This window comes from Bacillus cereus (genome assembly GCF_002561295.1).
Classification (GTDB): domain Bacteria; phylum Bacillota; class Bacilli; order Bacillales; family Bacillaceae_G; genus Bacillus_A; species Bacillus_A cereus_S.
In genome coordinates this window covers 1-40769 of the sequence record NZ_NTUG01000063.1, presented here as the reverse complement: position 1 = coordinate 40769, position 40769 = coordinate 1, and the positions used below count along the sequence as shown (strand labels likewise).

Sequence of the window (40769 nt, the reverse complement as noted above, 5' to 3'; positions counted from 1 at the left end):
CTTAAGTTGATGGATGTGGGGTATTTCCACATAACTTACATTTCTTTTCTAATAAATCGAGCGGATCTAAAATGGCTGAGCATGCATCACATTGATCACCCCGAGATGGTTCATGACAATGTGGACAAATTCCTTCCACATACCGATCCGGTAAAAATTGTGTACATGTTTCGCAGTATGCTTGCTCAACTGTCTTTTTATAAATAAAATCTTCTTCTAACAAGCGTAAGAAAATTTTTTGTACCGTTTCATGATGATGCTGTGCATCTGTACGTGTATAACAATCATACGTAAACCCAAGATGCTGAAAACATCGCTGGAATTCTTCATGATAATGATCAGCAATTTCTTTTGCGCTAACTCCCTCTTGTTTTGCCCGAATGGCAATTGGTGTTCCATTACAATCACTTCCTGATACGTAAAGAACTTTCTCTCCTTTCGCTCTATAGTAACGCGCTAAAATATCTCCTGGTAATAAACTTGCAACATGACCAAGATGTAAAGATCCATTCGCATACGGCCAAGCTCCTCCAATAAAAATACTCATCTTCCATTCCTCCTTTTAAATATAAAAAAGCCCCGCCCCTATCTTCTAAAAAAGATAAGGGCGGGGCTGTATAAACAGTCGCGGTACCACCTTATTTCGTCAACTATTCACATAGCTGACCTCCTCAAGTACGGAGCAAAACATGCTCTTATACTGTGATTTTGATAACGAGAATCAACTCTCGTCGCCACCTACTACTATCATTTGATAAGTTCAGGACGCAGCTCAAAGGCCATTGTTCAAATGAATATTCTTGCTTCTTCTCAGCTAACGAAGCTCTCTGGAAAGAATGGTTTCATTCTATTTTTCCTTTTCAACGCTTTTCATATATAACATGTATTTTACGAATAAAATACAGAAAAATCAAACTTTTATTTTTTAAAACAGGAAATTCAAAATCCCTTCCGAATATTTATATGTTCAGAAAAAGGAGGAGTTCTATTGAATCAAAAACAATTAAGTACAATTAATAAAAAAGGCTGGAGTGCAGCTGCCTATGAAGCATGGACGAATCGGCACGGTACTCCAAAAGAATACGCAAAAAAACTTCTGCAAGATCCTGCTCATGAAGTAGCCTATTACTTACCTTACATTCAAAACCCTAAAGGGAAACGGATCATCAATTTACTTGGCTCTAAAGGTAATAAAGCTGTAGCCCTCGCGTTATTAGGTGCTGACGTAACTGTTGTAGATATTTCTGAAAGCAACGCGAAGTATGCAACTGAGCTAGCAGATGCTGCTGGAGTGTCTATTGAATACATCGTTTCAGATGTACTCGAAATAACCCCTTCTCCACCATTTGATGTTGTTTTGTTAGAGCTCGGTGTCCTTCATTACTTTTTAGATCTTAAGCCACTTTTTAAATTAATCTCAGAACTTCTAAAAGACGGTGGTACTTTTATACTTCGTGACTATCATCCTCTTTATACAAAATTATTAGCAATAGATGATCAAAAGTTTAAAGCAAGCGGGGATTATTTCTCTGAAGAAGTCATTGAGGATCACGTTGCTTATAGCATTCTACTTGATAAAGCAAGACAAGAAACACTACCTAAAACGATGATTCGTCGCTGGACGTTAGGAAAAATTATTACAGAGGTTGCAGGAGCAAATATGCATATTGAAAACCTTATTGAAGAACGTGGCTCACATCAGCGCTGGGTTTTCCCCACTTCCGCTCCAGAAGGAATCGAAGAACGTATTCCTGGACTTTACACATTAATTGCAACAAAATAATGCAAAAAGGATCCCTTCACGGATAGGATCCTTTTTGCATGCTTAACGCATATAAGTTGAGGTTGGAGATTACCATAATTCTGTAGAATAGGACACAAGGTATTTCAACATTTTGTCTCTGACTTTACGCAGTCAAAAGGGGTATGACCAACATAACGAAGAGTAATGTTTAGTTGATAGTGATAATCGTTATCAACTAATTAGAAGTATACATGATGCATCCTAAAAAGACAATAGGAATTTCACATTTTTCTTCGCAAAACTTTCGGTACATATATACAGTAAGGTTCGCTCTCTAAATAATCACCGGTTATCGCATATGCTCTAGAACGAGAGCCCCCGCATATATAGCGGTATTCACATTTCCCACACTTCCCTTTATAGCCATCTGGATTACGTAATGCTTGAAAAATTGGTGAGTGACGATAAATATCCCTTAACCGTTTTTCTCTCACATTTCCAGCTTGAATTGACAATAATCCACTTGGATATACATCGCCAATATGCGAAATGAAAACAAAACCGTTTCCATCATTTACGCCTTTTGGTGCTCGTCCTAAACCATCAATTTTTCCGGTTAAACCGTTTTGGAGTGCATCTTCATAACGAATTTCTTGATTATTCTTTTGTTGCATCACAACGCGCCGATAATGCTGGGCAGCTGTTGTTTTCACATCAAACGACGCCGTTTTACCTATTTCATATAACTTACGAAATACAAGTTCATGTTCTACTGGTGAGATCATATCCTCTACACTTCCCCTTCCAGTTGGAACAAGGAAAAACACACTCCATAGTACACCACCTAACCTTTCAACGAGCGCCGCCATCTCTTCTACTTCATGAATATTGTACTTAGAAATGGTGGTATTGATTTGTACAGGAATCTCCAATTCATTTAAATATTGAATCGCATCCATCGTAAGCTGAAAAGATCCTGCCACGCCTCGAAAACGATCATGTGTCTCAGCTGTAGCGCCATCCACACTAAAAGCCCAGCGTGCAAGTCCAACCTCTTTCGCCTTTTGAATCGCCTCTTTCGTTACATTTGGGGTCGCACTAGGTGTCATCGAAACGCGTAATCCTTTTTGAACTGCATAATCTGCTAACTCATAAATATCTTCCCTCATAAGCGGATCCCCACCAGAAAAAACGAGCATCGGCTTATCCATTTCATATATTTCATCAATTAATCTTTTCCCTTCAAGGAAAGTTAGTTCCCTCGGGTCTCTCCTATACTGCGCTTCCGCTCGGCAATGCAGACATTTTAATTCACAAGCTCTTGTAACTTCCCATATTACAATAAAAGGATTTTCATCATAATTCATTTTCCATCTCGCTCCTCCCTACATACTTATAATCAGTATAGGAAAGATTGTAAAAAAACACTGTGAGCTATTTCACTGCATCTTTATCTTATTTCCTTTATAATGAGAATGGATATCATTAATATTAGGGGTGTGTTGCATGTCGCAAGAATTCGAAGAAAAATTATATGCCAATTTAGAAGCGGTTATCGATCCTGAATTGGGCGTTGATATTATTAATCTTGGATTAGTATATGACGTTACAGCAGATGAAAATAATAATGCTGTTATTACAATGACAATGACTTCAATCGGTTGCCCGATGGCAGGACAAATCGTATCAGATGTCAAAAAAGTATTATCTACAAATGTACCAGAGGTAAATGAAATAGAGGTCAATGTGGTTTGGAATCCACCTTGGTCAAAAGAGCGTATGTCACGTATGGCGAAAATCGCATTAGGCATTCGCGATTAACATAAAAAGCTGAGAAGGATGTTTTCTATTTAAACATCCTTCTTATTTTTTTATCCCATCATAACGTAATAAGCCCCCGTCCTAACGAGCAGGAAGATCCTCAAACGGGGAGGTTAGATAAGGAAACAATAGCTCGTAAAACGTAATATAAAGTGAAACTTTAATCAGTGGGGGGTTCTTCATCCCCCACTGATTCTCAGCCCTCACCAATCGGGCTTTTACGGGCAGTTTATCTCCCACCTAACTTCTTTGCTCCCGCCGAATTTTGAGGTGGGAGTATTACTGCCCGTTAATGCGGGATAAAAAAATCCCCTGTAGCTTTTACAGGGGAAAACAAGGTAGCTTATCCATTAAAGAACGATACACATACTATTCTTCTATTTTACACCAACTGCATCATAAGCTTTCGTTACAGCTTGTACTTCTTTCGAATTTTTACCGTATAAATCTTCCGCAGATTGAAGTGCCGCTTGGCGCATCATTTTAAAGTTAGAGTTTGCAGTTAAATATTTGGAAAGAGCACGATAGTAAATTTTTTCTGTTGCTTCACGGCCAACGCCATTTACTTTCACACCATAGTGAGTGCCACCTTCAGACACTAAATATGCTGCCTTGTTATTAATACTACTGTTAATATGAACACCACCATAATCAGCTGTTCCTTTATAACGTTTGTCATAATGATCTGGATAGCCTTCAGTTGGTTTTAATGGATTTGGAATAGAAGCCGGATTGCTTAAGGAACGCAGTGCATCTCCTGGTTTACCTGGTGTATAAATATCTTCCCCAAGCTCCCAATCATCACGGTCTACCATCGCACCGAAAATATCCGATAGCGATTCGTTTAATGCACCAGACTCATCTTTATATTCAAGATTTGCTGTATGCTCTGTTACAGCATGCGTTAACTCATGTGCAATAACATCTAAGCCTGCAGATAATGGAACAAATGTTTTTCCATCCCCATCTCCATACATCATTTGTATCCCGTTCCACGCAGCGTTATTCCAACTTTCCCCTACGTGAACAGTAGAGATTAACTTCGCACCTTGATTATCAAAAGAATTACGTTGGAATACCTTTTTATAATAATCATATACTTTTCCTGCGTTTACATGCGCATCGACAGCAGCTTTATCTTCAAAGAACTTTGATTTACTTTCTATTTCTTCACCTGTATATCCAAACCATTGTGAGAAAATATTAAACCAGTTCTCATCCATATTTTGTGCATCAAACGTATGAACACCCTTTCCACGTTTGCCATCAAATAAATTGAATGCTCCCGTTTTTGCATCTTGAGCAATTTCAAATGATTCTCTCTGTCCTAAAACACCATATCCAAAACCAGTAATATGATCGATTGCGTTATATTTCTCAATCACATTTCCATTTGTTGCATCAACAAAGTAATGCCAGTAACCTGGAGCTGGTTTTGAAACAGATGCTTTTACAAGGTATGAAAGATAATATTGTCCATCCTTTTCATACACATATAAATCTTTTTTAATACCATCATATTGATTTACTTTGCCAATTTCTTTCTCAATATCAGCTTTCGCAATTTCTACCGCTTTCTCATCAGTAATGCTCGCTGCAGCCGGAATATTTTTATCTTCTAAATTCGGGATAACTTGCCCGAAGAATGCTTTTACATTATTGTCTTTATCGAGTGCCACCGTTTGATCTGAACCATACACAGGAATGTTATTATGTTTCTCTACTAACCTCACATGTGTTGTACCTGATTCAGCATCTTTTTCTTCCCCAACAATGTTAAAGTGTTTATCAATATTTCCTGCTAATTTAAACATGTCCTTCTTACTCTCTAAGTACTGAAATACTGTTTCTTTTTTATCTAATCCTTTTGGAGCTTTCCATTCCTCACCTATGTAAGCTGGTGTTTTAAATTCTTGGTGGTATTGAACTTTTTGTTCTTCCGCTTGTGTTTTTGTTGCTCCAAATGCCCCAAAACCTGCTGCGATAACGGATAAAGCTAATGCTGATGAAACGACTTGCTTTTTCAATCTAACACTCCCCATTCCCCAAAAATTTTTTGACACTTTTATACATTTCGCGAAAAGGAAAATATATCCTTTCAAAAAATATTGAGAAAAAATTTTCTTATAATTCCCCCAGAAAATTCCAATCGGAGTATATTTAAAGAAATCTACACATAAAAATCAAGCTAACATTGCATATTAACTTGAATCATATTTTAACTTTGAAAGGTGGTGAGATCATGTTAGCTCAAATAATTATGTATTCCTTCTGTCCGATAACCTTATTAGCGACTTTCCTCCTGTTCATCAAACTACGGCACAAAACAATCACATATTTTCTACCGGCTATCGTTTCAACAATATTTGCTGTCCTCTTCTATGCTCAGTTTTTGTTCAATAACGGGCTAAATGAATTTGTTCTCGCTATTTTCTTTATCGGTACCGCATTAGCAAATCTATTTTTCATTCTAGTCTTAAAAGTATTCAAGATGTTTCGTATGAGACATTAAGAAAACACAAAAAGAAATAGCGCATTATTTTCACTGCGCTATTTCTTTTTTATTTATATTGTCTCTTATTGTTTTTTCATCTCAATTGCTAAATAATGTGATTGTTCTGTTGCTTGAATACGAATATCTTCTTCAACTGCTTCTGCTGCATCACGCATGACAAGCGTCTCACCATTTACTACGCTGCTTCCTTCAATTTGTACAAGATACACCTGACGTCCTTCGCTAACAGGGAAACTAATTTCTTTTCCTGCTTCTAACGATAGAGAGTACAGATTTGCGTCTTGGTGAATCGCAATTGGTGCACCGCCGTCAACTGGAGACACCATATGGAACCATGTATTTTCACGCTTGTTCCAATCAAATTTAAACTCACCATAGTTTGGCGTATGACCAGCGCGATCTGGTAAAATCCAAATTTGTAATAGACGTAATGTTTCATTTCCTAAATTATGCTCACTATGAAATACTCCTGTACCAGCGCTCATATATTGTACATGTCCACGCTCAATTGTACCGCGGTTTCCCATGCTATCTTGGTGTGTTAATTCACCATCTACAACGTAAGAAATAATCTCCATATCACGGTGCGGATGCATATCAAATCCTGTTTGTGCTGCCACTAAATCATCGTTAATAACGCGAAGTGTTCCGAAGTTCATATTATCTGGATTATAATAATCTGCGAATGAAAAATGAAAATGTGTATTTAACCAACCGTGATTTGCTCTTCCCATATTTTTATGATCAATTTTTTTAAACATATCCTTCACCTCATATTATCTCGAATTCGAGATATTTATTTAAAAATTTTTTATTGTAACTTTCTCAGTAATTCTAATAATTGTTTCTGTTCATTTTGATCTAATTTATTAAATTGTTCTGCTTGAAACGTTTCTTGTGGCGGAACAGTTTTTTCGTATAAAGCTTTTCCCTCTTCTGTTAACGAAAGATATTTCGTAGTACCTTCTTGTTCTCGCTTAATCCAACCTAGTTGCTCCATCTTATTTAAAAGCTGCGTAATATTTCCCTTTGTAACAAATAGCTTTTTCCCAAGCTCCTGCTGCGTTAAGCGATCTTGTCCCCCAATTTGAGCTAACACATCAAACTGAGCAGCTGATAAGCTCCACTCTTTCAAATGTTGATTTGTCTCGCGAATGCTTCTGTTATAAAAGCGTGATAAACGAAACCATAATAACAACCCAAGTCTTTCTTCTGCTTTCATTCCATCACCTCGCTTGCTTGATGTCTTTAGTTTAGAACTAAACTTTATAATTGTCAACTACTTTATTTTAGTAAGCGATAAACAAAAAGATAGTGATGTTCCCACCACTATACGTTAGTTTATATTCCTTCTCATATATTCATTCATTTTACGTTCAGCGAATGCCCTAGCGTCCCTTTCAATCCAACGTGCCTCGTATACTTCTTTTTCTATATACAATACATTATTTTCATGCTGCATCGAATGACGGAACTCATGAAGTAAAGTTTTGAGCACTTGTTCATATTGTTCCCACATGCAAACAAAAATCATTTGTCTTTCTTTATGATAAAAACCATTTAAAGGAAATAAAAACTCTTCTTCCTCTTCACCTAAGTTTACAAGTACATTATTTGTATCACACGTATCGCAAAAAACAACTGGAATTTCGCGTTTCTCAATTAATGAAAATACATCATTTTGCACCTGCTGAATATCCCACGGAAATTCTGAATCCAGCACATACCAATTCCCAGCCTGCTGATATACGTTTTGAAACTGGAGTTCCATTGACCTCCATTCTCCTTTCTAAAATCCCTTTTCCTATACATATGCCACAATACGATAAAAAATAAACACATATTGCAATATCACATTACACCTAGTTCAAAAAACGTTCAAAAATAATGTTTGGAAAAAGGTTGATTTACACCAATTACTAGATTATAATAATTATAAATTAGTAAACAATATAACATAATAAACAACTCAAAAGGAGATTGATCATATGAACACACAAGTAATCGAAGTATTAAACAAACAAGTAGCAGATTGGAACGTATTATTTACAAAACTACACAACTTCCATTGGTATGTAAAAGGACCTCAATTCTTTACACTACATGAGAAATTCGAACAATTTTATACAGAAGCAGCTGAACACATCGATGAAATTGCAGAACGTATTTTAGCAATTGGCGGTAAACCAGTAGCAACAATGAAAGAATACTTAGAACTATCTTCTGTTCAAGAAGCGGCTTATGGAGAGACTGCAGAAGGGATGGTAGAAGCAATTATGAAAGACTACGAAATGATGTTAGTTGAATTGAAAAAAGGTATGGAAATCGCACAAGGCGCTGACGACGAAATGACATCTGATTTACTACTTGGCATCTACACAGAACTAGAAAAACACGCTTGGATGCTACGCGCATTCTTAAACTAAAAGCGTAAGCGGCTCGTTCAGAATGTGAGGGGGATGGAGCTTTTTCCTGCGAGGCGTTCTTTGCCTCGCAGGAAAAAGCGAAGCCACCGAACATTCTAGCCGCTGGAGCTGGATACCATTAAAAGCGCAGGTGGCTCGTTCAGCTCTGACTGGCTAAGGTTCTTTCGCATAGAAGGCGCTTTTTGCCTTCTTATGTGGAAGGTTCTTAGACACGAAGAGCTTGCCACCGGAGCTGGATATCTCTAAAAGCGCATGCGGCTCGTTCAGAATGTGAGGGAGATGGAGCTTTTGACGTAGAGGCGTTCTTTGCCTCGCAGGAAAAAGCGAAGCCACCGAACATTCTTGCCGCTGGAGCTGGATATCTCTAAAAGCGCATGCGGCTCGTTCAAGCTAACCACTCCATAAAACCCTCTCAATTTAACTTGAGAGGGTTTTATTATTATATCTATATATTTCGGGCGATTTTATGTTAAAATATAGAAAAACCAGTTTTTTCCTAAGTTACTCTTTTATTTATCATTTAGGTATATAGAACATTCTAGTATCACTATTAAATGACGGGAGTGGTTCAGTTGAAAGACTATTTGATTCGAGCATTTTTCGCCTTACTAACTGTTGGAAGTGCCTTAGGTATAGCAAATTTTTTCAATCTGACCGTAGACACAAGAAGTTATCCTTTCCTCATTGTTCTTGCCATCGCTGGTGGTTGGAGCGGTTGGTACTTATATAAGAAACAAGATAATAAAACTGATAAAGGCATTCCGAAATAATATGGAATGCCTTTTCATATATTATTTACTTCCCTTTTTTATATAATGAATGATTACATTCAAAATACTAATAACAATAATCCCTAAAAACATATAAAAAGATTGTTCATCTCCACTTAAATTATACTCATCGACGATAAACCCTGACATAAAGAGGGTTATTCCTGAAACAACAATACAAATTAGTATAATAAGCCATAAAGAAAATCCATTAATAAGCACTTTCCTTTGATATGTAATAACTAACATGACAAGAACTAAAATAGCTATACAGCTTATAAAGATAGGCCGTAAAAATGTAAACTCCGGAAACATAACCTCTTCCACACGCTCTCCTCCACTCGTCAAGGCTTAATATTCTATAATCTCAATACACAAAAATGCTAACATAATTCCTAAAATAAAAACACATGTCATTTTAATAAAAATGACATGTGTTCTACAATCGATCTATGTATTTGGATTATGATAACTGCTTCCACTTATTCCCCATAACAGGTCGTTTGTAATTTTGCATTTTCTGAATCAATTCATCAGCAGTAGTCGCTGAAACAATTAACTCTTTATTAGATGGATTCATAAACCCTTCTTCTGCTGCGCGATCAACCATTTGCAAAATTGGCTCATAAAACCCTTTAATATTTAATACACCAACTGGTTTGTCATGAATTCCAATTTGTGACCAGCATACTACTTCAAACAATTCTTCAAATGTTCCATAGCCACCTGGCAACGCGATAAATGCATCTGCTAGCTCTCCCATTTTCGCTTTACGTTCATGCATTGTTTCCACTTCAATTAACTCTGTTAAGCCTTCATGCACAATCTCTCCGCGAAATAAACCACGAGGCATTACACCTGTTACACGTCCGCCTAATCGTAACACTTCATTCGCTACTTCTCCCATTAAGCCAACACATGAGCCGCCATATACTAATTCGCAATTATTTTGAACAAGTACTTCCCCAAGCTTAATTGCTTGCTCCTTAAACTCAGGTCTCTCTCCTAGATTAGAACCTGCAAACACACAAACCTTTCTCATACCTACACCCCAAAACTATATATTGTTATGATACAATGAACATTGTACAACATATTGAGGGGATGAGAAAGAAATGAATATAGCTGAATTTCAAAGATGGGTCGAGGATTTTTACGAAAAACGAAGCTGGTCACAATATAACTCTTTTATTCGCTTAAATTTCTTAACAGAAGAAGTCGGCGAAGTTTCACGCGTTGTACGCGCGATTGAAATTGGACGTGATCGCCCAGATGAGCAGGAAAAACAAGAAGAAGAATTGAAAATAGAGTTAAAAGAAGAACTTGGGGATGTACTTGCTAATCTTATTATTCTTTCTCAAAAATATGATTTAGACTTACAAGATATTATGGAGGCACATGTAGAAAAACTATCTAAACGTTTCCAAGTAAAGTGAAACTAACCAATCAGGCTTTTACGTGCAATTTCCCTCCTAACCGTCTCCTTCTTTTTCACTGAATATTGAGATAGGAGTATTACTGCCCGTTAATGCGGGAGAAACTAAATGAGAATATTATCATTTATGATATAATATTACCGATATTATACAAGGGAGGATTTTTATGTTATCTACTAAATTACACGATGCACTAAATGATCAAATGAATTTTGAATTTTATTCTGCCCATGTTTATATGGCAATGGCTGCTTACTGCACAGCAGAAAGCTATGATGGATTTGCAAATTTCTTTCTTGTTCAAGCAGAAGAAGAGCGTTTCCATGCAATGAAGCTTTACAATTATATTAATGACCGCGGAGAGCGTGCGATTATTACTGGATTTGAAAATCCAAACAATGACTACGAATCTGTTTTAAGCGCATTTGAAATTGCATTAGAACACGAACGTGAAGTAACAAAGCGTATTTATAACTTATCTGATATTGCATGGGACGAGCGTGAACACGCTACAATTACTTTCTTGAAATGGTTCGTTGATGAACAAGTTGAAGAAGAAGCTTCTTTCGATAGCATCATTCAAAAACTAAAACGCATTACAAGCGATTCTAACGCTCTATTTATGTTAGATGCTGAATTAGAGAAACGTACGTTTACTCCTCCTGCTGAGTAAACAAAATAGCCCCTTAATTTTTATAATTAACGGGCTATTTTTATGAAAATTGAATAACACAATGTACAATTGTGTAAAATAAAAACTTCCTTTGAACAGTCAATTGTTATTAATCAAAAATCGTAATATAATAATTTAAAACTTATGATCAAAGGAGTATTTTATCTTATATGAATCAACGCATCGAAGTAATTGATACAATTCGTGGTTTTTCTCTCTTTGGTATTTTTTTAGTAAATATGCTGTACTTTTCAAGTAACTATGATTCAAACTATATAATTCCCTTTCTAGACAAAGGTATGGAATCATTTATTAATTTTTTCGGGACCTCTAATTTTATTATATTATTTTCATTATTATTTGGAGTTAGCATCGTGATGTTGCAACAAAAAATAATGAGAAACAATCGTTCTTTTCTTTCAATCTATTTCCGCAGAATGAGTATACTTATAGTTTTCGGTCTCCTACATACGATTTTTTTATGGTCAGGCGATATTTTACTTACTTATGGAACAATGGGTATTATTTTAACTCTGTTTATAAATCGAAAACCAAAAACATTACTTGTATGGGGAAGTATTTTCTTTCTTATCTTTATACCCATTCACTATCCTAAAGAAAAGAATGACAACGTTTCAATTGAAAATACTGATTATGAGAGAGTAGAACGTAAAGTATATGAGGAAGGTAGCTATCTAGATCATGTACAATTTAGAATATTTGATGAATATTCTAAAAGAAAACCAATAAGTGAACTTGTAGAGATATTTACAGATGCATTAGACTGGGGAATTAGTCTACTACCAATTTTTTTATTCGGCATGTACATTGGCAAAAAAAGGTGGCTATTTAAACTCGCTAAACATATACGAACCATACAAAAAATATGGATTATAAGCGGTAGTGTTTCCTTTTCTGTGAAGATTTTAGCACTAATGACAGATCATCCTATATTGGTTATGTTAAACGACTCAACAGTTCCATTAGGTATTGCTATCTTTTATGCAAGTTCTATCATTCTATTATCTCACTATAAAAAATTGACAAAACTATTTCAACTTATGGCGAATATCGGAAAGATGTCTATTACAAACTACCTCATGCAGTCATTCATCGCAACAACTATTTTTTATTCTTACTCATTTGATTTAGCTAGCAAGATTGGTTTCTTCGGTGCGATAATTTTAGCAATCTTCATTTATGTACTGCAACTAACCCTCAGTACATATTGGCTCAAAACATTCCATATAGGACCTGTTGAATATGTATGGAGATTCTTTACATACTGGGAACAGCCTTCCTTTAAACGAACATAGTAAAAAAGCAATGAGCCCAAGCTCATTGCTTTTTTATAGCATAACCCCAACGATAACCGCTGATAATATACTTACTAATGTTGCACCATACACAAGCTTTAATCCGAATGAAGATACAACGTTTGCTTGTTTGCCATCGATACTCTTCGTTGCACCTGCAATAATACCGATAGATGAGAAGTTTGCAAATGATACAAGGAAGATTGATAAAATACCTACTGTACGAGCTGATAAATCACCAGCTACTTTTCCTAAATCAAGCATCGCAACAAATTCGTTTGTCACTAATTTTGTTGCCATAATTTGTCCTGCTTGTAGCATCTCTGATGTTGGAATACCCATAATAAATGCTAATGGCGAGAAGATATAACCTAAAATACCTTGGAACGTAATACCAAAAATAGAATCGAACAAACCGTTAATTGCTGCCATCAATGCAATGAATCCGATTAACATTGCTGCTACTGTAACTGCAATAGAGAATCCAAGCATAATGTATTCGCCTAACATCTCGAAGAACGTTTGCTTCTTATCTTCTTCTAATTCTAAGATATCTTCTTCTTCACTAATATCATAAGGATTAATAATATGAACGATAATGAATCCACTAAATAAGTTTAATACAAGTGCTGTTACTACATATTTTGGATCAATCATTTTCATATAAGAACCGACGATTGACATCGATACTGTTGACATAGAAGATGCACAAAGTGTATATAAACGATTTCTTGGTAATTTGCTTAATTGATCTTTTACTGTAATAAATACTTCACCTTGACCAACGATTGCTGCTGCTACTGCATTATATGATTCAAGTTTTCCTAAACCATTAATTTTACTTAATAGGAAACCAACTGCTTTAATAATAATTGGTAAAATTTTAATGTGTTGTAAAATCCCGATTAATATTGCTAAGAAAATAATTGGTAATAATACTGTTAAGAAGAACGGTGCTTGTCCATCATTCGCTAAACCACCAAATACGAAGTTAACCCCTACTTCTGCGTATTTTAGAATAGCACCAAAACCATCTGAAATCCCTTTTACTAATACATATCCAATCTTTGTATTTAATAAGAAGTATGCTAATGCCAATTGAATCACAAGCATGATTGCAATTGGTTTATATTTAATTTTCTTCCGATCTGAACTTACAAGGAAACCTAGTACAAATACAGCAAGTAAACCGACTAGAAACATAACTAGTTTCATATGTGAATCCTCCACTTTCCATGAGATATTGGTTGTCCAACGAATGACGTCTGACCATTGATATTAAAAAATAAGAACCCTTAAAATATTATTTACTGTAACCTAAATCAGTAAGCGTTTACATAAATTGCAATTTATAATTAGTAGTCTCTTCTTCCCTACTCGATTTAAAGTATGAAACTGATACCACCTATAAACAGATTGTAAGCGTTATCTAAACGAAATGCAATATAATTTTTCAAAGAAATGATATGTTAATTTATCCCTTTACTCTCTCCCGATGCCATATATTCATTGTTGTTATTTGTCGAAATGCCGATATCATTTGTCGAATCACTGATATATTTTAATTTGCGCTAATAAAATCTCATTTACTATTCTCTCTCCCCAATCCCATTTACATATTTTTGTATTCTTAAAGAATACAAAAAAGCAGTAAGCTCATGCTCACTGCCTTTTCATTTCTATAACATAACTCCAACAATAATTGCTGATAAAATACTTACTAATGTCGCACCATACACAAGTCTTAATCCGAATGAAGAAACAACGTTTGATTGATTTTCATCAATCCCTTTCGTTGCCCCAGCAATAATCCCAATAGATGAGAAGTTCGCAAACGATACAAGGAATACAGATAGAATACCAACTGTACGAGCTGATAATTCTCCCCCTACTTTTGCCAGATCAAGCATCGCAACAAATTCGTTTGATACTAATTTTGTTGCCATAATTTGTCCCGCTGTTACCATTTCTGCTTGCGGGATACCCATTACAAATGCAAGTGGTGAGAAAATGTATCCTAAAATAGCTTGGAATGTAATACCGAAAATAGAATCGAACAAGCTGTTAATCGCTGTAATTAACGCTACGAAACCAAGTAACATCGCAGCTACTGTTACCGCAATTGTAAATCCAAGCATAATATATTCGCTAAGCATTTCGAAGAATGATTGCTTTTGTTTGTTTTCTAACTTAAGTGTATCCTCTTCTTCTGTAATATCATACGGGTTAATAAGATGAATGATGATGAAGCCACTAAATAAATTTAATACAAGTGCTGTTACTACATATTTCGGCTCAATCATTTTCATATAAGAACCAACGATTGACATCGATACCGTTGACATTGAAGATGCACAAAGCGTATATAAACGATGTTTCGGAATCTTGCTTAATTGATCTTTTACTGTAATAAATACTTCTGCTTGGCCAACGATTGCCGCTGCCACTGCATTATATGATTCCAGTTTCCCTAGACCATTTACTTTACTTAAAAGGGTACCAATTGAACGAATAAATATCGGTAAAATTTTAAAGTGTTGCAGAATTCCAATTAATACAGCAAAGAACACGATTGGTAATAATGCTGTTAAGAAGAACGAAACCTCTCCTTTATTCACAAGACCACCAAATACGAAAACGATTCCAGATTCCGCATATGCAAGCAATGCTCCAAATCCGTCAGAAATTCCTTTTACCAAAATATAACCAATTTGTGTATTTAATAAGAAATACGATAATGCCAACTGAATAACAAGCATAACCACAATTGGTTTATACTTAATTTTCTTTCGATCCGTACTTATAAGAAAACCGAGTATAAATACAACAAGTAATCCTACAAGAAACATAACAAATTTCATATATAAAATCCTCCATTTAAACCTAATTCAACGCTCTAGCAAATTATTAAACGTTGAACGTCTGACCATATTAAACAAGAAATAATCCGAACTTTCACCTAACACGTAAAAACATGCATATCGCCTCTTAAAATCCGTTTTATCTCTTATCTGGAAAGACCTTATACATTCTAACATAAATTCTAATTCGCATCTTCATATTTCTTAAAAAAATTACAATTCACATAAAAAAATATATTAATGTTCGTCTTTTTCATAAAGCGGAATTTTAATCTATTCAAAATTACAGTTGTAGTACAATACAAAAAAAGAGCACCAGATTTACCTGATGCTCTTTCTCATTATACAGCTTTTTCTTCTTTTTCTACTGCAGAATCTTCCCAGCACTCTGTATTCTTCAGCCCTGGAATAGAGCTTGCATAAAATACTGGATCTTTCCCTGCTTTCTTCTGTTTCACGTAATCCGACAACGCTGTAAAAGCAAACTTAGAAAGAAACACGATTGCCACTAAGTTAATAACAGCCATGATACCCATGAATAAATCAGCTAAATCCCATACAATTTGAATTGTCGCTACGGACCCAAGGATAACCATGCCAAGTACAGCAATGCGATATGCTGTTAATAAAACTTTACTTCCATTTAAGAATTCAATGTTTGTTTCACCATAGTAGTAATTCCCTACTAGTGAACTAAATGCAAATAAGAAGATTGCTACCGCTACAAATATAGAAGCCCACGGTCCGATCTGTTGACTTAGTGCTTGCTGTGTTAATTGAATACCATTTAAATCAGCAGCGCCTGGTACATCTGATAATAAAATGATAAATGCTGTACAACTACAAATTAATAATGTATCTGTAAATACCCCTAAAGTTTGAATAAACCCTTGTTTTACTGGATGCGTTACATTTGCAGTCGCTGCTGCGTTTGGCGCACTCCCCATACCAGCTTCATTTGAGAATAATCCACGTTTTACCCCTAGTAAAATCGCAGCCCCTAATCCTCCACCTACTACTTCTTTAATTCCGAAAGCATGTAAGAAAATTTCTTTAAATACATATGGGATTGCTGTAATGTTTGTCACAACAACGAACAGTGCAACACCTACATAAATAATCGCCATAATTGGAACAATCATTTCAACAGCACGAGCGATTCGTTTTACGCCGCCAAAAATAATAACCGCTAACAAACCAGCCATTACAATACCAACTAATCTGCTATCTGTTTTAAATGCTTCATCAAATGCTGCTGCAACAGTATTTGACTGAACAGCATTAAAGATCAATCCGAAACTAACTGTTATTAGAATAGAGAAAATAACGCCTAACCAACGCTTATTTAAACCTTTTTCCATATAATACGCTGGTCCTCCGCGGAACGTATTTCCATCTTTTACTTTATAAATTTGCGCTAATGTACTTTCAACAAAAGCTGATGCTCCCCCAATTACCGCGATGAGCCACATCCAAAATACCGCTCCAGGTCCACCAGCAGAAATCGCAATTGCTACACCAGCTAAGTTACCTGTTCCAACGCGAGAAGCTGTACTCATACAAAACGCTTGGAACGATGATACACCGCTCTTCTCTTTTTGTGCTTTCCTCGTTTTCGAACTTGCCCCATCCCCAAGCAATCGAATCATTTCACCGAAGTAACGAACTTGGACAAATTTCACACGAAATGAAAAGTAAAGTCCTAACCCAATTAACATCGCAATAATGATATATGACCAAAGGACATTATTTACATCCCCAATTATCTTAGCTAAAAAATCCATAATTGCATTGCCCCCTCTTTTTAACAATAAGAAGATTATATTCTAAAAACTTTTAGCAATCAAGAATTTTCGACAAAAAGATGTAAGGTTTTATGACACGAAAATGTTACCATGATTAACATGATTGTTTTTTCGATAATATAAAAGCATATTCAACCAACCATTTCTACAAATAACAAAAAAACAATTTCCCACATTAACATTCACTTTTTATCTTTCACACCACGCTTACAATAAAAAAACGAGCATCGAATTTCTCTCGATGCTCGCTTTTTTTTATACTACTTTTTCTTTATCTGCTACCACTGGCTTATCCCAACATTCTGCATTGTTCAAACCAGGAATAGAATCTGCACTGAAAACTGGATCTTTCCCTTGTTTCTTTTGTTTCACATAGTCTGCCAACGCAGCGTAGGCAAATCGTCCAAGTAGTGTAATCGCGATTAAATTTGTGATTACCATTAAGCCCATGAATAAATCTGCCATATTCCATACGACTTGAAGTGTCGCCACAGAACCGAATAATACCATTCCAACTACCGCAATACGATAAATCGTTAACCATGTTTTACTTTGCTTAATGAATTCAATATTCGTTTCACCATAATAGTAGTTTCCTAGAAGCGAACTAAATGCAAATAAGAAAATAATAATAGCTAAGAAACTGCTCGCCCATGGACCGATTTGTGAACTTAATGCATTTTGCGTTAATTCAATACCTTCTAAATTCGTCGCTTTATATGCACCAGAGCATAATACGATAAACGCTGTTGATGTACATACTAAGAATGTATCTACTAACACTCCGATCGTTTGAATAAACCCTTGTTTTGCCGGATGCGATACATCAGCTGTTGCTGCTGCGTTTGGAGCACTACCCATACCTGCTTCGTTCGCAAATAATCCACGCTGGATACCATATTTCATCGCAGCACCGATGCCGCCACCTACAGCTGAATCTAAACCGAATGCACCTTTAAAAATTTCTGTAAATACATCTGGTAGTAAATAGAAGTTTTTAATAACAACGAAAATAGCTACTGCAATATAAAGCAGTGCCATTGGCGGAACAATCATTTCCGACATACGTGCAATACTCTTTACACCACCAAAAATAATAACCCCAACTAATACCGCTAACACAATCCCAACAACATAACGCTCTAAACCAAATGCGTTTTTAAACGCTAATGTAACTGTATTTGCTTGTACTGAGTTGAAAATTAAACCGTAACTAATTGTAATTAGAATAGAGAACCAAATCCCCATCCAACGTTTATTTAAACCTTTTTCCATATAATAAGCAGGACCACCACGGAAGCCACTGCCATCTTTTATTTTATAAATTTGCGCAAGCGTACTTTCTACGAAACTTGAAGACGCACCGATAATCGCAATAACCCACATCCAAAATACAGCTCCAGGTCCTCCCATAGAGATCGCTAACGCTACACCAGCTAAGTTACCGATACCAATACGAGCTGCTGAACTCATACAAAACGCTTGGAAAGAAGATACACTACCCTTTTTACGCGTCTTTCCAGTTAATCCGTCACTCATTAATCGAATCATTTCCCCTAAATGAGTAAGTTGTACAAATTTCAATTTAATAGAAAAATAAAGCCCTAAACCAATTAACATTGCAATAAGAATATATGACCAAAGAATTGTATTCGTCGATGAAACAAATTGTTCTAAAATACCCATACAATTATCCCCTCCTTTTCTTCATAAAACGAATTATATTTAAAAAATATTTAAAAATCAACATTTTTCGACAATTTTCATTTTCCAATTGTTAGAGGGTTATAACACACAATATTTTTTATGCCCCCTCCTCAAGCTGCACATCCTAAAACAAAAAATAATTTCATAAACAACATCATTGACAAAAATATAAACATGTAACTATAATAGTTACATCAAGTTGTAACAAACCTAATTACAATTCATTCATTCATTTTTTAGATATACACTTTAACAAAATACTTTGGAGGGATTTATTATGAAAATCGGAATTATCGGAGCAAGTGGTAAAGCAGGAAGTCGTATTTTAAAAGAAGCTTTAGATCGTGGACATGAGGTTACTGCAATCGTAAGGGACGCTGCAAAAATTACAGAAGAAAATGTAAAAGTTTTAGAAAAAGATGTATTCGCCCTTACATCTAATGATTTACAAGAGTTTGATGTAGTTGTAAATGCATTTGGCGCTCCAGTAGGACAAGAGCACCTTCACGTAGATGCAGGAAACGTACTAATTGAAGCTATGAAAGGCGCTCCAAATACGAAATTACTTGTAGTTGGTGGTGCTGGAAGTTTATTCGTCGATGAAGCAAAAACAACACGCGTCTTTGATACTCCTGGTTTCCCTAAAGAATATCTTGCTACTGCTCAAAACCAAGGGAAAAACTTAGAAATCTTACAACAAACGAACGATATTACTTGGACATTCATTAGCCCTTCTGCCCTATTTGCATTAGGCAAACGCACAGGCTCTTACAAAGCAGGTAAAGACCATCTTCTTGTAAATGAAAAAGGCGATAGCTACGTAAGCTACGAAGACTTTGCTATAGCTGCACTTGATGAAATCGAAAACCCAAAACATGTGAACGAACGCTTCACAGTTGTTTCAGAAGCTGAATAATACAAAATGGTGCCTAGAGTTAAATTAGGGCACCATTTTTTCATTCTCAGATTACAACTATAAGAAAGCTAAATTAGAACGAAAATAAAAAAGCACTGGCAAACGCCAGCACTTTTTATCTTTTGTACGGTTGATTTGGTTGATTCGGTTGATTCGGTTTCTGTGGTGCCTCAGTCTTTTTCCAGCTTACCGCTAAATCCGGGCTTGTTTTTTCTTCACTACGTTCTAATAAAACTACCGCATCTTGAATCGTTTCTGTTCCCTTATGTTCAATACCTTGCAACTTCGTTAACTTACCAGATACCTTAAAGCTAAATTCACCAGACGGCGTTGCTTTCGGAATTAACACACGGAACTTTTCTCCTACATTAAATTCTGTTTTTGTTTCACCTTTTTCATTTACAAACTTAACTCCTTGTGGCGCACCAGTTGCTTGCACTTTGTATGTTCCACTCTTTGCATTTGTTTGTACTGTATATAAACCTGTTTCAAAAAATTCATCTTTTAATACCGCTTCTTGCTTTTCCGATGGCGTAACACTCATCGTAATTTCTTGCACTTCTTCACTACTAGCTGCTTTCTCAACAATATCTTTCGCTAATTTTTCTACATTTTTATTACGAAAATCTAAATCATTAATATCCACTTGTTTCAGTGCATTCCATACAGCAAGCTGCGTCGCATAATGCGCCTCTCTCCAATCAGAAACCCCTAATTCTTGCGGACTTTTTTGTGGGTATCCATTTAACAATACACGATATACACCAATATCTACTTTACCTATTTCAGGTAAATCTTGACCACTTGGTGATTTCAAAAAAACGTCTAAGCAGTAAGCTATTTTTCCATCTGCTGTTTTAATGAGTTCCGTTCGGATTGGCTTCTTTAACGATTTACTATAACTCCAATCCATTTGATACTTCGTATGATCCATGACTTCTGCAGATGCTCTTTGAAGCGGAAATAATAAGTTCGCAAATACAAATAAAACACCTAAGAGCGCAACCAATAACTTATATGATTGTTTTGTATTCATGTTTACAACCCCTTATAAAATAACAAATTTACTACTGTATAGTATCTAGTTAAAAAATCTTTTTATGCATTACTCCTCTTTTTGAAACAATAAAAAACACGCGCAGAAATCCTTCTACGCGTGTTTCTACCCTCATTTAGTTTTCTTGCAACAATAATTTCGAACGTACTAACGCTCCTCTTACCTTAATACCAACCCATGCAGCTAATGCTGCCTTTATTACACCGACAATCAGGAAAGGAACAAAACCGCCCAGAAAAGCTGCTTGCCAACCTAGCGATGCCACATACTTTAAAAATACAGTTCCAATTGTTAATGTCACAAGCATCCCTAAAATATTTGCCATTAATGAATTCCAAAATGTTAGTTTTGTTTTTTCAGTTAACAAACCAATTAAAAAAGCCGTCGGGATGAAGGCTAATAGGAAACCGCCTGTAGGACCGAATAAAACAGATAAACCACCACTAAATCCAGCATAAACAGGAATTCCAGTTGCACCAATTAAAACATATAACAATACAGCTAAAGTACCGTAACGTGAACCTAAAATTGTAGCAGTAAGACCAACTGCTAGCGTCTGTCCTGTTATCGGAACAAGCGGCAGAGGAATTGTAACTTGAGCCAAAATACCAATAATAGCAGCAAATAGTGCAGTAACAATTAACATGCGAAAATGATTTGTACGATGAGTGTTCATATGTGCCTCCCTAGGAAATTTTCATAGTATAAATTTAAGATATCCTATTTTATATAGGGAGTAAACCATTTATTCGAATATTTAGTCTTCAAACAAAAACAAAAAGAAGAGCACAAAAACTTTTTGCACTCTTCTTTCTCAATCTATTTTAGAAATCAAAGTTATCTGGATCTGGACCAACGCGATGATTTTCGTTTAACGCATCAATTTGTTCCATATCTTCCTTTGTTAATTCAAAATTGAAGATGTCTGCATTTTGGATAATACGATGTTCTTTTGTTGATTTCGGAATTGTTACAACTTCATTTTGCAGATCCCAGCGCAAAATAATTTGCGCAGTTGTTTTTCCGTATTTATCTGCAACTTCTTGTAATGTAGGGTTATCTAGTAACTGCCCTTGCATAAGAGGTGACCATGCCTCCATTTGAATACCTTGTTCACGACAGAAAGCATGTAATTCTTTTTGCGTTAAACGCGGGTGGTATTCCACTTGATTAATCATCGGTTTTACTTCTGCCCCTTCCATTACATCTTTCAAATGATGGATTTGGAAGTTACTCACGCCAATTGTACGTACGCGACCTTCTTTATATAACTTTTCTAGCGCTCTCCATGTATCTTTATATTTGCCTTCCACAGGCCAATGAACAAGATATAAATCTAAATAATCAAGTTCTAACTTCTTTAGACTTTCTTCATATGCAGCTAAAGTTGTCTCGAACCCTTGATCGCTATTCCAAACTTTTGAAGTAATGAATAAATCTTCTCTAGAAATTCCTGCTTCTTTTATCCCTGCACGAATACCCTCTCCTACAGCTTTTTCATTTCCATAAATTGCTGCGGTATCAATGCTGCGATACCCTTCTTTAATCGCTGTTTTTACAGCCTCTACAAGTTCTGGTCCATCCTCTACTTTAAATACACCTAAACCAAACCAAGGCATCTCTACACCGCTATGCAATGTTGTTGTACTTTGTAAATTTTTCATAATATACCTCTCTCCTTTACATTTTTCATTTGATCTCTATTTTCTAAACTCATACCCCATGCTGTCAAAACAACGGCACCTACTACCATAATCGCACCGACCCACGCTGTATGAATGAGCCCTAATGAATTCGTTACAATACCGCCTAAGTATGCCCCAAGAGCAATCCCTGCATTAAAGGCCGCAATATTCATAGCCGATGCAACATCTACAGCACTCGGAACGAAGCGCTCAGCTAATATCACAACATACACTTGTAATCCCGGCACATTCATAAACGCGAATAATCCCATTAAAATAATTGTAATTAACCCTGCCACCTTAAATGGCGCTGTAAACGTGAGCACGAATAACACAATCGCTTGAATGAAAAACATATAGAATAATGCACGAATTGGATTATGGTTCGATAGTTTTCCACCAATCATATTTCCAATCGCAATGGCAATCCCATACACTAACAAAATAACTGTAACTGTACTTGCTTTAAATCCTGTCACTTCCTGTAATAACGGAGACAAATACGTAAATGTTACAAATGTTCCGCCATACCCTAATGCAGTAATCACAAAAACAAGTAGTAGTCTTCCATTTGTTACAAGCTTAAATTGATCGCGAAAAGATACTGGCGCCCCCTTTTTTAAAGTTGATGGAATGAGCATACTATTAGCCACCAAGGCAACAATTCCAATCGCTACAATAATCATAAACGAAGCTCTCCAGCCAAACTGTTGACCAATAAATGTCCCAATCGGTACACCTGTTATCGTCGCAACCGTTAAACCAGTAAACATAAAAGCAATTGCGCTCGCACGTTTATTTTCTGGTACAAGAGCTGCCGCAATCGTTGAACCGATCGACATAAATACACCGTGAGCAAATGCAGATATCACCCTCGCAACAAGAAGTACACCAAAACTCGTTGCCATCCCTGCAATACTATTACCAATAATGAAGACAATCATAATCCACATTAATAACGTTTTCCGTGACATACTGGCTGTTAATGATGTTAAGACCGGCGCACCGAATGCTACTCCTAGCGCATATAAAGAAACCGTTAAACCTGCTGTTGTAACAGAAACATGTAAATCATTCGAAATAGACGGCAATAAACCGACGCTAATAAATTCAGTTGTACCAATGCCAAATGCACTGATTGCCAACGCTAATAAAGCAAACATACTTCTTCTATTCGTTTGAACATCTGAAGAAGATACTGTATATGAACTCAATTGAACTCCTCCTTAATTCGAGAAATCCAATCATAATAGTCCGATAAAAAGGCCTTTTTATCTTCTAATAAAAATAGTTTTACTACTCATAATTGCTATTATGAATGGTTTCATTCTTTTTTGAAAGAACGCACTTAAAAGTACGATAGGCACCTAAAAGTAACATAGGTACCTTTTAGTAACGTACTACTCATTTGCCTCTTACGTATGCTATTATGGAACATATTCAAAATGAAAAACAGTACGTACTTTCAAGTGCTATAGGCACTAAAAAGTAACATATAACTATAAAAATTCATTAAAGGGGATTGTAATATATGAAGAAATATAACATTCCTGTAGAAGCAACCTTAGAAGTAATCGGCGGAAAATGGAAGGTCGTTATTCTTTGTCACTTAACAAAAGGAACGAAACGAACAAGCGAATTAAAACGCTTAATGCCTGGCATTACACAAAAGATGCTCACGCAACAATTGCGTGAATTAGAAGAAGATGGGGTTATTCAAAGGAAGGTATATAATCAAGTACCACCAAAAGTTGAGTACTCGCTTACCGACTATGGTTGGTCCTTAGAAGCAATTCTCGATTCCCTTTGCACATGGGGAGAGTGCCACCTTGAAAAGAACGGTAACACATCGATGCTAATTACAGAGGATGAACAATAAGAAAAAGGAAAAAATGAACATAAATTTGTCCATTTTTTCCTTTTTCTCTTCATATATATGTACATTTCTTATCTAAATAAAATAATTTATGCGCTTTCATGCCTTGTCAGTGCTAGGTTATACGTTCAATATCAAATAATTAGGAATCATTTTTATGTTAACATAGGTGTATATAGTATATAATATAGGATATATATTATATACACTTTCCGATAAGGGAACTTTCCATTATGCGGACAAGCCATGTATCGGACAGTTCATAAATAATAAGTAAGACGTTATGGTTTTAGATTTATGTTTTCAGCTTACTTGCTGTCATAAATTTAAAGGCATTTTATTGTGTTTTGTGAAACTTTGTATAAAGTTTCGCAAACGTTCACTATCTTACTTATCAAAAATAAGAGTATTGCTATCGTAAAGGAGAATTGGAGATGCCAGAAACTATGACTCAAACAAAGCCAGAACAAGAAACTGTACAAATTTCTGCTAGCCAAGGACAACTTGATGTACTTGATCAGTTGTTAAAACCTGAGGTACAAGAATCATTAACAACACTAGTGGAACAGCTTCCGAAATTAACTGAGCTTGTTAACATTTTAACTAAGTCTTATGACTTCGCTCAAACTGTTGCTACTGATGAAGTATTAAAAAGCGACACTGTTGGTGCAATCACAGAGCTTGTAGAACCTGTAAAAGATACAGTGAAAAGCATGGCTGCAACTGCAATCGAAGCGAAAGATCGTGCTGACGAAAGCAACGAAGTTATCGGCCTATTCGGTCTATTAAAATTACTAAAAGACCCACAAGCACAAAAAATGTTCCGCTTTGTAAATGCTTATCTTCAAATTAGTGCAGAACGTAACAATAAATAATTTAACTTATAACAACAATTAGTAAAGACGGGGGATATCATACTATGTCAAAACAAATTGTCATCTTAGGCGCTGGTTATGGCGGTCTTCTTGCCGCTTTAAACGTACGTAAATATTACAGCAAATCAGAAGCACAAGTTACAGTGATTAACCAATACCCAACACACCAAATCATCACTGAACTACACCGCCTTGCAGCTGGTAACGTGTCTGAGCAAGCAATTGCAATGCCACTTACAAAGCTTTTCAAAGGTAAAGATATCGATCTTAAAATCGCAACAGTTGAGTCATTCTCAGTTGATAGCAAAGAAATCAAACTAGCTGGTGGCACTACTTTATCTTACGATGCACTTGTAGTTGCTTTAGGAAGTAAAACTGCTTACTTCGGTATTCCAGGACTAGAAGAAAACAGCATGGTATTAAAATCTGCTGCTGATGCAAACAAAATCTACAAACACGTTGAAGACCGTATTCGTGAATACGCTAAAACGAAAAACGAAGCTGATGCTACAATCGTAATCGGTGGTGGCGGATTAACTGGCGTTGAGCTAGTTGGTGAGCTTGCTGACATTATGCCTAAACTTGCAAAAAGCCACGGCGTAAATCCAAAAGAAGTTAAACTTCTTCTTGTTGAAGCAGGTCCAAAAATCCTTCCAGTATTACCAGACCACTTAATCGAACGTGCAACTACTAGCTTAGAAGCACGCGGCGTTACATTCTTAACAGGTCTTCCTGTAACAAACGTTGCTGGCAATGAAATCGACTTAAAAGACGGTCAAAAACTTGTTGCTAACACATTCGTTTGGACAGGTGGCGTACAAGGTAACCCATTAATCGGTGAATCAGGTCTTGAAGTAAACCGTGGCCGTGCAACAGTTGATGCATACCTACAATCTACTTCTCACAAAGACGTATTCGTTGCTGGAGACAGCGCTGTTGTCTTCGCTCCAGACGGACGTCCATACCCACCAACTGCACAAATCGCTTGGCAAATGGGTGAGTTAATTGGATACAACTTATACGCAGCACTAGAAGGCAAAGCATTCGAAGAGTTCGCACCTGTAAACTCTGGAACACTTGCAAGTCTAGGACGCAAAGATGCTGTTGCTACAATCGGAGCAAGCAATACTCCACTTAAAGGCCTACCAGCATCATTAATGAAAGAAGCAAGTAACGTTCGTTACTTATCACATATTAAAGGATTATTCAGCTTAGCTTACTAATCCGAGTATTAGCCCGAATCGTGATTCGGGCTTTTTTTTCCGTAACTATCTATATTATTTTTATTCGGCAAAAAGGTTAGATAAACCTTTTTAATAGTCTCAATATACTGATTTTTTATGACAAAATTGTGTATATCTATATTTTCATCATTGAACTATACCTCAACTTGCACTCAACTCTTTCATTCCAAAGATTAAAAAATAGTAAAAAGGAGAGATAAAAAAATCCCTCCCTTCTAAAATTTAATGATATTAAATACAGACGCATAATACTTCACTTGGTGAAGTATTATGCACAAGAAGTACGAATTACACTTATTTTTCCTTCATACGGCTAAAAATAACATCATACATATCATTTCCATAGTTCAAAGACCTCTTCACACGAGAAATTGTCGCAGTACTCGCCCCAGTCTCTTCTTCAATCTCATGATAAGTGTTGTCATTGTATAACATTTTAGCTACTTTGAACCTTTGAAATATCGTTTTCATTTCATTCACAGTACATAAATCATCAAAAAAACTATAGCACTCCTCTACAGTTTCCAATGCTAGGATCACTTCAAAAAATTCATCTAGATCTTCTCCACGTAATTTATCGATTAGCATATGCCTACCTCCATTTTCATTAGAGCATCCGCTACATCACAAGTTCCTTACTTGTATATCCAAGTCCGAGAAAACTCTTTTGAAATAATAAGAATTGCTGTATCTTCTACTATATTGGATATGATTCTGATCTTTCCCATCCTGTATTGTTTCTATATTTAACGAGCCTACTCTAACACCTAATTCTTCTTACAAGCTTTACTTGATTTAGTGAATCACATTCTTATATGAGATCCACACCATAAAGATATATCGAAAATATTTCTAATTCCGTTTTCTACTTCCGTTTCAAACTTATTAATGCTTTAAAGGGTATAAAACATTATATCACTATTATTTATTCTCAAGACGCATCCCTATATTAAATATTCGTGGCAATTTTTTGTACAAATTATGTACAAAATAAAAAAGCTGGTGGGTACCAGCTTTTTTTATGAATCAATAAACTCTGTATAATTTAACTAACTTTTTTATATTCATCTTGTTGATGTTTCCTATTCCCAGCAAATCCGAAAATAATATGAATGATAGGAACTACCAAACAAAACATAGCGAACGGCAAGTATTCCAAAGTAGATACACCCAGTGTCCCAGTGATAAACACACCACTTACTCCCCAAGGAATCAACGGATTAACAGCAGCCCCCGCATTTGCTAAAATTCCTGAAAGATTTTTCAAATCTAAATGAATCTTCTCAAATTGTGACTTAAATGCTTCACCTGGTAAAATAACCGATAGATACTGTTCTCCTAAAAGAATGTTAACACCAATTGAGCTTAAAGCAGTCATAAATATTAGATTTCCTTTCTTGCTCACCATGCTCGATATTTTAGAAATCAACTTTTCGATAATTTTCACTTCCACCAATAGCCCACCTAACGCTAAAGCAAGAAGAATAAGTGAAACAGACCACATCATACTTTGCATTCCACCACGTGTAAACAGTTGATCTACATTTTCCACACCTGTTTTAGAAACAAATCCATCTTGCATAAAGGAAGCAATTTGACCAAAACTAGTATGGGGATGATACATATAACAAATAAAAATTGAAATGGCTATACTTAGTAATAACGTTGGTATAGCTGGTACTTTTTTTCTCGCACAGAAAAACAATACGAATACTGGAATTAATGTGAAAATTGAAATGGTAAAAGAGGAGTGAAGTGTACGGATCAGTTTTTCGATTTCATCCCCTGCTGATACAGATGCACCATGTCCTATGAATACGAAAAAGATAAGGGTTATAACAAAAGCAGGAATAATTGTTCGCATCATACTACGAATATGATCAAATACATCTACTTCAGCAATAGCAGCCGCCAAGTTTGTGGTATCTGATAAAGGTGAAATATTATTTCCTAAAAAGGCACCTGATATAATAGCACCTGCAATCATCGCCGAGTCTAATCCCATCATTTGTCCCATACCTAAAAACGCAATACCTACTGTCGAAATCGTTGTAAAAGAACTTCCTACCATAATTCCTACAAGTGCACATATAACAAAAACAGAGGGTAAAAAGAATTTTGCTGACAAAATTTTAAATCCATATATCATTATAGTCGGGATTGTTCCTGCTGCAATCCAAACACTAATCAAAACCCCAATTAACATAAATATAATGATAGGAATTAAACCTGGTAAAATTCCATTTTGAATCCCTTTATGAATTGTATCCCAGGAAACACCTTTCAACTTCGCAAATAACACAACAATTCCTATGGCGATTAAAATCGGGACTTGAGGAGGTAAATTTAAACCTATAATACAAGCTCCTATAATTGCTAATAAAACGACTAAAAGAAAAATACTTTCTTTAAGTGTCACATCTCTTTTCATTTGAATAAACTCCTTATCAGTTGAATGTTCATCGTATTCTTTTAACTTGTCCATTTGCTATCAACATTTGTGAACAATTACACATTAAATATCTAAACATCATTTTTTACGAGAAACAATAGAAATTATAGATAAAGTGAAACTTTAAAAGGACATAAACAGACTGTGGATGAGTATACAAAATATTCACGAATCACTCCAACTGATGTTTATGCCCTCTTTTATTTTCCTAAAAATCTTAAATCATTAACGCAAATCAGCTTTATGATATGCACCATGCCAAACCGGACCAATAAATTCATTAAAATCAAAACCGTATTTAATCCCTGCTGTCGTAAAATCTTTTGCCTTCGCTACAGCTGCTTGTACAGAAAGTCCTTTAGCTAGACCTGCCGTAATTGCTGCTGCAAAAGTACAACCAGCGCCATGATTACAGTTCGTCTGAATCTTCTCTGCTTCATAAAACTCAAACTCTACCCCATCATAAAGTAAATCAATTGCCTTATGATTTTCTAGAGATTTCCCGCCTTTAATCACAACATTTTGAGCACCAAGATCAATGATTCTTTTTGCTGCTTCTTTCATATCGTTAACTGTTTTTATATTACCTACTCCTGATAGCTGACCTGCTTCAAATAAATTTGGTGTCACAATTGTTGCCTTCGGTAAAAGAAAGTCACGTATCGCAAGTCCATTTTCAGGATGTAAAGGCTCATTTTCTCCTTTACAAACCATAACAGGATCAATAACAACATTTTGCATTTCATATGTTTCAATTACATCACTTACAAGCTGAATCATCTCTATAGATCCGAGCATTCCGGTTTTCATCGCATCTAACTTTCCGCCGGAAAAAATTGTTTTTAATTGCGCTTGTACAAGTTCCTTGTCAATTGGATACACATGGTGACGCCAATCTTTATCAGGGTCCATTGTGACAATTGTTGTAATGGCCGTTAAACCAAAGGTACCATATTCCTCAAATGTTTTAAGGTCTGCTTGTAATCCTGCTCCTCCACTTGAATCTGAACCTGCTATTGTTAAGACTTTTTTTACCGTCATGTTTTCACTCCTCAATCGTGCCTATACATCATACTTATTTCGAACAAAGTTACCGTATATAGAAATGAACGCATAACAACTTTTTCGTGTTATGCATTCATTCTATAAAAATAATTTTCTACTACACTTATGCCACTACATTATAAATTTTTTCAAGTTTCCCCTGGATTGCTTTTTCCATCTTAACAGCATATTCTTCAAACACATCTTTATCGTGAGCATATGGAGATAAAGCACAAGCTCGTAGTACTGTTACCTTACCTTCACGGTCCCATTCTCCTTCACTAAATCCAAGACTCTTTACAAATGGAAGTGGACTGTTACCATAGTCAGGAGTAGCAAAGTCTGTATGAGATGTAATAAATTCATTATTATACAATCCACCTTTAACGTAAGAAGCGTGGTCGAAGAAATCATGATTTAATTGATTCATTTTTTCTAAGTCTGTATTACCTTCTTCATTAAATACGTAATCAACCATATTGAAATCAGGTTTTGTTAATGGATAGACACGAATTGTTTTATCGCCAACTTTAAATTCTTTTTCACTTAAGAAATCATAGAAACGATAAGCTCCTTCAATACTTGCTCCAATTAATTTCCCATAACCCGTTACATTTAGCGGTAACACTTTATGAGCTGTCCAAACTGCTGCTGCAGTTGCCCCTGCTTTAGAACCTTCTAACATGTATGCACCTAATAAAGCTGGAATATCCGCACCTTTTTCAAAGACATATGTTGCAAAATAAGAGATTACATCGCGCATTCTAGTATCTTTAATAACGATACCACCTGCAGAATAAGGAATATATCCCATTTTATGTGGGTCAATTGTAATTGTTTCAGCTTGGTTCATCGCTTTAAATGAATGATATACTTCTTTCGTTAACCATCCGCATTTTTCAGTGAAGACATTATGTTTTGTGTAAACCTCTTCTAATTGATCCCATTCGATAAATTCATTATTTTCATCTAGGAATATAGAACGAGCATAGCCACCATAAGCAGCATCTACGTGAATGTAGAAGTGAATTCCTTCTTCCGCTAACTTTTTACGAAGTTCTACCATTTTATCAATGCGATCAATTTGACCTTCCTCTGTTGTACCGATAACCCCAACTACACCTAGAACAGGAATTTGTTGCGCTGCTAGTTCGCGAATTTTTTCTTCTAATTTATTAATATCCATACGATAGTGATCATCTACATCTACTTGCTCTACACAGTCAAGACCAACACCAATAATGTCAGCTGCTTTTAACCAAGAGTAATGTTTTGTTTGCGGAATTAACCATTTCCCTAATTTTTGCAAGTGTTTACCACCACGTGCAGAGTGTTCTTTAATTTCATCAATTTTTTCAGGAATTTGATCTAAAATATCTAGAACTTCGTCAGTAGACATATTAAGTAACTCCCACTCAGATTTCCCTGCAACAAACTCTGGAGCAACCTCTTTAATAGCTAGCGGTAAAGATTTCATATTACGTGCATACCACAGTCCCTCTAAGTTAGCGATAGAACCATCTGCACAAATATGTCCCCAACTTTCACCTTTTTTATAGCTCATAAGCGCAGCAAACTCATGTCCCACTTCTTCTTCCATTTGTGAAGTACCTGGCGAAGATTCATATGCTACGTTATTACCATTCCATAACATTGCTGCTGTATAAGCGATGATAGAAGGCATTAATGTTTCAGAGTTCATATGCCCCCAGAAACGCCCAGCAGTATGCCAAGGTAAAGAATGTGCACGTAATTTAGAAGATAGTACATTAAATACACTACGAATATGATCAGCAGTTTCTTGGAAGCTTTGAGAACTTCTATCTTGCGGTGTAATAACTGGTAAATCTTGTGGCATATAATTTTGTCTCCAGCCAACATGCTCATCTACCATTTTTAATAGTAATTCTTTAAATAAATCTGCATTTTCCCCTTTGTCTCCTAAAAATAACGCTTTTAAATTAATATCTGGCATTTCATATTTCATTTTTATTTCCTCCAATATTTTCTATTTTATTTAACCATGTTAAATTCATGATGTTAGTTAGCTTGTTTTAAATATTCCTCTTTGTTATCTTCTTTCTTCCATTCTGGTTTCTTACATTTATTAATAACAAGAGCAATCCCTATCATAACGACCGTCGCAACTACCTGGTAAATTACATAACCAGTATACTGACTTGGTTTCAGAATGGATGGTGGAATTAAACTTACAATAATCGTAAGTACAATCCCTATCATTGAGAAAATAGAGACGAACCACATTAACCCATTTCCTTTACTTCCTAATCTAAATGGTCTTTTCACATTAGGCATGTTATAACGTAAGCGAATTGCTGAAATAGCAATTAAAGCATATACGATACAATATAGAATCGTTGTTGTAATTGTAATAATTAAGAATGCACTATTCACATCCGGAACTACTACATATAAGAAAGATACTAATGAAATAACAATTGCTTGAATCATTACGAAAGTAATTGGAATATCTTTCTTCGTTCTCTTTTGGAAGAATTTAGGTAAGTTTCCTTCATCTGCTACTTTAATCATTGATTTACTTGGTCCAAGCACCCATGCACTTAGCTGAACTAAAACACCAATTAAAATCATTAAAGAAATGATGTTAACAAAGATAGATGGAATTCCTAAATTTTCACAGAAGATTAAATACGGTTGTGTAATGTTTGCTAATTCTAACTCACCACGTGGCACTGCATTAGAAACTGTTAAACCAGCAATAATATTAAAGATTACTAGTAAAACAACAGAAGTAATAACAGCAACCGGATAATTACGTTTTGGATTTTCAATATTATTTGCGTGTACAGATGAAATCTCTACCCCTGCAAAAATAAAGATGATCCCTGATAAATACGTCAAACTTCCTAAATCCTTGAAATTAGGAATTAAATCACTTGGTTTGAAGTCTCCTAGGTAACTATTTGGCTGAATTCCATTTTTAATCATATAAGTAACACCTAGAACAACAAGAATCACAAATGGAATGTATACACCAATAACAGCGCCCCAGTTTCCTGCAACTTTAACCATATCAAATTTAAGATTTAATAAAGTTACACCCCAATATGAAATGAGGATTAACGCAAAGATAAAATAGTTGTTTGAAGATAATTCTGGTTTATCAATAACATAACCTAGTAAAACACCTATAGTTGACGAAACCATTACCATCCCAAAAAACATTTGTACCCATAATAACCACGAGGTAACAAAACCCCATTTTTCCCCTAACGCATTTCTTACCCAAACTTGAGGTCCACCTTCTTCAGGAAATCCTGTTGAAAGCTCAGCTGACATTAGAGCAATTGGTAAAGCAAATACAATCGCGGCAACTAACATATAAAAAATTTGCGTCCATCCAGTAATAGAGAGCGTTGGTACACTACGCACAGTACCAAAGAATGCCATCGTAATACCAATTAACCCAAAGAGCGTTAATTTTTTTGTTTTGGCCATAACTATATCCTTCTTTCCTTCATTTAATTTTTACAGAATCTGTTATTCCTAATCCAGCCAATGAACTAATACGCTAATTTTCAAAGGAGTTACATCACCTAACATACACATTTTAAAAACTAGGGTATTAAAACAAAGTCTTTCTTACAAAATATATAAAATCTATCGCATCAACCCTTTCCACTTCTATAAATACGATTTTCTAGAATATTCTCTTCTGATCTTCCCTAAAACACAATGAATAATATTCACAAAAATCTTTTCGTGAAACTTCAGTTTTAATTTGTGTAATGATTCACAAATTAACTTACGACGTCAGTTTACTCCTGTATTTTTGTTTTGTCAATATACATATAAACGTTGATATAAAAACGTTAAATCAATAAAACAAAAAACTTATTATTTAAAGCATTAAAGGGTTAACGCTTTTATCCATTAAAGCGTTAACCCTTTTATTTACCCAAATACAACGAATGATTATACATTATGTTTTATATTAATTCTTTTCATTCCAAATAAAAAGAAGAGTGAACTTCCTTCACTCTTCTTTAACAGATTAAATATAAGATGCTTCATCACTATTCTAAAAAAGGATTTTTCTTCTCTGTTCTCAAACCGGGATGCCAGTTTAGCATGTTGACAAATGCTTGATTTGCAATCGGATCATTTATACAAAATTTATCCACATCTAAATAATCGATTTTTTCAGTTGCTAGTTGTTCCATTACATTTTTCAGTAATTTACTATAGCCAATTAGACGTCTAGGTGTAATTATTTTATTTTCATGAAAAGGAAGTTCATTTCTCTGTTCACGAAAATTTAACAATTCCCCATAGGGAATTTCACACCCATCTACTTTTCCATTAACCACTTTCACTGATACATACAAATCTCTTTCAATACCTAATGCCCTGCTCCACAAAGAGATCCAATTATCATGTTTGATATAGTATCTCCCCTGAAAATAACTTTTTATCATAGGGATTAGAATGTGAATTTTCGGATGATATGTAGATCCTTTTTTCAAAATGTCTAACATCCTAAAATACCCAAGATTAACTTGTTGTACAGATTTATACTTAAACAGCCGATTGAAACCAATCAACATCTTATCTAAAACCTCATTAATCTGTTTTTCACTTATATTTTCTAACCCTAAATCGAGCAATAGCCAATTTACTTGCTGTTTTTTATTAATTTCTGTTATTACACGGTGATTAAAGTATGCTAATTCTAATGATCTTTCCCATGATGTAAGCATAATTAATCCCCTCGCTTTCACTCTACTACAGAGCTTATTCTCCTAATTTCACTAAACTGTAATTCTTTTTACCTTTACGGATAATAATAAATCTTCCATCAAATGAATTATCTACCGTAACGTCTGTACTCACATCTGTTACTTTATCTCCGTTCATCAAGATGGCTCCATTATTAATATCTTCACGTGCCTGGCGTCTAGATGGTTCAATTCCTAAATCAACTAGCCACTCGACAATATTTTTTGACTCTTTTGGCGCATGGAAAGTCGGCATATCTTTAAAGCCTTGTTCAATTTCATCAGCAGTTAATGATTTAATATCTCCACTAAATAATGCTTCTGTAATTTTTATCGCTTGTAAAAATGCATCCTCACCATGAACAAACTTCGTCATTTCTTCTCCTAATACTTTTTGTGCTTCACGTTTATGAGGCTCTGCTTGAACTTTTACTGCTAGTTCATCAATGACATCCTTTGTTAAGAAAGTAAAGAATTTCAAGTATTTAATTACATCACGATCATCTGTGTTTACCCAGAACTGGTAGAACTCAAATGGTGTTGTTTTTTCAGGATCTAACCAAATTGCGCCTCCAGCTGTTTTACCAAATTTCGTACCATCAGATTTTAATAATAATGGAATTGTTAATCCAAATACTTTCGCTTCAGGCCCTTCTAATCTACGAATTAAATCTAAACCACTCGTAATATTTCCCCATTGGTCGCTGCCACCAATTTGTAATTGGACACCTTCTTCTTTGTATAAGTGATGGAAATCCATAGACTGCAAAATTTGGTATGTGAATTCCGTGAACGAAATACCAGTATCTAAACGACTTGCTACAATATCTTTTGCCAACATACTATTTACGCTAAAGTTTTTACCGTAGTCGCGTAAAAACTCAATAATATTGATTTGATGTGTCCAGTCGTAGTTATTTACCATTTTCACTTCACTATTACCGCCGAAGTCAAATAACTTTTTCATTTGTGCTGTTAATGCATCCACATTATGCTGCACTTGTTCTAATGTTTGTAACTGACGCTCTGTTTGTCGTCCACTTGGATCCCCAATTGTTCCTGTTGCTCCCCCAATTAAAATAACAGGATGGTGTCCAGCTAATTGAAAACGTTTCATCATCATAAATGGAATTAAATGCCCAATGTGCATGCTATCACCAGTTGGATCGACACCACAGTACAAGGAAATCTTTTTCTCTTCTACTAGCTTGCGTAACCCTTCTTCATCTGTTTGTTGATTAATGGCGTCACGCCATTCTAATTCATCAATGATGTTCATGTCTTTCCAGCTCCTTTAGTTTTTAAAATATTTCTCACTGTAAATTAGCAAGAATATAAAAAAAGTCCCTATGTCTACACTAGACATAGGGACGATTTTTAACCGTGTTACCACCCAAATTGCACAAATAGTAATCATTTTACTATTCATACCACTCTTAGCAAAAATATCGATTGCTACTCCGCTTAGCATTACCTAAGATACTCCAGAGTGTAATTCACAAGTTTGTTTGTGCTAGGTTCCAGCAACCCCTAGCTTTCTCGATAACAGTGACAAACTGCTACTGGGCTCTTTCAACGTATTTGATATGTTAAATTATAGCCAATTATAGTGAATTAAAATTCTATTGTCAATTCTATACAAAAATGTTTTAAAAATATTCACATTTTATTTTCGTTATACCAAAAAAATAAAGGTGAAGGATACACTTATCCTTCACCTCTTAACCATCTCTATAAAACAAGATTTCAAAAAGATATTATCACGTATTAATTTTCTTTCACGTTAAAATTTCAAATTCACAAATAGTATTCTAATATATTTTATGAATTAGAAAATACATACTCACAATTATTCTAAATCTTCCCCAATAATCCTTACTTCTCTTTCTAACTTCACACCGAATTTTTCTTCAACTGTTTTTTGTACAAAATGAATTAAATCGATATAATCTTGCGCCGTTCCGTTATCAACGTTTACCATAAATCCAGCATGTTTTACTGAGACTTCTACGCCGCCAATTCGCTTTCCTTGTAGCCCTGATTCTTGAATAAGCTTACCAGCAAAGTTATTTGGCGGGCGCTTAAACACACTACCACATGAAGGGTACTCTAAAGGCTGTTTTGATTCACGTTTAAACGTTAAATCATCCATCTTTTCTTTAATCTCTTCACGTACACCTTCTGCAAGTTCAAATTTCGCTTCAAGTATAATGTAATGATTGTTAGCAAACGTACTTTTACGGTAACCAAACTCAAAGTCATCTTTCGTTAAAGTACGTAACTCTCCATCACCTGTCATTACGATAGCTTCCGTTAACACATAGGCAACTTCACCGCCGTATGCACCGGCATTCATGTATAACGCTCCACCAACTGAACCAGGTATACCACAAGCAAATTCAAGTCCTGTTAAACAGTGATCTAACGCAATTCGTGATACATCAATAATCGCCGCACCACATTGCGCAACAATCGATGTTCCTGTCACAGTCACATCTGTAATATGAATTAAACTTACTGTAATCCCGCGAATACCACCGTCTTTAATAATTACATTAGAGCCGTTTCCTAAAAACGTAACTGGGATGTTATGCTCATTTGCATACTTTACAACTTTTTGGATTTCATCATAAGTAGTAGGGGCAACAAATACATCTGCTTTCCCTCCTACTTTTATATGCGTATGTTTCTTTAACATCTCATCTTGTTTTACATGTTCTTCTGGCAATATCTCATTTAAATGTTTATATACTTCCTGCATATTCATTTTATGATTCCTCTATTTCTATTCATAATTAATGGCCTTTGTTCCAAACTATTCTTCTTATTTTCGTCCATTCCGCTTACAAGTTTATTTCTTACACTACATGTAATGCCATGCCGAAAATAAGTAGGTAATCGGCCACCACATAGATTACCTAAATAGTTTAGCAAAATAGCTTTCGACTCTATCTTATCAAAAAGCGAGAAGAAAACTCTACATTCAAAGATTTACTCATCTAAAAATCAAACTTAATATTTCCCTTTACAAAACTCTATTATATCGCATGTTAACACGAAAAAATATGTTTAAAAATGGAACTTTTCAAACTGATAAAAATGTTTCTCTTTTGTCATATCCAAAATACAGATTACAAAACTGTAAGACCTTTGTAATGCAAATTAATTCCATTACAATCATTTACTCATCAATACAAAAAGATGCCTCCCAATATAATTAAGAAAGGCATCCTTTTGTCGATTATTTTAATGGAATTTTAACTGATGGTAACGTTTTTTCAGGATGATACGGTGACATCTCTACTTCTAATACATAATTCTTTAAACTAAAATTCTTCACACCATATTCCCCGTCTAGCTGGAACGTTGCTTGGAATTGCAATTTTTCTTTATCCAATACTTTCACATTACTTCCTTTTATCACATGACCAATCGGTGCAAATTCTTTATCTAAATAGGAGGAATCTATTAAATTCATAACTTCTCCACGATTGATCAACTCATCCATGGAAATATGTTTCGTATCAACATTTTGCAATGTGTATTGCAAAATTAACTTTTGTTTTTTATGCTGAATGCTATTCACAACAATCTTGAAATCACTACGAGTACTTTGGATTTCAAATGGTGTCTTTTGATTTAAATCTTGAATAGACGGCTTTTCAGACAATCTCACATTTGGATGCAATGCAATAAATTCCGCGTCCTCTGGAACTTTTCCAAAAATAGATCTTTCATCAGATTGAATTTGATTTCCGACTTTTTCCCTTCCAAATTCAATTCCTGACGTTTTAAAATCAATTTCATTTCCTTTATCGTCAGTTACTTTCCCGATTCTCGCTAAATCATTTTCTCCAACTAAGGGATACATCGCTTTATAGTCGATTGCAATTGAGCTTTTCCCAACTGTAATTTTTTCAAAGTTCAATGTATGTTCAGTATCTTCACTACTTACTGATACTTGAGGGTGAATGATTTTATTTTCTAATTGCTTTACTGGAATATCAAATTTCCAAATCCCTTTTGTGTCTCCAATCGACGTAATCGTAATTGGCAATGTAGTATTTGGTGGAAGCTCTTTTTCTGGATAATCAATGTGAATATTCCCTAACCAACCGTCTTTTGTAATTTTCCCATCAAATGAAGCTGCACGCCCCCATTTCTCGCTTCCATCCACAAGTTTAAAATCATAGTAAAAACCCCTACCAGAGTTGTTCTTCATAAATACTTCTTCTGGATTATCCACTTTAAACGTAATCCCAATTCTACCAGCGTCATAATACACACTGTTCATCGTTACGCTAATTCCATTGCTCACTGCTTGCTGATTCAGCTCCGTTACAAGCTTACTTGCCGATAAGTTTTGGCCAATTGAATCATGGAAATACGAATATACCTTTCCAACAAGCGGAACATCAGCTAACACACGCGTCATTTGCGGAAATACAAACCCAGATCCTAATACGCCTATACAAATCGAAGCAGCAGTTAGCAATGCGATTCTTCTTTTCTTATGTATCTTTTTAACTGGCTTTTCTGCTTTTGCCCTAGCGATACCTTTTTGAATCGCTATATTCAATTCTTCTTTCGGAACATCAATTTTATTTACCTCGTCATTAAACCACTGTTTATCCAATTCTCATCACTCCCCCCTAACAATTTTTTTAAAGATTTTCTTGCCCGGTGCAAGTATGTTTTTACTGTCCCTTCTGGCACATCCATTTGCCAAGCAATTTTATGAATCGGAAGATCATGATAATAATATAAAATGATTACTGTTTGATAATTTTCATCCAATTTCTGAATTGCTTCTTGTAAATCAAGACTTTGCTCGACTTGGTGTAATTTATAAGGGATTGCTTCATATGTATTCTCTTTTATTTCTTTCACTTTTTTCTTCTCAGCTAACAACTGATATGCATAATTAATTAGAATACGCGTCAACCATGTTAAAAAATAATTTGGTTTCTTTAATTGGTCTATGGATAAATACGCTTTATACACCGTTTCTTGCACAACATCTAGCGCATCTTCTTTATTTTGCACATACAAATAAGCAGTGCGATACAATTGATCCTGATATAGGCCAATGAGCTGTTCAAAAGCTGCATCATCGCCTTTTCTTGCCTTTTTGACTAATTTTATTTCATCCATCGTATCCCTCCTTTCACTTATTAGATAGATGAAAAGGTGGTTTGGTTTCAAAAAATTTGATTTTTGTTCCATACAAAAGAGCACATCCAATCGAATGTGCTCTTTTTACGCTTGATTACTTATCGTTTTCTTCTTCTTCTTCTTCTCTATCAAACCATAATAATTCATCATCATCAACGTCACCATTATAGTTGATTAGTATCTCTTCGCCTGCCTTTATATCCTTGTAAGCAAAGAAATTAAACGTATGATTTTCAAAAACGATCTCATACGTCGCATTTGGCGTATAAGAATGGTTAAATAACATACCGTAACCTAAAAGAATTGCCGTATGATTCACTCCATACTCAAATGCATAGTCAGCAAGTAGTGTTTTCTCTATATGTTGATGCTGTTCATTCGGATAGGAGATAACTGGTGCTGCGTGTATAAGTTCACCTTTTTTTATATCACGTGTTGCGAATACTCCTCTATTAAATTCTCCATCGCTAAGTGTGGAAGTCTTGATTTCAATCATATTCTTCACCTATACATTTCTTTCTTTGAAGTATTTTTTCTTCTTAAGCTTGGCAGATAATGAAGAGAAAAGCAATTGATTTTACTTTTCTTATCCGATAAAGTGAAACTTTAAT

General features: G+C 35.2%; 36 protein-coding genes, 2 pseudogenes and 2 other annotated features. Of the genes and pseudogenes, 11 read left to right on the top strand and 27 right to left on the bottom strand.

The window, feature by feature from the left end; genetic code table 11:
• Positions 1-16: 16 nt before the first annotated feature.
• Positions 17-547, bottom strand: a pseudogene (locus CN373_RS24410) (class I tRNA ligase family protein); the annotation flags it as partial.
• Between the two features lie 53 nt (positions 548-600).
• Positions 601-873, bottom strand: a binding site (T-box leader).
• A 115-nt stretch (positions 874-988) separates the two neighbouring features.
• Here CN373_RS24410 and CN373_RS24405 point away from each other — a divergent pair.
• Positions 989-1809 (top strand): annotated as a pseudogene (locus tag CN373_RS24405) (class I SAM-dependent methyltransferase).
• 216 nt (positions 1810-2025) lie between these two features.
• Here the strand turns inward: CN373_RS24405 and CN373_RS24400 are convergent.
• Positions 2026-3111, bottom strand: a complete 1086-nt coding sequence (locus tag CN373_RS24400) for a TIGR04053 family radical SAM/SPASM domain-containing protein (protein WP_098360337.1) — start codon at positions 3109-3111, stop codon at positions 2026-2028.
• Positions 3112-3250: 139 nt separating this feature from the next.
• Here CN373_RS24400 and CN373_RS24395 point away from each other — a divergent pair, with 139 nt between their 5' ends.
• Complete coding sequence (locus CN373_RS24395) at positions 3251-3565, top strand: metal-sulfur cluster assembly factor (protein WP_000076465.1); 315 nt, start codon at positions 3251-3253, stop codon at positions 3563-3565.
• Positions 3566-3942: 377 nt separating this feature from the next.
• On the opposite strand, the gene CN373_RS24390 is transcribed toward CN373_RS24395, so the two are convergent.
• The 4 genes from CN373_RS24390 to CN373_RS24370 all read right to left on the bottom strand — a co-directional run bounded on the left by CN373_RS24390 (position 3943) and on the right by CN373_RS24370 (position 7851).
• Positions 3943-5592 (bottom strand): M4 family metallopeptidase, encoded by a 1650-nt coding sequence (locus tag CN373_RS24390; RefSeq protein ID WP_033664835.1) that lies wholly within the window; start codon positions 5590-5592, stop codon positions 3943-3945.
• A 550-nt stretch (positions 5593-6142) separates the two neighbouring features.
• Positions 6143-6841, bottom strand: coding sequence for a pirin family protein (locus CN373_RS24380; protein WP_000473163.1), 699 nt, complete (start codon positions 6839-6841; stop codon positions 6143-6145).
• 50 nt (positions 6842-6891) lie between these two features.
• A complete protein-coding gene (locus CN373_RS24375; RefSeq protein WP_000642651.1) occupies positions 6892-7302 on the bottom strand; it encodes a MarR family winged helix-turn-helix transcriptional regulator in 411 nt (136 codons plus the stop codon).
• 114 nt (positions 7303-7416) lie between these two features.
• Positions 7417-7851, bottom strand: a complete 435-nt coding sequence (locus tag CN373_RS24370; RefSeq protein WP_098360336.1) for a DUF3920 family protein — start codon at positions 7849-7851, stop codon at positions 7417-7419.
• Positions 7852-8068: 217 nt separating this feature from the next.
• Between CN373_RS24370 and CN373_RS24365 the strand changes: the two genes are divergently transcribed.
• Together CN373_RS24365 and CN373_RS24350 are read left to right on the top strand one after the other, a co-directional pair.
• The gene (locus CN373_RS24365; protein ID WP_001097210.1) at positions 8069-8506 is read left to right on the top strand and encodes a Dps family protein; all 438 of its coding nucleotides are present in this window, start codon (positions 8069-8071) and stop codon (positions 8504-8506) included.
• A 572-nt stretch (positions 8507-9078) separates the two neighbouring features.
• Positions 9079-9276, top strand: coding sequence for a hypothetical protein (locus CN373_RS24350; protein WP_000656339.1), 198 nt, complete (start codon positions 9079-9081; stop codon positions 9274-9276).
• 21 nt (positions 9277-9297) lie between these two features.
• Here CN373_RS24350 and CN373_RS24345 read toward each other — a convergent pair whose 3' ends face one another.
• Together CN373_RS24345 and CN373_RS24340 are read right to left on the bottom strand one after the other, a co-directional pair.
• On the bottom strand, positions 9298-9591 hold the full coding sequence (locus tag CN373_RS24345; protein ID WP_033664834.1) for a hypothetical protein: 294 nt from the start codon (positions 9589-9591) through the stop codon (positions 9298-9300).
• A gap of 148 nt (positions 9592-9739) precedes the next feature.
• Positions 9740-10318 carry a TIGR00730 family Rossman fold protein gene (locus CN373_RS24340; RefSeq protein WP_001233199.1) on the bottom strand — a complete coding sequence of 193 codons (579 nt, stop codon included), beginning with the start codon at positions 10316-10318 and terminating at the stop codon, positions 9740-9742.
• Positions 10319-10391: 73 nt separating this feature from the next.
• Between CN373_RS24340 and CN373_RS24335 the strand changes: the two genes are divergently transcribed.
• From CN373_RS24335 to CN373_RS24325, 3 genes are all read left to right on the top strand, one after another.
• Positions 10392-10712, top strand: a complete 321-nt coding sequence (locus CN373_RS24335; RefSeq protein ID WP_098360335.1) for a MazG nucleotide pyrophosphohydrolase domain-containing protein — start codon at positions 10392-10394, stop codon at positions 10710-10712.
• 166 nt (positions 10713-10878) lie between these two features.
• Entirely contained in the window at positions 10879-11385 is a 507-nt protein-coding gene (locus CN373_RS24330; protein WP_000953326.1) for a ferritin, read from the top strand.
• Between the two features lie 170 nt (positions 11386-11555).
• Positions 11556-12701, top strand: a complete 1146-nt coding sequence (locus CN373_RS24325) for a DUF418 domain-containing protein (protein ID WP_001076163.1) — start codon at positions 11556-11558, stop codon at positions 12699-12701.
• A 33-nt stretch (positions 12702-12734) separates the two neighbouring features.
• Here CN373_RS24325 and CN373_RS24320 read toward each other — a convergent pair whose 3' ends face one another.
• From CN373_RS24320 to CN373_RS24305, 4 genes are all read right to left on the bottom strand, one after another.
• Positions 12735-13916 (bottom strand): NupC/NupG family nucleoside CNT transporter, encoded by a 1182-nt coding sequence (locus CN373_RS24320; protein ID WP_098360334.1) that lies wholly within the window; start codon positions 13914-13916, stop codon positions 12735-12737.
• A gap of 464 nt (positions 13917-14380) precedes the next feature.
• Positions 14381-15562, bottom strand: coding sequence for a NupC/NupG family nucleoside CNT transporter (locus tag CN373_RS24315; protein ID WP_000673837.1), 1182 nt, complete (start codon positions 15560-15562; stop codon positions 14381-14383).
• A 341-nt stretch (positions 15563-15903) separates the two neighbouring features.
• Entirely contained in the window at positions 15904-17346 is a 1443-nt protein-coding gene (locus CN373_RS24310) for an alanine/glycine:cation symporter family protein (RefSeq protein WP_000346369.1), read from the bottom strand.
• Positions 17347-17622: 276 nt separating this feature from the next.
• Positions 17623-19053, bottom strand: a complete 1431-nt coding sequence (locus tag CN373_RS24305; RefSeq protein ID WP_098360333.1) for an alanine/glycine:cation symporter family protein — start codon at positions 19051-19053, stop codon at positions 17623-17625.
• Positions 19054-19351: 298 nt separating this feature from the next.
• Between CN373_RS24305 and CN373_RS24300 the strand changes: the two genes are divergently transcribed.
• Positions 19352-19990 carry an NAD(P)-dependent oxidoreductase gene (locus CN373_RS24300; RefSeq protein WP_098360332.1) on the top strand — a complete coding sequence of 213 codons (639 nt, stop codon included), beginning with the start codon at positions 19352-19354 and terminating at the stop codon, positions 19988-19990.
• A gap of 115 nt (positions 19991-20105) precedes the next feature.
• Here the strand turns inward: CN373_RS24300 and CN373_RS24295 are convergent, their stop codons facing one another.
• The 4 genes from CN373_RS24295 to CN373_RS24280 form a co-directional block, all read right to left on the bottom strand.
• Entirely contained in the window at positions 20106-21026 is a 921-nt protein-coding gene (locus CN373_RS24295) for a thioester domain-containing protein (RefSeq protein WP_098360331.1), read from the bottom strand.
• Between the two features lie 136 nt (positions 21027-21162).
• Positions 21163-21723, bottom strand: coding sequence for a biotin transporter BioY (locus tag CN373_RS24290; RefSeq protein WP_001091877.1), 561 nt, complete (start codon positions 21721-21723; stop codon positions 21163-21165).
• A 148-nt stretch (positions 21724-21871) separates the two neighbouring features.
• The gene (locus tag CN373_RS24285; RefSeq protein WP_098360330.1) at positions 21872-22711 is read right to left on the bottom strand and encodes an aldo/keto reductase; all 840 of its coding nucleotides are present in this window, start codon (positions 22709-22711) and stop codon (positions 21872-21874) included.
• Positions 22708-23895, bottom strand: a complete 1188-nt coding sequence (locus CN373_RS24280; RefSeq protein WP_002058359.1) for an MFS transporter — start codon at positions 23893-23895, stop codon at positions 22708-22710. Before CN373_RS24280 ends, CN373_RS24285 begins: the two co-directional genes overlap by 4 nt.
• 368 nt (positions 23896-24263) lie before the next feature.
• On the opposite strand from CN373_RS24280, the gene CN373_RS24275 reads away from it, so the two are divergent.
• From CN373_RS24275 to CN373_RS24265, 3 genes are all read left to right on the top strand, one after another.
• On the top strand, positions 24264-24611 hold the full coding sequence (locus tag CN373_RS24275; protein WP_000760476.1) for a winged helix-turn-helix transcriptional regulator: 348 nt from the start codon (positions 24264-24266) through the stop codon (positions 24609-24611).
• A gap of 431 nt (positions 24612-25042) precedes the next feature.
• Positions 25043-25483: a DUF1641 domain-containing protein gene (locus CN373_RS24270; RefSeq protein WP_001115309.1), complete on the top strand. Its 441-nt coding sequence runs from the start codon at positions 25043-25045 to the stop codon at positions 25481-25483.
• A gap of 44 nt (positions 25484-25527) precedes the next feature.
• On the top strand, positions 25528-26706 hold the full coding sequence (locus CN373_RS24265) for an NAD(P)/FAD-dependent oxidoreductase (RefSeq protein ID WP_000043198.1): 1179 nt from the start codon (positions 25528-25530) through the stop codon (positions 26704-26706).
• A gap of 315 nt (positions 26707-27021) precedes the next feature.
• Here CN373_RS24265 and CN373_RS24260 read toward each other — a convergent pair whose 3' ends face one another.
• The 11 genes from CN373_RS24260 to CN373_RS24205 form a co-directional block, all read right to left on the bottom strand.
• Positions 27022-27315: a YerC/YecD family TrpR-related protein gene (locus tag CN373_RS24260; RefSeq protein ID WP_000904076.1), complete on the bottom strand. Its 294-nt coding sequence runs from the start codon at positions 27313-27315 to the stop codon at positions 27022-27024.
• A gap of 457 nt (positions 27316-27772) precedes the next feature.
• Positions 27773-29158: a Na+/H+ antiporter NhaC gene (nhaC, locus tag CN373_RS24255; RefSeq protein ID WP_000817625.1), complete on the bottom strand. Its 1386-nt coding sequence runs from the start codon at positions 29156-29158 to the stop codon at positions 27773-27775.
• A gap of 246 nt (positions 29159-29404) precedes the next feature.
• The gene (gene pdxK, locus CN373_RS24250) at positions 29405-30220 is read right to left on the bottom strand and encodes a pyridoxine/pyridoxal/pyridoxamine kinase (protein ID WP_098360329.1); all 816 of its coding nucleotides are present in this window, start codon (positions 30218-30220) and stop codon (positions 29405-29407) included.
• A 127-nt stretch (positions 30221-30347) separates the two neighbouring features.
• The gene (gene tdc, locus CN373_RS24245) at positions 30348-32210 is read right to left on the bottom strand and encodes a tyrosine decarboxylase (RefSeq protein ID WP_098360328.1); all 1863 of its coding nucleotides are present in this window, start codon (positions 32208-32210) and stop codon (positions 30348-30350) included.
• Positions 32211-32263: 53 nt separating this feature from the next.
• Positions 32264-33703, bottom strand: coding sequence for a tyrosine-tyramine antiporter (tyrP, locus tag CN373_RS24240; protein ID WP_001140533.1), 1440 nt, complete (start codon positions 33701-33703; stop codon positions 32264-32266).
• A 578-nt stretch (positions 33704-34281) separates the two neighbouring features.
• Positions 34282-34965 (bottom strand): protein rep, encoded by a 684-nt coding sequence (locus CN373_RS24235; protein WP_000958198.1) that lies wholly within the window; start codon positions 34963-34965, stop codon positions 34282-34284.
• Between the two features lie 34 nt (positions 34966-34999).
• Positions 35000-36262 (bottom strand): tyrosine--tRNA ligase, encoded by a 1263-nt coding sequence (gene tyrS, locus CN373_RS24230; RefSeq protein WP_001021071.1) that lies wholly within the window; start codon positions 36260-36262, stop codon positions 35000-35002.
• A gap of 84 nt (positions 36263-36346) precedes the next feature.
• Positions 36347-36568 (bottom strand) — a binding site (T-box leader).
• Between the two features lie 264 nt (positions 36569-36832).
• Positions 36833-37750 (bottom strand): UDP-N-acetylmuramate dehydrogenase, encoded by a 918-nt coding sequence (gene murB, locus CN373_RS24225; RefSeq protein WP_001057095.1) that lies wholly within the window; start codon positions 37748-37750, stop codon positions 36833-36835.
• Between the two features lie 474 nt (positions 37751-38224).
• Complete coding sequence (locus tag CN373_RS24215; protein WP_000361067.1) at positions 38225-39619, bottom strand: DUF4179 domain-containing protein; 1395 nt, start codon at positions 39617-39619, stop codon at positions 38225-38227.
• The gene (locus tag CN373_RS24210; RefSeq protein WP_000343403.1) at positions 39589-40137 is read right to left on the bottom strand and encodes a sigma-70 family RNA polymerase sigma factor; all 549 of its coding nucleotides are present in this window, start codon (positions 40135-40137) and stop codon (positions 39589-39591) included. Before CN373_RS24210 ends, CN373_RS24215 begins: the two co-directional genes overlap by 31 nt.
• A gap of 115 nt (positions 40138-40252) precedes the next feature.
• Entirely contained in the window at positions 40253-40654 is a 402-nt protein-coding gene (locus CN373_RS24205) for an SET domain-containing protein (RefSeq protein WP_000569888.1), read from the bottom strand.
• Positions 40655-40769 lie beyond the last annotated feature (115 nt).

Excerpts from the sequence above, each read along its gene's own strand:
- CN373_RS24400 (WP_098360337.1), bottom strand. The coding sequence starts at position 3,111 with ATGAATTATGATGAAAATCCTTTTATTGTAATATGGGAAGTTACAAGA.
- CN373_RS24395 (WP_000076465.1), top strand. The coding sequence starts at position 3,251 with ATGTCGCAAGAATTCGAAGAAAAATTATATGCCAATTTAGAAGCGGTT.
- CN373_RS24380 (WP_000473163.1), bottom strand. The coding sequence starts at position 6,841 with ATGTTTAAAAAAATTGATCATAAAAATATGGGAAGAGCAAATCACGGT.
- CN373_RS24375 (WP_000642651.1), bottom strand. The coding sequence starts at position 7,302 with ATGAAAGCAGAAGAAAGACTTGGGTTGTTATTATGGTTTCGTTTATCA.
- CN373_RS24370 (WP_098360336.1), bottom strand. The coding sequence starts at position 7,851 with ATGGAACTCCAGTTTCAAAACGTATATCAGCAGGCTGGGAATTGGTAT.
- CN373_RS24365 (WP_001097210.1), top strand. The coding sequence starts at position 8,069 with ATGAACACACAAGTAATCGAAGTATTAAACAAACAAGTAGCAGATTGG.
- CN373_RS24345 (WP_033664834.1), bottom strand. The coding sequence starts at position 9,591 with ATGTTTCCGGAGTTTACATTTTTACGGCCTATCTTTATAAGCTGTATA.
- CN373_RS24340 (WP_001233199.1), bottom strand. The coding sequence starts at position 10,318 with ATGAGAAAGGTTTGTGTGTTTGCAGGTTCTAATCTAGGAGAGAGACCT.
- CN373_RS24335 (WP_098360335.1), top strand. The coding sequence starts at position 10,392 with ATGAATATAGCTGAATTTCAAAGATGGGTCGAGGATTTTTACGAAAAA.
- CN373_RS24330 (WP_000953326.1), top strand. The coding sequence starts at position 10,879 with ATGTTATCTACTAAATTACACGATGCACTAAATGATCAAATGAATTTT.
- CN373_RS24325 (WP_001076163.1), top strand. The coding sequence starts at position 11,556 with ATGAATCAACGCATCGAAGTAATTGATACAATTCGTGGTTTTTCTCTC.
- CN373_RS24320 (WP_098360334.1), bottom strand. The coding sequence starts at position 13,916 with ATGAAACTAGTTATGTTTCTAGTCGGTTTACTTGCTGTATTTGTACTA.
- CN373_RS24315 (WP_000673837.1), bottom strand. The coding sequence starts at position 15,562 with ATGAAATTTGTTATGTTTCTTGTAGGATTACTTGTTGTATTTATACTC.
- CN373_RS24310 (WP_000346369.1), bottom strand. The coding sequence starts at position 17,346 with ATGGATTTTTTAGCTAAGATAATTGGGGATGTAAATAATGTCCTTTGG.
- CN373_RS24305 (WP_098360333.1), bottom strand. The coding sequence starts at position 19,053 with ATGGGTATTTTAGAACAATTTGTTTCATCGACGAATACAATTCTTTGG.
- CN373_RS24300 (WP_098360332.1), top strand. The coding sequence starts at position 19,352 with ATGAAAATCGGAATTATCGGAGCAAGTGGTAAAGCAGGAAGTCGTATT.
- CN373_RS24295 (WP_098360331.1), bottom strand. The coding sequence starts at position 21,026 with ATGAATACAAAACAATCATATAAGTTATTGGTTGCGCTCTTAGGTGTT.
- CN373_RS24290 (WP_001091877.1), bottom strand. The coding sequence starts at position 21,723 with ATGAACACTCATCGTACAAATCATTTTCGCATGTTAATTGTTACTGCA.
- CN373_RS24285 (WP_098360330.1), bottom strand. The coding sequence starts at position 22,711 with ATGAAAAATTTACAAAGTACAACAACATTGCATAGCGGTGTAGAGATG.
- CN373_RS24280 (WP_002058359.1), bottom strand. The coding sequence starts at position 23,895 with ATGTTTGCTTTATTAGCGTTGGCAATCAGTGCATTTGGCATTGGTACA.
- CN373_RS24275 (WP_000760476.1), top strand. The coding sequence starts at position 24,264 with ATGAAGAAATATAACATTCCTGTAGAAGCAACCTTAGAAGTAATCGGC.
- CN373_RS24270 (WP_001115309.1), top strand. The coding sequence starts at position 25,043 with ATGCCAGAAACTATGACTCAAACAAAGCCAGAACAAGAAACTGTACAA.
- CN373_RS24265 (WP_000043198.1), top strand. The coding sequence starts at position 25,528 with ATGTCAAAACAAATTGTCATCTTAGGCGCTGGTTATGGCGGTCTTCTT.
- CN373_RS24260 (WP_000904076.1), bottom strand. The coding sequence starts at position 27,315 with ATGCTAATCGATAAATTACGTGGAGAAGATCTAGATGAATTTTTTGAA.
- nhaC (WP_000817625.1), bottom strand. The coding sequence starts at position 29,158 with ATGAAAAGAGATGTGACACTTAAAGAAAGTATTTTTCTTTTAGTCGTT.
- pdxK (WP_098360329.1), bottom strand. The coding sequence starts at position 30,220 with ATGACGGTAAAAAAAGTCTTAACAATAGCAGGTTCAGATTCAAGTGGA.
- tdc (WP_098360328.1), bottom strand. The coding sequence starts at position 32,210 with ATGAAATATGAAATGCCAGATATTAATTTAAAAGCGTTATTTTTAGGA.
- tyrP (WP_001140533.1), bottom strand. The coding sequence starts at position 33,703 with ATGGCCAAAACAAAAAAATTAACGCTCTTTGGGTTAATTGGTATTACG.
- CN373_RS24235 (WP_000958198.1), bottom strand. The coding sequence starts at position 34,965 with ATGCTTACATCATGGGAAAGATCATTAGAATTAGCATACTTTAATCAC.
- tyrS (WP_001021071.1), bottom strand. The coding sequence starts at position 36,262 with ATGAACATCATTGATGAATTAGAATGGCGTGACGCCATTAATCAACAA.
- murB (WP_001057095.1), bottom strand. The coding sequence starts at position 37,750 with ATGAATATGCAGGAAGTATATAAACATTTAAATGAGATATTGCCAGAA.
- CN373_RS24210 (WP_000343403.1), bottom strand. The coding sequence starts at position 40,137 with ATGGATGAAATAAAATTAGTCAAAAAGGCAAGAAAAGGCGATGATGCA.
- CN373_RS24205 (WP_000569888.1), bottom strand. The coding sequence starts at position 40,654 with ATGATTGAAATCAAGACTTCCACACTTAGCGATGGAGAATTTAATAGA.